Annotated in this window: 47 protein-coding genes and 1 pseudogene (1 of these 48 running past the window's edge); 23 read left to right on the plus strand and 25 right to left on the minus strand. The window is 65.3% G+C overall.

Features of this window, described 5'->3' with window-relative positions; translation table 11 throughout:
• From HUK82_RS01125 to HUK82_RS01135, 3 genes and pseudogenes are all read right to left on the minus strand, one after another.
• Positions 1 to 501, minus strand: a pseudogene (locus HUK82_RS01125) (energy transducer TonB); the annotation flags it as partial.
• Between the two features lie 123 nt (positions 502 to 624).
• Entirely contained in the window at positions 625 to 1410 is a 786-nt protein-coding gene (locus HUK82_RS01130; protein WP_176612191.1) for an alpha/beta fold hydrolase, read from the minus strand.
• A 19-nt stretch (positions 1411 to 1429) separates the two neighbouring features.
• Positions 1430 to 2467: an NAD(P)H-quinone oxidoreductase gene (locus HUK82_RS01135; RefSeq protein WP_373318259.1), complete on the minus strand. Its 1038-nt coding sequence runs from the start codon at positions 2465 to 2467 to the stop codon at positions 1430 to 1432.
• A gap of 164 nt (positions 2468 to 2631) precedes the next feature.
• On the opposite strand from HUK82_RS01135, the gene HUK82_RS01140 reads away from it, so the two are divergent.
• On the plus strand, positions 2632 to 4491 hold the full coding sequence (locus HUK82_RS01140) for a chloride channel protein (RefSeq protein WP_264802216.1): 1860 nt from the start codon (positions 2632 to 2634) through the stop codon (positions 4489 to 4491).
• A 106-nt stretch (positions 4492 to 4597) separates the two neighbouring features.
• A complete protein-coding gene (locus tag HUK82_RS01145) occupies positions 4598 to 6349 on the plus strand; it encodes a Na+/H+ antiporter (protein ID WP_176612192.1) in 1752 nt (583 codons plus the stop codon).
• A 29-nt stretch (positions 6350 to 6378) separates the two neighbouring features.
• Here the strand turns inward: HUK82_RS01145 and HUK82_RS01150 are convergent, their stop codons facing one another.
• The 4 genes from HUK82_RS01150 to HUK82_RS01165 all read right to left on the minus strand — a co-directional run bounded on the left by HUK82_RS01150 (position 6379) and on the right by HUK82_RS01165 (position 9555).
• Positions 6379 to 6636, minus strand: coding sequence for a hypothetical protein (locus tag HUK82_RS01150; RefSeq protein WP_176612193.1), 258 nt, complete (start codon positions 6634 to 6636; stop codon positions 6379 to 6381).
• Between the two features lie 100 nt (positions 6637 to 6736).
• The gene (gene hisC / locus HUK82_RS01155; RefSeq protein ID WP_176612194.1) at positions 6737 to 7804 is read right to left on the minus strand and encodes a histidinol-phosphate transaminase; all 1068 of its coding nucleotides are present in this window, start codon (positions 7802 to 7804) and stop codon (positions 6737 to 6739) included.
• Between the two features lie 61 nt (positions 7805 to 7865).
• Positions 7866 to 8363 (minus strand): ankyrin repeat domain-containing protein, encoded by a 498-nt coding sequence (locus HUK82_RS01160; protein WP_176612195.1) that lies wholly within the window; start codon positions 8361 to 8363, stop codon positions 7866 to 7868.
• 67 nt (positions 8364 to 8430) lie between these two features.
• Positions 8431 to 9555: an MBL fold metallo-hydrolase gene (locus HUK82_RS01165; RefSeq protein ID WP_176612196.1), complete on the minus strand. Its 1125-nt coding sequence runs from the start codon at positions 9553 to 9555 to the stop codon at positions 8431 to 8433.
• Positions 9556 to 9963: 408 nt separating this feature from the next.
• Between HUK82_RS01165 and tkt the strand changes: the two genes are divergently transcribed.
• The 14 genes from tkt (at position 9964) to HUK82_RS01235 (ending at position 27143) form a co-directional block, all read left to right on the plus strand.
• Complete coding sequence (tkt, locus tag HUK82_RS01170) at positions 9964 to 12078, plus strand: transketolase (protein ID WP_176612197.1); 2115 nt, start codon at positions 9964 to 9966, stop codon at positions 12076 to 12078.
• Between the two features lie 123 nt (positions 12079 to 12201).
• Entirely contained in the window at positions 12202 to 15069 is a 2868-nt protein-coding gene (locus tag HUK82_RS01175) for a bifunctional transaldolase/phosoglucose isomerase (RefSeq protein ID WP_176612198.1), read from the plus strand.
• Between the two features lie 83 nt (positions 15070 to 15152).
• The gene (gene gnd, locus HUK82_RS01180; RefSeq protein ID WP_176612199.1) at positions 15153 to 16148 is read left to right on the plus strand and encodes a phosphogluconate dehydrogenase (NAD(+)-dependent, decarboxylating); all 996 of its coding nucleotides are present in this window, start codon (positions 15153 to 15155) and stop codon (positions 16146 to 16148) included.
• Positions 16149 to 16218: 70 nt separating this feature from the next.
• Positions 16219 to 17751 carry a glucose-6-phosphate dehydrogenase gene (zwf, locus tag HUK82_RS01185; RefSeq protein WP_176612200.1) on the plus strand — a complete coding sequence of 511 codons (1533 nt, stop codon included), beginning with the start codon at positions 16219 to 16221 and terminating at the stop codon, positions 17749 to 17751.
• Positions 17752 to 17753: 2 nt separating this feature from the next.
• Entirely contained in the window at positions 17754 to 18608 is an 855-nt protein-coding gene (locus HUK82_RS01190; protein ID WP_246495016.1) for a Cof-type HAD-IIB family hydrolase, read from the plus strand.
• Positions 18609 to 18622: 14 nt separating this feature from the next.
• Positions 18623 to 19444 carry a Cof-type HAD-IIB family hydrolase gene (locus HUK82_RS01195; RefSeq protein WP_176612202.1) on the plus strand — a complete coding sequence of 274 codons (822 nt, stop codon included), beginning with the start codon at positions 18623 to 18625 and terminating at the stop codon, positions 19442 to 19444.
• Complete coding sequence (pgl, locus tag HUK82_RS01200) at positions 19441 to 20172, plus strand: 6-phosphogluconolactonase (protein WP_176612203.1); 732 nt, start codon at positions 19441 to 19443, stop codon at positions 20170 to 20172. Before HUK82_RS01195 ends, pgl begins: the two co-directional genes overlap by 4 nt.
• Before the next feature lie 81 nt (positions 20173 to 20253).
• On the plus strand, positions 20254 to 20946 hold the full coding sequence (gene rpiA, locus HUK82_RS01205; RefSeq protein ID WP_246495014.1) for a ribose-5-phosphate isomerase RpiA: 693 nt from the start codon (positions 20254 to 20256) through the stop codon (positions 20944 to 20946).
• Positions 20943 to 21485 (plus strand): gluconokinase, encoded by a 543-nt coding sequence (locus HUK82_RS01210; protein ID WP_176612205.1) that lies wholly within the window; start codon positions 20943 to 20945, stop codon positions 21483 to 21485. Before rpiA ends, HUK82_RS01210 begins: the two co-directional genes overlap by 4 nt.
• 126 nt (positions 21486 to 21611) lie before the next feature.
• Positions 21612 to 22244, plus strand: a complete 633-nt coding sequence (locus HUK82_RS01215) for a GNAT family N-acetyltransferase (protein WP_176612206.1) — start codon at positions 21612 to 21614, stop codon at positions 22242 to 22244.
• Complete coding sequence (locus HUK82_RS01220) at positions 22244 to 23149, plus strand: carbon-nitrogen hydrolase family protein (RefSeq protein ID WP_176612207.1); 906 nt, start codon at positions 22244 to 22246, stop codon at positions 23147 to 23149. Before HUK82_RS01215 ends, HUK82_RS01220 begins: the two co-directional genes overlap by 1 nt.
• Positions 23146 to 23568 (plus strand): ketosteroid isomerase-related protein, encoded by a 423-nt coding sequence (locus HUK82_RS01225; protein WP_373318260.1) that lies wholly within the window; start codon positions 23146 to 23148, stop codon positions 23566 to 23568. Before HUK82_RS01220 ends, HUK82_RS01225 begins: the two co-directional genes overlap by 4 nt.
• A gap of 27 nt (positions 23569 to 23595) precedes the next feature.
• Positions 23596 to 26196: a glycosyltransferase family protein gene (locus HUK82_RS01230; RefSeq protein ID WP_176612209.1), complete on the plus strand. Its 2601-nt coding sequence runs from the start codon at positions 23596 to 23598 to the stop codon at positions 26194 to 26196.
• On the plus strand, positions 26181 to 27143 hold the full coding sequence (locus HUK82_RS01235; RefSeq protein WP_212647781.1) for a cyclase family protein: 963 nt from the start codon (positions 26181 to 26183) through the stop codon (positions 27141 to 27143). Before HUK82_RS01230 ends, HUK82_RS01235 begins: the two co-directional genes overlap by 16 nt.
• 15 nt (positions 27144 to 27158) lie before the next feature.
• On the opposite strand, the gene HUK82_RS01240 is transcribed toward HUK82_RS01235, so the two are convergent.
• From HUK82_RS01240 to HUK82_RS01250, 3 genes are read right to left on the minus strand one after another with little or no spacing between them, the layout of a single operon-like run.
• Complete coding sequence (locus HUK82_RS01240; RefSeq protein ID WP_176612210.1) at positions 27159 to 28607, minus strand: sugar porter family MFS transporter; 1449 nt, start codon at positions 28605 to 28607, stop codon at positions 27159 to 27161.
• A 36-nt stretch (positions 28608 to 28643) separates the two neighbouring features.
• Positions 28644 to 29408 (minus strand): class I SAM-dependent methyltransferase, encoded by a 765-nt coding sequence (locus HUK82_RS01245; RefSeq protein ID WP_212647780.1) that lies wholly within the window; start codon positions 29406 to 29408, stop codon positions 28644 to 28646.
• Positions 29409 to 29418: 10 nt separating this feature from the next.
• Positions 29419 to 30396 (minus strand): ABC transporter substrate-binding protein, encoded by a 978-nt coding sequence (locus HUK82_RS01250; RefSeq protein WP_176612211.1) that lies wholly within the window; start codon positions 30394 to 30396, stop codon positions 29419 to 29421.
• A 412-nt stretch (positions 30397 to 30808) separates the two neighbouring features.
• Between HUK82_RS01250 and HUK82_RS01255 the strand changes: the two genes are divergently transcribed.
• Both HUK82_RS01255 and HUK82_RS01260 read left to right on the plus strand, forming a co-directional pair.
• Positions 30809 to 32005, plus strand: a complete 1197-nt coding sequence (locus HUK82_RS01255) for a phytanoyl-CoA dioxygenase family protein (protein ID WP_176612212.1) — start codon at positions 30809 to 30811, stop codon at positions 32003 to 32005.
• Between the two features lie 63 nt (positions 32006 to 32068).
• Positions 32069 to 32878, plus strand: coding sequence for an SDR family oxidoreductase (locus HUK82_RS01260; protein WP_176612213.1), 810 nt, complete (start codon positions 32069 to 32071; stop codon positions 32876 to 32878).
• A gap of 15 nt (positions 32879 to 32893) precedes the next feature.
• Here the strand turns inward: HUK82_RS01260 and HUK82_RS01265 are convergent, their stop codons facing one another.
• On the minus strand, positions 32894 to 34174 hold the full coding sequence (locus tag HUK82_RS01265) for a LacI family DNA-binding transcriptional regulator (RefSeq protein ID WP_212647779.1): 1281 nt from the start codon (positions 34172 to 34174) through the stop codon (positions 32894 to 32896).
• 157 nt (positions 34175 to 34331) lie between these two features.
• Here HUK82_RS01265 and HUK82_RS01270 point away from each other — a divergent pair, with 157 nt between their 5' ends.
• The gene (locus HUK82_RS01270) at positions 34332 to 35504 is read left to right on the plus strand and encodes an aldose epimerase family protein (protein WP_176612214.1); all 1173 of its coding nucleotides are present in this window, start codon (positions 34332 to 34334) and stop codon (positions 35502 to 35504) included.
• A gap of 53 nt (positions 35505 to 35557) precedes the next feature.
• Here the strand turns inward: HUK82_RS01270 and HUK82_RS01275 are convergent, their stop codons facing one another.
• Positions 35558 to 37873: a TonB-dependent receptor domain-containing protein gene (locus tag HUK82_RS01275; protein WP_246495012.1), complete on the minus strand. Its 2316-nt coding sequence runs from the start codon at positions 37871 to 37873 to the stop codon at positions 35558 to 35560.
• Between the two features lie 458 nt (positions 37874 to 38331).
• Between HUK82_RS01275 and HUK82_RS01280 the strand changes: the two genes are divergently transcribed.
• On the plus strand, positions 38332 to 38904 hold the full coding sequence (locus HUK82_RS01280) for a hypothetical protein (protein ID WP_176612215.1): 573 nt from the start codon (positions 38332 to 38334) through the stop codon (positions 38902 to 38904).
• Between the two features lie 30 nt (positions 38905 to 38934).
• On the opposite strand, the gene HUK82_RS01285 is transcribed toward HUK82_RS01280, so the two are convergent.
• From HUK82_RS01285 to adhP, 8 genes are all read right to left on the minus strand, one after another.
• On the minus strand, positions 38935 to 39669 hold the full coding sequence (locus HUK82_RS01285; protein WP_176612216.1) for a pyridoxine 5'-phosphate synthase: 735 nt from the start codon (positions 39667 to 39669) through the stop codon (positions 38935 to 38937).
• Positions 39666 to 40658 (minus strand): 4-hydroxythreonine-4-phosphate dehydrogenase PdxA, encoded by a 993-nt coding sequence (pdxA, locus tag HUK82_RS01290; RefSeq protein WP_373318261.1) that lies wholly within the window; start codon positions 40656 to 40658, stop codon positions 39666 to 39668. The genes HUK82_RS01285 and pdxA overlap by 4 nt, the downstream gene beginning before the upstream one ends.
• A complete protein-coding gene (locus HUK82_RS01295; RefSeq protein ID WP_176612217.1) occupies positions 40655 to 42067 on the minus strand; it encodes a dipeptidase in 1413 nt (470 codons plus the stop codon). Before HUK82_RS01295 ends, pdxA begins: the two co-directional genes overlap by 4 nt.
• Before the next feature lie 101 nt (positions 42068 to 42168).
• Positions 42169 to 45120: a glycosyltransferase gene (locus HUK82_RS01300; RefSeq protein WP_176612218.1), complete on the minus strand. Its 2952-nt coding sequence runs from the start codon at positions 45118 to 45120 to the stop codon at positions 42169 to 42171.
• Between the two features lie 53 nt (positions 45121 to 45173).
• Positions 45174 to 45692 carry a protein-export chaperone SecB gene (locus HUK82_RS01305; protein WP_176612219.1) on the minus strand — a complete coding sequence of 173 codons (519 nt, stop codon included), beginning with the start codon at positions 45690 to 45692 and terminating at the stop codon, positions 45174 to 45176.
• 154 nt (positions 45693 to 45846) lie between these two features.
• A complete protein-coding gene (locus HUK82_RS01310; protein WP_176612220.1) occupies positions 45847 to 47136 on the minus strand; it encodes an Hsp70 family protein in 1290 nt (429 codons plus the stop codon).
• An 80-nt stretch (positions 47137 to 47216) separates the two neighbouring features.
• Positions 47217 to 48101: a hypothetical protein gene (locus HUK82_RS01315; RefSeq protein ID WP_176612221.1), complete on the minus strand. Its 885-nt coding sequence runs from the start codon at positions 48099 to 48101 to the stop codon at positions 47217 to 47219.
• Between the two features lie 113 nt (positions 48102 to 48214).
• On the minus strand, positions 48215 to 49243 hold the full coding sequence (adhP, locus tag HUK82_RS01320; RefSeq protein WP_176612222.1) for an alcohol dehydrogenase AdhP: 1029 nt from the start codon (positions 49241 to 49243) through the stop codon (positions 48215 to 48217).
• A 319-nt stretch (positions 49244 to 49562) separates the two neighbouring features.
• Between adhP and HUK82_RS01325 the strand changes: the two genes are divergently transcribed.
• Entirely contained in the window at positions 49563 to 50954 is a 1392-nt protein-coding gene (locus tag HUK82_RS01325) for an efflux transporter outer membrane subunit (RefSeq protein WP_176612223.1), read from the plus strand.
• A gap of 21 nt (positions 50955 to 50975) precedes the next feature.
• Here HUK82_RS01325 and fghA read toward each other — a convergent pair whose 3' ends face one another.
• The 5 genes from fghA to HUK82_RS01350 all read right to left on the minus strand — a co-directional run bounded on the left by fghA (position 50976) and on the right by HUK82_RS01350 (position 56339).
• Positions 50976 to 51827, minus strand: a complete 852-nt coding sequence (gene fghA / locus HUK82_RS01330; protein ID WP_176612224.1) for an S-formylglutathione hydrolase — start codon at positions 51825 to 51827, stop codon at positions 50976 to 50978.
• A 3-nt stretch (positions 51828 to 51830) separates the two neighbouring features.
• Positions 51831 to 52946, minus strand: coding sequence for an S-(hydroxymethyl)glutathione dehydrogenase/class III alcohol dehydrogenase (locus HUK82_RS01335; protein WP_176612225.1), 1116 nt, complete (start codon positions 52944 to 52946; stop codon positions 51831 to 51833).
• A gap of 658 nt (positions 52947 to 53604) precedes the next feature.
• Positions 53605 to 54696 carry a branched-chain amino acid aminotransferase gene (locus HUK82_RS01340; protein ID WP_176612226.1) on the minus strand — a complete coding sequence of 364 codons (1092 nt, stop codon included), beginning with the start codon at positions 54694 to 54696 and terminating at the stop codon, positions 53605 to 53607.
• 120 nt (positions 54697 to 54816) lie between these two features.
• Positions 54817 to 55602, minus strand: coding sequence for an ABC transporter permease (locus HUK82_RS01345; RefSeq protein ID WP_373318268.1), 786 nt, complete (start codon positions 55600 to 55602; stop codon positions 54817 to 54819).
• Entirely contained in the window at positions 55599 to 56339 is a 741-nt protein-coding gene (locus tag HUK82_RS01350) for an ABC transporter ATP-binding protein (RefSeq protein ID WP_176612239.1), read from the minus strand. Before HUK82_RS01350 ends, HUK82_RS01345 begins: the two co-directional genes overlap by 4 nt.
• Positions 56340 to 56635: 296 nt before the next feature.
• On the opposite strand from HUK82_RS01350, the gene HUK82_RS01355 reads away from it, so the two are divergent.
• On the plus strand, positions 56636 to 57454 hold the full coding sequence (locus tag HUK82_RS01355) for a class I SAM-dependent methyltransferase (RefSeq protein ID WP_176612227.1): 819 nt from the start codon (positions 56636 to 56638) through the stop codon (positions 57452 to 57454).
• Between the two features lie 23 nt (positions 57455 to 57477).
• A protein-coding gene (locus HUK82_RS01360) for a lipase family protein (protein WP_176612228.1) crosses the window boundary here: on the plus strand, positions 57478 to 57671 show its 5' end (the start). Its footprint extends 997 nt past the window's final position; only the first 194 of its 1191 coding nucleotides appear in the window; its start codon is at positions 57478 to 57480; the stop codon falls past the right edge of the window.

Raw genomic sequence — 57671 nt, forward strand, 5'->3', positions numbered from 1 at the left:
CGGAGCGGCGGGCGAGGGCGTCGACTCCGCGCGCTGGGCATCCTGCGGGTTGTTGCTGGCCGGGTTGTCGGTCTGGGCCGAGTCGCCGCCGGCTTGATCGGTCGACTGCGGGCCAGCCAGGCCGCTGCGGGACGGGGGCGCGGTGAACATCATTTCGACCGGCTGGGCGTCGGGCGCGTATTGGCTGCCCTGCTGCTTGTGGTGTGCCGCCGCCATGAGCGCCGCCGCGAGCAGGGCACTGTGCAGGATCGTCGATCCTACCAGAACGGACGAGATCCCGGGATCTTCCAGCGTTTGCGGACGGATAAGCGGGATCGTCGCGCCCTTGACGCGCCGATAGAACGGCGGCTGCGCGACGGGCACCGGGCGCAGGCCCTCCCGCCGATTGTCGTCGGGTGCGGGACGGGGCGCGCGGGGGTCCTGAGCGGCGCTGGGAGGCGCGTAGAGAAGCGGCTCCCGCGCGATGTCGGGTCGCATGATCGGCTTGCGTCTCGCCATCATCAGGGGCCGGGAGTCTCCGGGTGCTCGCCAGCGGCGAAATTCGCGATGCCACACTGTGCGGCACGACCTTGGGGGCGTCAATCGTGTCGGTCGTCTTACGTCCGGCAACACGTTCTACGACAATTAATACTTTGACACAAAGCCCTCAAGCAGCTCGGAAAAACGGGCCGGGTTCTCGACGTGCAGCCAGTGCCCGGCTCTTTCGATCATCTGCAGCTCGTAATGCGGGAACAGCCGACGCATGACCGCATAATGCTCGCTCCGGATATAGGGCGAGTTCGCACCCGCCAGAAACAGGGTCGGCCCCGGATAGGAAAATCCTTCCGGAATGTAGGGCCAGCTTTCGATATTCGGGATCGATTCCACGATCTCCCGCAGTCCGATGATCCAGCCCGGACTGTCGCCCAGCCGTATGTTCTGAAGCATCAGGGCGCGTACGTCCGCGTTCGGTATCTCGGGTGCCAGAAGGGCGTCCGCCTCCGCCCGGTTCAGATAGGAGGGGAAATCGATATCGAGCATCATCTGGCCCAGCGCGAACTGGCCGTGGCCGGTACGGGCGGGCGGGATATCGGCCACCAGCAGAGAATGGACGAACTCCGGACTGTTGAGTGCCAGCGTCATCGCGGCCTTCCCGCCCATGGAGTGCCCGACCACGATAGCGGGCAGCGCGTCGTGATGGGACAGGGTTTCCACCAGGTCGAAGGCCATGGCGGTGTAGTCCATCAGACCGTGAGGGCTGTCGCCATGATTACGCAGGTCCACCGCCAGCGTGCGCCGCGTCCTGGCCAGACGACGCTGGAAATAGCCGAGATTGCGGGCCCGTCCGAACAGGCCATGGAGCAGCACCACCGGTGGCAGGAGCGGATCGGCACCATCCGGCGGGCCTTTTTCGATCACATTGAGCAGCAAGCGGGCGGCTACCTTTCGATCAGGGGCTGAGCGTGAGCATGATTTTCCCGGCGTGGCTGCCCGAATCCATAAGCGCGTGGGCGTCCGCGACATCGGCAAGCGGGAAGAGCTGCGCGATCAGGGGTTTGATGGTTCCGCTGGTCAGCAACGGCCACACTTTTTCGCGCAGTTGTCGCGCGACCTCGGCCTTGTAGGCCGCTGGCCGGGGGCGCAACGCGCTGCCCGTCACATGCAGCCTGCGCGTCAGGAAGCCGCTCAGCGGAACCGTCTCCGCTTTCGCGCCACCCTGCAGGGCGATGATGACCAGCCGTCCGTCGACCGCGAGGCTGCGCAGGTTACGCTCGAAGTAGCTTCCGCCGATCATGTCGAGGATGATGTCCATCCCGTCGCCGCCGCTCAGTGCCGCCGTGCGCTCGACGAAATCCTCGGTTCGGTAATTGATGGCTTCCTGCGCGCCGAGCGACACGCACAGCGTGCACTTCTCGTCCGTACCGGCGGTCACGAACGGCACCGCGCCAAAGGCCCGGGCAAGCTGGATCGCCACCGTGCCGATGCCGCTCGCCCCTCCGTGAACGAGGACGCGATCGCCGGCCTTCAGGCCAGCGGTCATGAAGAGGTTCGACCAGACCGTGAAAAACGTCTCCGGCAGACTGGCGGCGCGCACCGCGTCATAGCCGCTCGGCCATGGCAGGCACTGACCGGCCGGCACGGCGCAGAACGCCGCATAACCGCCGCCGTTGGTCAGTGCGCACACCCGATCGCCGGGGACGAGACCGTGGGGTGCGTCCGCGCGTTGCGGCCCGACGGCCACGACCTCGCCCGCGATCTCCAGTCCGAGAAGCGGACTGGCACCCGGTGGCGGTGGATACAGCCCCTTGCGCTGCATCACGTCGGGACGGTTCACGCCGGCGGCCAGCACGCGGACCAGGACCTCGCCCGCCTGAGGCTCCGGCCGGGGCGCGGAGCCCAGTCGCATCACCTCCGGCCCACCGGCACCATCGAGAATCACGGCCTGCATGTCGGACGGAGCGTGTGCCGCGGGGGAGGGGTCGGCCATGGCGATCGGGGCTCCTGACAACGCGGGGTGGCAGACTTGTGTAAGGGCGCCATGCGCATGACGCACGGGCTGTGCGGGTATGACGCGCCGATATGCGCCGCGTTGCTTCCCTTAATGCCTGCGCTCCGCTATGGCCATGGAGAAGCGACAGGAAACGCCACCGCGTGTCTTCACATCTGCCCGAACTGCTGGCCAGCCGCATGCGGCGCGTCGTTGCCGACGGTTGCCTGTGGCCCGGATTGCGCCACGTCTGGCAGCGCGCGTCGCGGTGGCCAAACCGTGTTTTGCACGCCCCGCGCCACCTGCGCGCTCTGGTTCGTGCCGATGAAATCTGGCTGTCGGTTCTGGCCGCGTTTGTCGGCGGTGCCTCGGGTCTGTGTGTCGTGGCGATGAACCGTTCGTCACTGCTGCTGCACCGTCTGTTGTTCGCGCTTGATAACAATGGCCGCCTGTCGGGTCTCGAATGGGTCGATCCGGTGCGCGCCGTGGCCGTTCCCGCTGTGGGGGGTGTCGTCTTCGGGCTTGTCACGCTGGCGCTGTCCCGGTTCGTCGCCGCGCGCCCGGTCGATCCGATCGAGGCCAATGCCCTTTATGGCGGCCGCATGGCGATGCGCGAATCGGCCATCCTGTCCGGCCAGACAGTTTTGTCCAACGGCGTCGGGGCGTCCGTCGGGCTGGAGGCCGGCTACACCCAGATTTCATCGTCCATCGGATCGTGGGTGGGGCAGTTGTTCCGAACCCGGAAAGAGGATCTTCGTGTCCTGGTCGGGTGCGGCGCTGCTGGCGCGATCGGGGCGGCCTTCGATGCGCCCCTGGCCGGCGCGTTCTACGCCTTTGAACTGGTGATCGGCACCTACGCGCTGGTCACGCTGGCCCCGGTCGCGATGGCCTCGATCTCGGCGATCGGGGTCGTTCACCTGTTGAACAGCGCGTCGGAGCCTCTGGTTGTCGACACGCCCTTCGTGATCCCGCTGCGGGCCTATCCGGCTCTCTCGGCGCTGGCGGTGCTGTGTGCGTTGGTCGGGATCGCGATTATGTACATGGTGACGGTGTCGGAAGGGGCGTTCCGTCGCTCCCGGCTGCCGGTGTGGTTACGACCGGGCGTGGGCGGCCTGATCGTCGGCTCGATGGCTCTGATCACGCCGAGCGTGCTTTCGGCCGGACATTCGGCGATGCGGGTGGGTTTCGACGGGGCCCTGCCGACCAGCACGGCCGCCGAGTTCCTGGTGCTCAAGGCGATCGCGTCCTGCGCCTCGATCGGTGCCGGTTTCCGCGGGGGCCTGTTCTTCGCGTCGCTCTATCTCGGCTCGTTGACCGGGGCGGTGTTCGGCGGCGTGCTGGCGATGGCCGGGTCGTCGACGCTGAGCGTCGCCACCTGTGCGGTCGTCGGCATGGGGGCACTGGCGGTCGCGGTGATCGGCGGCCCCATGACGATGGTCTTCCTGACGCTTGAGACGACCGGCAATCTGCCGCTGACGTCTGCTGTGCTGGTCGCGGCCGTGATCTCGTCGCTGACGGTGCGGCGGACCTTCGGGTATTCCTTCGCGACGTGGCGATTCCACCTGCGGGGCGAGGCCATCCGCTCCGCGGTCGATATCAGCTGGATCCGCACGCTGAATGTCGGACGCATGATGCGCGAGCCTGGGGTCGTCCTGTCGCCCGAGACAACCGTCCTGCGGGCACGGGCGAAATACCCGCTCGGCGCCGTGGCGCGGCTGATCCTGGCGGACGAGGGGGGGCGTTACCGGGGACTTGTCAACATATCGGACCTGCATGCCGCCGCGACGGCCGCCGATGCCGTCCTGGGCGACATCGCGCATCATCCGGCGACGGTCCTGACGCAGCAGATGAACGTGCGCGACGCGATCAGCGCCTTCGAGAACGAGGAATGCGATGCGCTGGTCGTCGTCGATTCCATACAAAGCGGCCGCGTGGTCGGACTGCTGACCGAACAGCACGCGCTGCGGCGCTATGCGCAGGAGCTTGACCGGACACGGCGTTCACTGGCCGGGGAAACGCGCTGAGGGCCCGGATCGACCCGGTGGCGGCCGGGAAGGGGTTTTCGTCGCAAGGGTTCTGGTCCATGCAAACAGCATCGGACACACCGTCCCACGGTCGAAAAACGGATCCATGGCCCTTCTGAACCAGACCCTGTGCCTGTTGCTGCTCTGCGCCGTGGCGGGGCTGCTGGGACGCATCCGTCGCCTGCCTGTGCCGCTGCCGCTGATCCAGATCCTCGCAGGGATCGTGGCGGCGCTGCTGGGCTTTCACGTCGCGCTCGATCCTGCATTGTTCATGGTGCTGTTCCTGCCGCCCCTGCTGTTCTCCGACGCGTTTCGGATGCCGCTGCGGGAATTCTCGCAGTTGAAGGTGTCGATTTTCTCGCTCGCGTTTGGCGTGGTGCTGATCAGCACCGTCCTGTGCGGCTATGCGGTTCACTGGATCCTGCCGGCGCTCAGCCTGCCGATCTGCTTTACCCTGGCCGCGGCGCTGTCGCCCACCGACACGATCGCCGTCTCGTCGTTGCTGTCGGGGCGAAAACTGCCGGCGCGCCTGATCCATATCCTGTCGGGCGAGGCCCTGTTCAACGATGCCTCAGGACTGGTGTGCTTTCGTGTCGCCTCGGTCGCGGCGATGACGGGCGTGTTTTCATACCGGCAGGCATTGTGGGCATTCGCGCTGCTCTCGCTTGGCGGGGTTGCGATCGGCGTGGCGATGGCGCTGGCGGCGGCATGGGCGGAGCGCATGATCGTGCGTCTCGGGCTTGACGAGGCCCCGCTTCAGATCACGACCATGACCCTGCTCCCGTTCGGCATCTATATCGCTGCCGACTCACTGCACTGTTCGGGTATTCTGGCCACCGTCGCGGGCTGCATGACACTGAAGCTCTCGGGGGTGCTGCACGAGGCACCCACCGTGACCCGCCTGCAGGGCGGCGTGATCTGGGACCTGATCGGCTATCTGTTCAACGCGCTGATTTTCGTGCTGCTCGGTCTTCAGATGCCCGCGTTGCTCAGCCAGGGGCTGGATCTGGCGCATCACTCGGGGGCGACGGGTCTGGCGTTGGCGGGTCTGGTGTGCGCCGTCTTCGCGATCATGCTTGTGGTGCGGTTCGCCGGGATCTGGCTGACGGTGCTGGAACGCGTGATCGGCGAGCGTCTGCGTGGGCGCCGCGCCATTGTGCCGAGCCTCGGGGCGTCTCTGCTGCTGACGGTGGCCGGGGTGCGGGGGGCGGTGACGCTGGCCGCCGTGCTGTCTCTGCCGATGGCCGGTGATGCGGGGGACGCCTTTCCCGCCCGTGGATTGCTGATCGTCGTCGCGGCGGGCGTGATCGTTGTGTCGCTGCTGGTCGCCAGCGTGACCCTGCCGCTGCTGGCCCGGATGATCCCCTCGCCCGCGGATGACCCGATCCAGCGGGAGGAGGAGCGGGCGAGGGCGGCTCTGCTGCGGACGGCCTTGCGGGTCCTGCGCAAGGAGCAGGCCGGTATCGTGCCGGCGGCGGGTGGAAAGGCGGACGAGCTGCGCCTGGAAATCGTGGCGCGCCTCATGCAGCTCTACCAGAACCGCCTTGATCAGACGGGCGAGGACGCCGCGGCCGCCCCCTCGATCCGGGTTACGGCGCTGCGGCGCGAACGGCTGGAACTGGCGCTACGGCTGACGCTGCTGCGTGCCCAGCGGCATGAACTCAAGGTCCTGCACGCGGCCCAGTATATCAACGACGAATCAGAATGGGCGATGCAGCAGGAGCTGGACGTCGAAGAATCCCTGCTGCGGCGCCGCAGCCGCAGGCTTCCGCACGAGGTGCCCGCGAGTGCTGGCGCGGAGGCACCGCCTGTCACAGGCCCCGTCACCATGCCGGTCACGGATGGCATGATCGGCTGATCCTGTGCCCCGGGAGCGGAAGGGCGCGATCAGAGGACCCGGATGGTGTTGCGGCGCGGACGCTGACGCGGCTCCGTCTTGGGCGCGGACGATTTCAGCACCGGCGCGGCGCGGAGTTCGGCCTCGAGCTGCACGATGCGCTTGGTCATGCTCTCGCGCAGGGCGGGCGCCGTGTGGCTCTTCATGCCCGCCAGTGTCTCCTTGAGGGTACGAAGCTGCTTCTGCTTTTCCTCCATCGTACGGCGGATGGGCTGGTTATCGGAAAGCTGGCCGTGAATGGAACGCATGATCTCTGTCCAGTTAGTCGCAGGAAAAAACAGCTCACGGGTCGCACCCCCTGATCGGAGGTTCCACCCGTGAGCCGGCAAAGGGAGACGCGCAGGCGCCTCAGGCGTTACGCGTCAGGAGCGTGCCCAACGTGTCGAGCAGGCGCGCGCACTGCGCCTCGGTGCCGACGCTGATGCGCAGCCAGTCACGGATCCGCTCCGCGCTGAAATGGCGCACGATGATCGCGTGCTCCCGCAGGGCACGGGCCAGTTCGGCGGCATTCCGGTCAGGATGCCGGGCGAATACGAAGTTCGCCGTGGACGGCAGAACGTCGAAGCCCAGTCGGGCAAGGCCCTGGTCGAGTTGCCCGCGCGCGGCCACCACTTTGTCCGCCGTGTCGCGCAGCCAGGCTTCGTCCTCGATCGCAGCCTGTGCTCCGACGAGCGCCAGCCGGTCGAGCGGGTATGAATTGAAGCTGTCCTTGACGCGCGTCAAGCCCTCGATCAGCGGAGCCTGCCCTATCGCATACCCGACCCGCAGGCCCGCAAGGGCGCGCGACTTCGACAGGGTGTGAATCACCAGAAGATTGGGATAGTCGCGCACCAGAGGCACCGCGCTTTCGGCGCCGAAATCGACATAAGCTTCGTCGATCACGACCGGGCAGTCGGGATGGCGGTCCAGCAATGCCCGGATGGACGCGCGGGGAAGCGCGATCCCGGTCGGCGCGTTCGGGTTGGCGAGGATGATCGCGCCGCACGGCCGGTCATACGCGGCCAGATCGACCTCGAACCGCTCGGTCAGCGGTATCGCCTCATAGGTGATGCCGAACAGGCGGCAATACACGGGATAGAAGCTGTAGGTGACATCGGGGAACAGCAGCGGCGCGTCGTGACGCAGGAGGGCCGCGAAGACGTGCGCCAGAACCTCGTCCGAACCGTTGCCGACAAATACCTCCGGGACATCGACCCCATATGCCTTGGCAATGCTCTGACGCAGCGTCAGAGCGGTTGGATCGGGATAGAGCCGCAACGTGTCGTCGGTCGCCGCGCGTATGGCGTCGAGCACGCGGGGCGAGGGACCGTAGGGTGACTCGTTGGTGTTGAGTTTCAGAAGATCGGCCACGCGCGGCTGTTCGCCGGGCACGTACGGCTCCAGCGCATGGACGGAGGGGCTCCAGAATCGGCTCATCGCGGCAAAGGCTCCAGGGCCATGCACGGAATGCGGCATGGCGGCAAAAGGGTCGTGGGCATCAGTCGCGATGACCGATAAGCGCGGACAGGCCCTGACGATGCGCGATATCGCGCGCGGAATGACCCTCGCCGTCCTTGAGGTCCAGATTCGCGCCATGGTCGATCAGCACGCGCGCCATCTCGTCCCGGCCGAACATCAACGCGAACATCAGCGGCGTGCGGCCCATGTCGTTGGCCGCGTCCACGGCCGCGCCGCCGTCGAGCAACGCACGCGCGATCTCGACATACCCCTTGAACGCGACGCCCCCGAGCGCCGTGGCGCCCTTGGCGTCGCGCAGGTCGACCTGCGCGCCGCGCTCGAGCAGCAGGCGCACGGCCTCAAGCTGCTCGTTGTAGGCCGCGAGCAAAAGGGCGCAGTAGCCGCGTGAATCGCGCACGTCGGGCGACAGACCGGCATCGAGAAACGCCGAGAGAAGGTCGACTTGCCCGTCGCGTGCGGCGTCGAGGAACAGGGCTTCGATCTGCTCGCGACTATAGGCCGGCGCGCGGTCGGTCATGGGTGGCTCCTGTCGGTGGGAACGGGTGGCGCAGCCTACCGCACCTTGCCGCGAAGGGCGAGGGGCGTCAGTCCGTGACGGGGCTCTCGAGGTCGAGGCGTGATGGTGCGTCACCCGTCTCCGCCCGTCGGCCGAACGACCTGACCGTGCCCTGCGGAAGGGGGGCGAAGCGGGCCGGGTCGTGGCCGGCCGCCACGCAGGCGGCGTGCAGGCGTGTAAGCGGCTCCCCGATCGGCTCGTCCGTCAGCTGAAACGTGCCGTAATGCATCGGCACGGCGCGATGCGGTGCAAGGGACGAAAATGCCTCCACGGCCTCCTCGGGGTTTACATGCACCGCGCGCATCAATGTCCTTGGGTCGTAGGCACCCACCGGCAAGAGGGCCAGGTCGGGCTGGCCGAGACGTTCACGAATCCAGCGCCAGTGGGCGCCGTGGCCGGAGTCGCCGGCGAAGACGATCGACGGCGCGTGGGGGGTGTGGCGATCGGGCGCGATGAAAAACCCGCCCCACAGGGCCCGGTTACGGTCGAATGGCGTGCGCGCGGACCCGTGTCGTGCTGGAGTCGCCGTTATGATCAGGTCGTGCAGGGCGATGCTCTCCCACCAGTCGCGCTCAACGATTCGGCGCAGGCCTGCCTTGCGGATGTGGCGCGCGTTCCCCGTCAGTGTGACGACCGCCGGGTCGTCCCGACGGGCAATGGCACCCAGACTCGGCAGGTCCAGATGGTCATAGTGACAGTGCGAGACCAGAATCAGGTCGATCGGCGGCAGTTCGGCCAACGTACGTCCCGGCGGCCGATGGCGACGTGGCCCCCAGGACCGGAACGGGGAGCAGCGCAGTGAGAAGACCGGGTCGGTGATGATCGTGAAGGGCGGTCGCCCGCGTCGCCCAACCCTCAGCAGGAACGTCGCGTGCCCGATGAAGGTGACGTCGACGTGCCCGGCGGCGGGCTGGGCGTGCGGATCGCCCTGCGGCATCGGGTCGATCAGCCAGTCCGGCCAGCGCGGACGCGCTCGCATCTGCCAGCGTACAATGGCGCGCGTCCTGGCGAGGGTGGAGCGGTGCTGCGACGGCGTCTGTGCCTCCGGTTCGGCGGGTCGCTCCGGGAGGCGCATGGAGGCCGGATTGAAAAAACGCCTGCCATCGTAATGGACCGCGAGGGCGGCGGGATCAGGGCCGTCGGACACTGTCATCGTTAAGGGTTCTCCATCTTGGCCCGGCACGTGGCTGCATCGCAAGCATGCAATGACAGCGCATGTCGCGGAAAAAGGGCGCCTTCGTGGCAGCCTTGCGCGGAAATCGCGGTTTGCCGCCTGTGTTCCGGAATCGCAACGGTCGAGAACTCGTGATGAAGGAGCCCATGGCACAAACCGGACGAGAGGCGTTGAATACCCAACTGACAACGCCGTTCAACGACTTGCCGCCTGCGGGAGGTCGTGAGAATGTGCGGCGGCTTGTTCGGGTCGCTCCAGTCCTTCCGTCAGCCCGCTTCGCCTTGTCGGTCCACGACCTAATTGGATCGATTTCATTGGCGGTTTTCCGGGCGCGATGGCGAGGTGCGGTGTGGACGGGCCACTACAGCCAAGGAGGCCGGTATTCTGATGCGTTCACCATTCACGTCATTGACCCATGCACCCGAGGGATCGGGAGGCGGTGCTGCCGTCGGTATCGACAAGCTCTGCATCGATACGATCCGCACCCTGTCGATGGACGGCGTTCAGAAGGCCAATTCGGGTCATCCCGGCACGGCGATGGCGCTGGCCCCGGTCACCTACGCGCTGTGGCAGGACGTGCTGAAATATGACCCGGCCAACCCGCTCTGGCCCGGACGCGACCGCTTCGTGCTGTCCATCGGACATGCCTCGATGCTGATCTACTCGATGATCTATCTGACCGGCGTGCGCGACGTGAAGGGCGGCACGGTCCTGAGTTCCCCTTCGTTGACGATCGACGACCTGAAACAGTTCCGTCAGCTCGATTCCAAGACGCCGGGCCATCCGGAATACCATCACACCGCCGGCGTGGAGACGACGACTGGCCCCCTCGGGCAGGGTTGCGGTAACTCGGTCGGCATGGCGATGGCGCAGAAGTGGCTGGCCGAGCGCTACAATAAGCCGGGCTACGACCTGTTCGACTATCACGTGTACACCCTCTGCGGTGACGGCGACATGATGGAAGGTGTCGCTTCCGAGGCGGCCTCGACCGCCGCCCACCTCAAGCTGGGCAACCTGACATGGATTTACGATTCGAACCGGATCTCCATCGAAGGGTCGACCGATCTGGCGCTGACCGAAGACGTGGCCAAGCGGTTCGAGGCCTACGGCTGGCACACGTCGGTTGTCACCGATGCCAACGACGTCGCTGACTTCAAGGCCAAGCTTGAGGAAGCGCGCGCGATCACGGACCGTCCGAGCTTCATTCTGGTGCACAGCGTCATCGGCTGGGGCGCCCCGCACAAGGCCGGCACGGCACACGCCCACGGCGAGCCCTTGGGCGTGGACGAGATCAAGGGTGCGAAGAAGGCCTATGGCTGGCCGGAAGATCAGGATTTCTATGTTCCCGACGGCGTTCTGGAGCACTTCCAGGCCGGTATCGGCGCACGCGGCGCCAAGGAGTCCAAGGCCTGGCAGGAGAAGTTCGCCGCCTACGGGAAAGAGTATCCAGAGCTTGCGTGCGAGATCGAGCAGCTCGACAGCGTGACCCTGCCGGAAGGCTGGGACAAGGCCATTCCGACCTACGAGGCAAGCCCCAAGGGTGTTGCGTCGCGTCAGAGCTCGGGCGAGGTGCTGAACGCGATCGCGCCGAACTTCCCGTGGCTGATCGGTGGTTCGGCCGACTTGTCGCCGTCGACCAAGACCAACCTGACGTTCCAAGGCGCCGGCTCCTTCCAGCCGCCCGCATGGAACGGCACATACGGTGGCCGCAACCTGCATTTCGGTGTGCGCGAGCACGCGATGGGCTCGATCTGTAACGGTATCGCGCTGTCGGGCATTCGCCCGTACTGCTCGGGCTTCCTGATCTTCTCCGACTACATGAAGCCGCCGATCCGCCTGTCGGCCATCATGAATCTGCCAGTCCTCTACATCTTCACGCACGACTCGATCGGCGTGGGCGAGGACGGTCCGACGCATCAGCCGATCGAGCAGCTGGCACAGCTGCGTGCCACGCCGGGCGTGGTTACGGTTCGTCCGGGCGACGCCAACGAAGTCGCGGAAGCCTGGCGCACGCTGATCCCGATGACGGACATGCCGGCGGCCCTGGTGCTGAGCCGCCAGAACCTGCCGACTCTCGACCGGTCCAAGTATGCGGCGGCGTCGAACCTGGCTAAGGGCGCGTACACGCTGGCATGCTGCGGCACCCTGCCGGACGTGATCCTGATGGCGTCGGGCAGTGAGGTCAGCCTTGTCGTGGAAGCCTATGAAAAGCTTCTTGCCGAGGGTGTGAAGGTGCGTGTCGTCTCCTTCCCGTCGTTCGAATTGTTCGAGGCGCAGCCGAAGGAATACCGCGACAAGGTCCTGCCGCCGTCGGTCAAGGCCCGTGTCGCTGTCGAACAGGCATCGCCGTTCGGCTGGGATCGTTATGCCGGTAACGAGGGCGCCGTGATTGCCATGCACGGCTATGGCGCATCGGCACCCGCCGCGCTGCTTCAGAAGAAGTTCGGCTTCACGGTCGAGGCCGTGATCGAGGCCGCCAAGGCGCAGCTGGCCAAGGCCTGACGCTGCCTTCGAAGGTGCCCCGCCCCACGATGGCGGGGCACCTTCCAACAGAATTTCCGCGGTTGCGCGAACGGGGTATACCCCGCCGGCATCGCGATGTTTCAGTCAAGACGGAGCATAACCATGAACGTCGTGCACAAGACCGGCGCTTCGGGTGTCGGTAACCCGCTGCAGCAACTGGCGCAGTACGGGCAGTCGCCCTGGCTCGATTTCATCCAGCGATCCTATACCGAGAACGGCAGCCTGAAAAAGCTGGTGGATGAAGACGGCCTGAAAGGCGTTACGTCCAATCCGGCCATTTTCGAGAAGGCGATGGGTCACGGTACGGATTACGATGCCCAGATCAAATCGCTTCTGGCCAGCAGCATCCTGTCACCGGGCGAGTTGTACGAGACGCTCGCCATCGATGATATCAAGGCCGCGACCAAGGTCCTCTACCCGGTGTATGAGACGACCAAGGGCATCGACGGCTATGTCAGCCTCGAGGTATCGCCGTACCTTGCGTTTGATACCGAGGGCACGGTCGAGGAAGCGCGTCGCCTGTGGAAGGCCGTCGGCGCGAAGAACCTGATGATCAAAATCCCCGGCACGAAGCAGGGCGCGCCTGCGGTCCGCACCGTGATCTCCGAAGGTCTGAGCATCAACGTCACGCTTCTGTTCGCGCTTGATGCCTACAAGGCGGTTCTCGAGGCGTATATTGCGGGTCTGGAAGATCGTCTGGCGAAGGGCGAGCCGGTGTCGGGCATCGCCTCGGTCGCATCGTTCTTCGTCAGCCGCATTGACGGCAAGATCGACGGCGCGATCGACAAGCGTGTCGCGGCCGGTGACAAGGATGCCGATGCCCTGAAGGCGCTGCGCGGCAAGGTTGCGATCGCCAACGCGAAGGTGGCCTATCAGCATTACCTCGACGTGGTCGCCAGCCCGCGCTGGAAAAAGCTGGCCGACGCCGGCGCGCAGCCTCAGCGCCTGCTGTGGGCGTCGACGGGCACCAAGGACAAGGCCTACAGCGACGTGCTGTATGTCGACGAACTGATCGGCGCGGACACGGTCAACACCATTCCGCCGGCGACCTTTGACGCGTTCCGCGACCACGGCACGGCCAGCGAGACGCTGACCAAAGACGTGGACGCCGCCCGCACCGTTCTGGCCGAGGCCGAGCGCCTGGGTCTCGATCTGGCCGGGGTCACGCAGACGCTGGTGACCGAGGGTTGTGCGTCGTTCGAGGATGCGTTCGACGCGCTTCTCGGCTCGGTGGCGGCGAAGCAGGCGGCGCTGCTTGGTGACACGCTGATCTCGCAGACCGTCGACCTGCCGGCCGACATTGAAGCGGCCTACAAGGCTGAGCTGGACTCCTGGCGCAAGGCAGGCACGGTGCGCAAGCTGTGGGCCAAAGACGCCTCCGTCTGGACCGGCAAGGACGAGGGCAAGTGGCTGAAGTGGCTCGATATCGTCGAGGACCGTCTCGGTGATCTCAGCGCTCTGGAGGCGTTCCAGGCCGAGGTGAAGGCGCGCGGTTTTACCGACGTTCTTCTGTTGGGTATGGGCGGATCAAGCCTTGGTCCGGAGGTGTTCTCCGAGACGTTCGGCCAGATCTCCGGTTTTCCGAAGCTGCACGTTCTGGACAGCACGGATCCTCAGCAGGTGGTGAGCTACGAGAAAGCCGTTGACCTGTCGAAGACCCTGTTCATTGTGTCGTCCAAGTCTGGCGGCACGCTGGAGCCAAACATCCTCAAGGCCTATTTCTACGAGGCCGCGAAGAAGGTTGTCGGCGACAAGGTCGGATCGCACTTCGTAGCCGTAACCGATCCGGGCTCCCATATGGAGCAGGTCGCGAAACAGGATGGCTTCTGGAAGATCTTTTACGGCGAGAAGCAGATCGGCGGCCGGTATTCGGTGCTGTCGAACTTCGGCATCGTTCCGGCCGCTGCGGCGGGCTACGATGTCAAAGGTCTGCTTGAGTCCGCCCAGTATGGTGTGAAGGCGAGTGCCGCCAGCGTGCCGGCGACGCTGAATCCGGGTGTGCAGCTTGGCGCATTCATGGGTGTCAGTGCGACGAAGTTTGGCCGTGACAAGGTCACGATCATCGCCTCGCACAAGATCTACGACGTCGGCGCATGGCTGGAACAGCTTTTGGCGGAGTCGACCGGCAAGATCGGCAAGGGTGTGATCCCGTTCGATGGTGAAAAGACCGGAGAGCCGTCGGTCTATGGTTCCGACCGCGTGTTCGCCTACCTGCGTCTCAACGCCGATCCGTGCCCGAAGCAGGAAGCGCACGTCAAGGCGCTGATCGCGGCTGGCCAGCCAGTGGTGACGATCGGATTGAGCGACGAAAAGCAGATCGCCCAGGTGTTCTTCCAGTGGGAGATCGCGACGGCGGTGGCGGGCTCGATCCTCGGGATTGACCCGTTCGACCAGCCGGACGTCGAGGCGTCCAAGATCGAGACGCGCAAGCTTACCGATGCTTATAACCAGACGGGTAGCCTGCCCGCCGAAAGCGCGTTTGCCACCGATGGCAATTTTGCCTTCTTCGCGGACGCGGCGAATCAGTCCACGCTGAAGGGTGGCGACACCGCCGCGATCCTGAAGGCGCATTTCGACAAGGTGAAAGCCGGCGACTATGTCGGCATCCTTGCGTATATCGAGCGCGATCAGGCGACGCGCGACTGGATCCATACGCTCCAGACGCAGATCCGCGACGCGAAGAAGGTCGCTACGGCGGGACAGTTCGGCCCCCGTTTCCTGCATTCGACGGGCCAGGACTACAAGGGCGGCCCCAACAGCGGCGTCTTCCTGCAGATCACGGCCGATGACATCGCTGACGTTGCCGTGCCGGGCGAGAAATACACGTTCGGCGTGGTCAAGGCGGCGCAGGCGCGTGGTGATTTTGACGTTCTCGCCGAGCGGGGACGTCGCGCGCTTCGGGTGCATATCAAGGGCGACCTGAAAACGGGCCTTGATACCCTGGCCAAGGCCATCCTCGCAGCAGTCTGACCGACGCCATACCTCCCGCTTCGGCGGGAGGCTTTTTTTAGTATCGCGCGTGCGAGCATCGCCGCGTATCAGGAGAGAGTTTCATGCAGATCGGCATCATCGGCCTCGGCCGCATGGGGGGTAACATCGCGGTCCGTCTGTCGCGCCACGGTCATACGGTCGTGCTGTTCGACCGTGATCAGGCGACAGTGACGAAAGTGTATGACCGCGCCGAAGCTGGCAACGCGATCAAGGCCAGCAGCGTCGAGGATCTGACCAAGAAGCTGACCGATAGCCGCCGCATCGTGTGGGTGATGCTGCCGGCGGGCGAGATCACCGAAGCCTGCGTGCAGGAACTCGACGGCTTGTTGTCCAAGGACGACATCGTGATCGACGGTGGTAACAGCTACTACAAGGACGATCTGCGTCGTGCCCGGCAGCTGATGGACAAAGGCATCCACTATATCGATGTCGGCACGTCGGGTGGCGTATGGGGCCTCGAGCGCGGTTACTGCATGATGTATGGTGGGACGAAGGATTCCACCGATCACATCGATCCGATCCTCAAGGCGCTGGCGCCGGGCAAGGGTGACGTGCCGCGCACGAGCGATCGCGATCAGCCGGGCCTCGATCCGCGTGCCGAAGAGGGCTATCTGCATTGTGGGCCGGCCGGTTCGGGCCATTTCGTGAAGATGGTTCACAATGGCATTGAATACGGCATGATGCAGGCCTTCGCCGAAGGTTTCGACGTTATGAAGTCGAAGAACTCGCCGGCGCTGCCCGAGAACGAGCGCTTCGATCTGAACATGGCCGACATCGCCGAAGTGTGGCGTCGCGGCAGCGTGGTTGCGTCGTGGCTGCTTGATCTGACGGCCGATGCCATGGCGAAGAACGGTGAACTGTCCGAGTTCTCTGGGCAGGTTGCGGATTCGGGCGAAGGGCGCTGGACGATCGAGGCCGCTATCGAGGAGTCGGTTCCCGTACCGGTCATGACGGCCTCGCTGTTTACGCGCTTCCGGTCGCGCACCGGTAACAACTACGCCGAGAAGGTGCTCTCGGCGATGCGCTTCGGCTTCGGTGGTCACGTCGAGAAGAAATAAGCATCGCCTGAGAATGTGAGCGCCCCGGCAGACGGGGCGCTCCACGACCATACCGGAGGAGAGGGGCACCATGGACGGACTGATCGCGTCTTCCTTTGCCATAGCCAGCGGCGCTGAAGACCAGACCAGGCTCCGGCGTGCGCCGGACTGCACATTTGTCATTTTTGGTGGCGGCGGAGATCTGACCAAGCGCCTTCTCCTGCCGGCGATTTATAATCTCGCCTGTGCCAACCTGCTGAACGAGACGTTTTCGATTGTCGCTGTCGACTGGGCCGACATGACGACCGAAGGACTGCGCTCGCAGTTCCGCGACGCCATCGACGAGTTCGTGGCCCGACGCGGCACGGCCGCGGCCGTCCTGAACGAGACCGTCTGGGACTGGATGATGGAGCGTATCTCCTATCTCCGGGGGTCGTTCGAAGAAGCCGATACCTACAAGGCACTTGGCGATAAGATCGGGACGACCAACGCGGTTTTCTATCTGGCCGTCGCGTCGCGCTTTTTCGGCACGATCGTCGACCAGCTGGGCGAGAGTGGCTTGACCACCGAAGATGGTCAGTTCCGTCGCGTCATCATTGAAAAACCGTTTGGCAGCGATCTTGCCTCGGCCAAGACGCTGAACGCGCGTCTGTTGCGAACGCTGACAGAGAGCCAGATCTACCGCATCGATCATTATCTCGGGAAGGAGACGGTGCAGAACATTCTGGCCCTTCGATTCTCGAACGGTATTTTCGAGCCGTTGTGGAACCGCGAGAACATTGACCACGTGCAGATCACGGCCGCCGAGACGGTCGGCGTCGAACGCCGGGGTGGCTTTTACGAGGGTACGGGCGCGCTGCGCGACATGGTGCCCAATCATATCATGCAGCTGCTGGCGATGACGGCCATGGAAGCGCCGACGTCGTTTCAGGCCGATGCCGTGCGTGATGAAAAATCCAAGGTCCTGTCAGCTATTCATCCGATGCGCCCCGAAGATATCGTGCGTGCGCAATATGTGCCGGGCAATGTCGGCGGCGAGCCGGTGAATGGTTATCGGCAGGAAATGAACGTCGCCGCGACGTCGCAGACCGAGACGTTCGTTGCCATGAAGCTGCGGATTGACAACTGGCGCTGGGCCGGGGTGCCGTTCTACCTGCGTACCGGTAAGCGCCTGACCTGTCGCAAGACGGAAATTGCGATCCACTTCAAGCATGCCCCCTATGCGTTGTTCCGCGACACGCCGGTGGAAAAGCTGACGCCCAATATCCTTGTGCTGCACATCCAGCCGACCGAAGGCGTGACGCTTCAGTTCTCGGCCAAGGTACCCGGACCGGCGGTGCGACTGGGGGGGGTGCGCATGAAGTTCGATTACTCGGACTGGTATACGGAGGGTCCGACCACCGGCTACGAAACGCTGATTTACGATTGCCTGATCGGGGATGCAACGTTGTTCCAGCGTGCCGACAACATCGAAGCGGGCTGGCGCGTCGTCCAGCCGGCGCTCGATGCTTGGGCGAAGGCCGAAGACCCCCTTTGCTTCTACGAGGCTGGGACCGCCGGTCCGCGCGACGCGGATGAATTGCTGTCGCGTTCGGGTCGCCGATGGCTGCGGCTGGTGCCCTGACGATGGAACATGACGTTGTGAACCCGGAGCGGGGGACCCCTGCGCAGACGATACGGCTGGTTGTGTCTGACATCGATGGCACGCTGGTGACGCGGGACAAGCAGTTGACGGAGGCGGCATTGAAGGCGGCTCGCGATCTGCGTGCCGCTGGAATCGCGCTGTGTCTGGTCAGTTCGCGTGCGCCGCGCGGGATGGAGATGTTCCTTGCACCGCTGGAGATCGACACGCCGCGCGCCGGTCTGAACGGCGGCCTGATCACGTCGCCGGACGGCACGATCCTGTCGCGTCTCTCGCTTGAGCCGCAAGCGGTCGCGGCGGCGCTGGACATGCTTGACGTGCACGGCGTCGACGCCTGGCTGTTTCGCGGACATGACTGGTTGGTGAGAAACGCCGGCGGGGCCTATGTGGGCAAGGAAGAGGCCGTCGTGCAGACACGCCCGACCATTGTGCGCAGTTTCGACGACTATCACGCCGAGGTCGGGAAAATCATGGGTTCGTCCACGGACTATCCCTTGCTGGAGCGTATGGAAATCGAGATCGGCGCGATGCTGGAAGGGCAGGCGAGCGTGCATCGCTCGTCGGACTATTACCTCGACATCACGCATCCCGATGCCAACAAGGGCTACGCGGCGTGTGCGCTTGCGGCACGGCTGGGGCTGGATATTTCCGAAGTGGCGTGCATCGGCGACATGAGTAACGACATTCCGATGCTCAAGGTCGCAGGTCTGGCGATCGCCATGGGCAATGCGCCCGAGACGGTCAAGTCGCACGCGCATTTCGTCACCGCGAGTAATGAGCATAACGGCTGGGCGCGGGCCATGGAACAGATCGTTCTACCGCGCGCGCCGCGTGCCTGAGGGGAGTTCTGGCAATGACCACTGACGGAACGGATATTCGACTGGTTCTGGCGGACGTGGATGGCACGCTGGTCACGAAAGAGAAAATTCTGACGCCGCGTGCCATACGGGCCGTGGAAAAGCTGCGTGAGCGCGGGATTGTGTTCACGGTGACCAGCGGCCGACCGCCGAAAGGCATGGCGATGTTGATCGAGCCGCTCAAGCTCGACCAGCCGATCGCGGGTTTCAACGGCGGCCTGATCGTCAAACCGGACTTCACGCAAATCGAGGCCCGGACTTTGTCCAGGGACGTGGCCCGTCGCACGATCGCCATCATGCGCCAGCACAAGGTCGATGTGTGGGTGTATAATGGCAACGACTGGATCGTGGGCGATGCGGACGCTCCCCACGTCGCGCGGGAGCAATGGACGGTGAAATTTCCGCCCGTCGTGCGCCCCGATATCGAAGCCGCGCTCGACAGCGTGGTGAAAATCACCGGCGTGAGCGACGATCTCGATCTGATGGTCCGGGTCGAGAAGGATCTTCAGGACGCCATTGGTGACGTGGCATCGGCGGCCCGCTCGCAGCCCTATTATGTCGACGTGACCCACCACGACGCCAACAAGGGCGGCGTGGTCGAGGCCCTGGAGCGTCTGACCGGGATTGGTCGCGCGCAGATGGCCACGTTGGGCGATCAACCCAACGATGTCGTCATGTTTCGGAAAAGTGGCGTGTCGATCGCGATGGGACAGGCAATCGACGACGTGAAGAAGCAGGCAACGTACGTCTCGACCTCCTCGGAGGAAGAGGGGTTCGCGACCGGTGTGGAGCGTTATATTTTGGGAGAATCTGTATGACCCAGGACGTCACCACGGGACGCGTCGTCGTCCTGGACAATGGCGAGGCAATCGCCCGTCATGTTGCCGACTGGCTGCTGGATAAGGCGCTGGCCAAGACCGGCGCACCGTTTGTCGTCGCGCTGTCGGGTGGATCGACGCCCAAGCGGCTTTACGAGCTGATGGCCGAGCCAGCATACGCGGCCCGGTTTCCGTGGGCCAACACGCAGTTTTTCTTCGGTGACGAGCGATTCGTGCCCGTTGACGACCCCGCCAGTAATTTCAGCATGGTGACGACGGCACTCCTGTCGCACGTGCCGATGCCGCCGGCCAATGTCCACCGGATGAAGACCGAAGGTGCGCCCGAGGTGGAAGCCGCGTCCTACGAGGCCGCGTTGAAGGCGCTCTATGGTGCTGATGCACTTGACCCGTCGCGGCCTTTGTTCGACGTTGTACTGCTGGGGTTGGGCGACAATGGCCACACCGCGTCCCTGTTTCCGCGTCAGCCGGTTTTGCGGGAAGAGACGAAATGGGTCGCGACCTGCGTGCCGGACGATGCGCCGCACACGCGCCTGACGCTGACCTATCCGGCGATCCAGTCCAGCCGGCATGTCGTCTTCATGGTGACGGGAGCCGCCAAGCAGGGCGCGTTCACGCGGGTGCGGGATGCCGATCCTGACGAGCCCGCAAGTTTCATCACGACCGAGGGCGATCTTGTCTGGTATGTCGATCCGGCGGTGGTCGGCTGAGGCCGCTGCCGGGACAAACGTCCCGGGCAAACAAAAAAGAAGAAGGACCGGAGATCGGTCATGGCAAGCGGGAACGGCGTTATGACGGATCAGGCAGACCGTCAGAAACAGGCGGTGGCGGTGGCAGCCGCCGCTCTGGTCGAAAACGGCATGGTGGTCGGGCTCGGTACCGGCAGCACGGCCGCTTATATGATCGAGGTGTTGGGTCAGCGCTGGGCCGAGGGTCTGCGTTTCGTCGGTATTCCGACGTCAGAGCGGTCGGCGGAGCAGGCGCGTGCGCTGGGCATCGAACTGGTCACGTTTGCCACGCATCCGGTCATTGACCTCGCGATCGACGGCGCTGATGAGGTGGAGCGCGGCACGCTCGACCTCATCAAGGGGCTGGGGGGGGCTCTTTTCCGGGAAAAGATTGTTGCAGCGGCGGCCAAACGGTTCGTGGTGGTCGCGGACGCGTCCAAGCTGGTCGACCATCTGGGCACCCGGACGGCCGTCCCCGTGGAGGTCACGCCCTTCGGGTGGGAGCGCACGGCGTACCAGATCGAGGCTCTGGGCGCGACGACGGTGCCGCGACGCGATCGGACCGGCAGTTTTTTCGTCACCGACGGTGGTAACTACATCCTCGACAGCAATTTCGGTGTCATGGACGATCCTCCGCGCGTGGCCCGCGAACTGCGCGAAGTTGTTGGCGTGGTGGAAAGCGGGTTTTTCATTGGCCGAACGTCCGAGGTTCTGATCGCGGGCGCGGATGGGGTGACCCGGATGGTGCGGTCATGACCGCCCCCCTGCCGATCGCCGAAGGGATCCGGCCCCGTATTCTGGTCATCATGGGTGTGTCGGGCTGCGGCAAGACGACGATCGCCGAAGGGCTGCAGAACACGCTCGGCTGGCCGTATGAAGAGGGTGACCGACTGCATCCCGCGGCCAATGTCGAAAAGATGGCGTCGGGGATTCCTCTGACGGACGAGGACCGGTGGCCGTGGCTCGACAGATGTCGGACGTGGATCGACGGTCATGCACGGGACGGCGGCATCCTGACATGCTCGGCCCTGAAGCGGAGCTATCGGGACAGGCTGCGATCGGGCGGTTCGGATGTGCTGTTCGTCTATCTCAAGGTGCCCGAATTCGTGCTCCGGGATCGGCTGGCGCATCGGACGGGGCACTACATGCCTCCGTCGCTGCTGCCCAGCCAGCTCGCGACGCTTGAGGAGCCCGGGGAGGACGAGGCCGCGTTGTGGATCGAGGTGCAGCACACACCCGCCGAGGCCGTGGCCCGCGTGATCGGGATGCTGCGGGCTCGGGACGGAGTGGTCTGAACACGCCGTCAGAACGCGGGGGCGGGAGTGTCCCGATCCTTCGCGGCCGCGTCATACGCAGAGGGCTGGGCAGCCTGACCTGAGGTAGCTCTGGCGGACGGGAATGCCGGGTGCCATAGTGCGTGTATGGTAACGATTGAGACCTGTTCAGGCGGGGAGATTCGCGCGGTTCTTGACGATCTGGCGCGACTGCGGATTTCCGTGTTTCGCGAGTGGCCTTACCTCTATGCGGGCGATGATGAAGCCTACGAACGCGCTTATCTCGACGTCTATGCCCGCTCGGCACGCTCGACCGTAGTGGTCGCACGCAACTCGTCCGGAGCGGTGGTCGGGGCGTCGTCCTGCCTGCCCCTGGCCGATGAGGGCCCCGCGATACGTGCACCGTTCGAGGTGCGCGGGATCGATCTGAGCCCGTTCTTCTATTTCGCGGAATCCGTTCTGTTGCCGGAGTATCGCGGACAGGGGATCGGTGTGCGGTTCTTCGAGGAACGTGAACGCGTGGCCCGGCGGAGCGGTGCGGCGTTCGCCGTGTTCTGCGCCGTGCGTCGCGCGGACAACCATCCGGCGCGCCCCCTCGACGCGCCGTCCCTTGAGGCGTTCTGGAGAAGGCGCGGATTTGTCCCGCTTCCGGGCGTCAGTTGTGATTTTTCTTGGACGGACGTCGGAGAGACGCGAGAAACCGCACACGTTCTTGATTTCTGGAGCAAGACGCTGCACGGCGAAGTGCTTCCCGACGCCCTGGCTGGAGTTGGCGTCTGATGTCCCGTTCCCTTCGTCTGGCCGTGGGCGCATGGCACGTGGAGCGCGCCACGCGCTTTGAGGATTTCGAGGCTCATCTCGATCGCATGGTGTCTGAGGCGGCACCGAGGGCGGACCTGCTGCTGCTGCCGGAATATGCCTGCATGGAGGTGGTTGCCGCGCTGACCGACGAGACCGATCCGACGGCCGAACTGCACGCCGCCTGCGATCGCAGTGACGACATCCTCGCCGCAATGGTGGCGGTTGCAAAACGCCATCGGGTCTGGCTGATGCCGGGCACGCTCCCTCGCCCCGAGGCCACCCGCATCCGCAACCGCGCACCGCTTATTGCGCCCGACGGCACCGTAGCTTTTCAGGACAAGCACGTGATGACCCGCTTCGAGAGCGAATCCTGGGGCGTTCAGGCGGGAAATCCACCCGGCGTGTTCGTGACGCCGTGGGGCCGGATCGGAACAGCCATATGCTATGACTCCGAATTCCCGATGCTAACACGCGCGCAGATCGACGCGGGAGCATGGCTGATTCTGGTGCCCACCTGTACCGATACGATGCACGGCTTCAATCGCGTGCGTTTGTCGGCCCAGGCCCGGGCGCTGGAGAATCAGTGTTTCGTTGCGGTGTCGCCCACCGTGGGTGCCGCGCCATGGCTGGCAACACTTGACCACAATCACGGGTGTGCCGGCGTGTATGGCCCGGTCGATCGCGGCTTTGCCGATGACGGCGTGGTCGTGGAAGGCGCGCTGGATCAGAGTGGCTGGGTGTTTGCGACGCTCGATCCCGCGTGCCTGACCGAGGTGCAGGTCAATGGCGGGGTTCGCAACCGACACGACTGGCCAGCCAGCGTGCCGCCGGCCAATGCCCTGATGTTTTCCGTAAACAAGACGTCTGTGCCGAAAGGAATATGAACACTATGTCCGTGGAGTCGACGCGCGAACTCATTGCGGCCTATTACCACACTTTCAATGCCGGTGACCGGGAGGCCTTCCTGGCGCTTCTGACCGACGATGTGGTACATGACGTCAACCAGGGTGGCCGCGAGATCGGAAAGGGCGCCTTTCGCGTGTTTCTGGAACGGATGGACCGGTGCTACCGCGAGGATATTCGTGATGTCGTCGTCATGGTCAGCGATGACGGCACGCGGGCAGCGGCCGAATTCATGGTGCACGGTACGTATCTCGCCACCGACGACGGGTTGCCGGACGCGTCCGGCCAGACCTACGTCCTTCCTGCCGGCGCCTTTTTCGACATCCGGGACGCAAAGGTGGCGCGCATCAGCAACTACTACAACCTGCCCGACTGGGAACGACAGGTTCTGGGCGGCTGAAGCCGTCGGACAACGACGGCGCACGGCGTGCGTGGCCTCATTCCTTTCCTGAGACGTCGGGCCGTCCTGTGTCTGGTGCTGGTGGCGCCGCTGCTTGTGCATCTGCCCGAACTGGTCACGGGGCTATCGTCTGACCCGCTGCCGATGATCTCCGGCCTCGGGCTCACGGGGGCCGACTGGCACGCGGGCATTGTCCCTGGACGACCCGGCTGGATTGACGGGAACGCCGGGGCGACCGTTCAGGCGCTCGGGCGACGGGTCGCGTGCGACTGGTGGCACGGCGAGGTGCCCTGGTGGAACCCTTATGACGGGGTTGGCATGCCGCTGGCCGGTGAGTACCAGCCGGCGGCGTTTTTCATGCCGTTTGTGCTCTTGCTCGGTCTCGACAACGGGCTGTTGTGGCTGAAAATCGCTCTGCAGACGCTGGCCGGCGTCAGCATGCTGTGTCTGCTGCGCCGGCTCCGGCTGAGCCAGCCGGCGTGCCTCGCTGGTGCTCTGGCCTATGGTTTCAACGGCACCTTTGCCTGGGCCTCCGATTCTCCGATCCAGCCTCTGCCGTTTCTGCCGCTGATCCTTCTGGGTATCGAACACGCTCGTGAGCGCGGGCTCGCCATACTGGCGCTGGGCGTTGGCGGCCTGCTTCTCGCGGGATTTCCGGAAACGGCGTTTCTGCTGGGTCTGCTCGCCGTCGGCTGGGCGGTGGTCCGGATGTTCGATGCCCAAGACACAACAGCGCGTATCGGCTTCGTAAGGCGGGTGGTGATCGGCGGTGTTGCGGGCTGTGCGCTGGCCGCGCCTCAACTCGTGGCGTTTGCGGCCTATCTGCCGGAGGCAATCCTTGGGCAGCACGGCGGCATGATCGATCGGCCCCTACCGCGATCGGGGTGGTCGATGCTGCTGATGCCTGCGATCAACGGCCCGATCTTCTTTGCCGACCAGACCTCCCTGTGGTTCCAGCTTGGCGGCTATGCCGGCGTGGTCCTTCTGACACTGGCGCTTATTGGTGTCTGGGTGACACCCGACCGGAGGCTGAGCCGCTGGCTGGTCGCGTTCATCGCGCTGATGGTGTGCAAGATCGGCGATGTCCGACCCGTCTCGCGCTTGCTGGACCTGTTGCCGGCGTTCGGTCACGCCATGGTGTTTCGCTATGGCGTGCCGGCGGTGCTCTGTGCCCTGACCGTGTTGGCGGCGTTCGCGATCGACGGCGTGTCCAGAGCGCCGGCACGGACGCGCTGGCGCCTGTGCGTGGCATGCGGCACGCTTGTCGCCGTACTGGCGACGATCGCCGTCTGGCAGGATCGCGCAACCATGGGCGTCGTGCTTGCGCAACCGGGGGGGTATGCGTTCGTCATTGGCGCCATCGTCTGGGGCGCCACCGGCCTGGGCGCGGTCATGGTGGCCGTGGGCAACGGGTGGTCGCGTCTGTGTGCCGGCGTTCTGGCGGTTGATGCGGTTGTCCTGTTCTGCATTCCGTTGCTCGGTGTGCGTCCCGCCGACCCGATCGATCAGGGGCTTGTGGCCTTTCTGCACGCGCGCCTGCGGCCGGGCGAGCGCGTGGTGTCCATGGGACCACTCGGACCGAATTACGGCGCGTATTTCGCCATTCCGTCGCTGAACCACATCACCGCCCCCGCACCGCGGCGCTGGATCGAGGCGCTGCGACGCGATATCGATCCAGTGCTGGACGAGGTCACGTTCAATGGCACGCTGCCGTTCGACATATCGGGGGATTATTCGCTGACGCGCGTCGTGGCGGCCGCCCCGGAGCGGCTGACGGCACTTGGTGTCCGCTTCGTCCTGGCATGGAAGGGCGCGCCGGTGCCCGGCATCAGACCGCTTGGCGCGCGCGAGGTGGGGGGGACACCGATGCTCGATCTGTCTCCGACCGGCCACGTGACAGAGATCGTACTGCCCCCGGGATCGCTGCCCACGGTGACGCTGGGGCAGTTGTCGCTACGTCGCGGGGGTGGCGCGACGGAGGGGCAGCTCCACGCGGCGTTGTGTGACGAGGCGACGTGCGGGTCGGGAGAGGCATCTCTGGCCGGGACCGGGGAGGGCGGCCAGATCTCCATCACGCTGCCGGACCGTTTCGCGGTCCCGGCGTCGGAACGGCCGGTCCGACTACGGCTGTGGCTGACGGGGGCGTCCGGCACGCTGTCCCTGTACCAGCGTGTGACGGCGGCGGGCGCGTCCGTGCCCGATCTTCTGGCATTCCGCGCCGATGCGCCGCGTGTCGTCTACGACGGTCCACGCGGGGTGGCGTATGAACTGCCGCGTGTTGCCCCGTATTTCGAGGCAGGCGATGCCTGCCGGGTGCGCATGATCGACCGCGCCAACGTCGAGGCGACGTGCCGTGACGCAAGCGTTCTTCTACGGCGCGAACTGATGATGACGGGCTGGCAGGCCCGGGTGAACGGCCGCCGTGTGACGCCCGGCACGGACGGTCTGTTCCAGCGCGTCCCGCTCCCGCGTGGTACATCGGTGGTGCGGTTTCGCTACGTGCCGCCGTATGCCAGACTGGGGTGGGCACTGGCGTGCGGCGGTGTGGTCACGCTCATGGTCGGCGCCGTTTCGGACCTGCGTAGACGCACAGAAAAGAGGATGCCTCAGGCATGGCCCCACCCGTGACACCACGCATGATACGGTCGCTTGCCGTTCCGACGCTGCTGATGGCGCTGAGCGCATGTACACAGACGCCGTCGACCGCCTCGGACTCAGGTCAGGGGCTTTGGCCGGTGTATGACCACGCGCTTCGGGACGCGAAATATATCGACCTGACCCATACGATCACGCCGGGTATGCCGGTCTGGGCGGGGTTTGGCACACCCCACTTCGCTCCGGCCGTGGCCGCCCGCGACGGCGTGGAGGGGCTGCGCGCCGGGCAGGCTTTCACCTATGCGCGGCAGGGGTTCGAGGCAACGGCACTGTCGTTGCCGACCGATCAGTTGGGGACACAGCTGGACCCGCCCGCTCATTGGGCGCCGGAATACCCGGGGATCGATGAGATTCCGGCAACCTATGCGCTACGCCCGCTCGTCGTGATCCCGATGCAGCAGCAGGTCGCGCGCGACTACGGCTATCAGTTGCAGGTGGCCGATATCGTTGCTTTCGAGGCCTCTCACGGACCGATCCCCGCCGGTTCGGTGGTGTTTGTGCGCTCGGACTGGTCGCGGCGGTGGCCGGATCCGTCGCTGACGCGCGAGACACGCTTTCCCGGCGTGTCGCTCGCCGCCCTGCGGTTCCTGCACGAACAGCGGCATATCCTGTTTCATGGGCATGAGCCGCTTGATACCGATGACACTCCCACACTGGAGGGCGAGGCATGGCTGATGCACCATGGTTATGCCCAGGCCGAGGGGGTGGCGCATCTGGATCAGGTCGCGGCGACGGGCTGTCTGGTGGCGATCGGGTTCCCGAAAATCAGGGGAGGGACGGGCGGTCTGGCGCGCTATGTCGCGATCTGCCCGTCGCGCTGGCCCTTCGGCGTCAGCATCGATGCGACGCATGATGCGCCCCTGCCACTCGCGGACAGGCCGCTGCGGTGGGATGCGGCGGTCGGCACACGGGTGCGCTGACCGCCGACCGGATCATCAGGGGGCGAAGGTACCGTTACGCAGGCTCGCCTCGATCTCCTCGAGCGACCGGCCGCGTGTCTCGGGCACGTAGCGAAGTACGAAGAAGAACGCGGCGATGTTGATGGCGGCGAACAGCCAGAACGCCCCCGCCGCGCCCATGGCCTCGACGAAGGAGAGCGTCGTCAGCGAAATCACCAGGTCCGCGCCCCAGTGAGACGCCGCGACAAGGCTCATCCCCTTGCCACGGCACGAGAGGGGGTATACCTCCGCGCCCACCAGCCAGACGGCCACCGACAGCGATCCGACATTGAAGATTGCGTAGCCGACGACCGCCGCGATCATTACCCAGCCCGCAGCGCCCGACGGGTTGCTGTTGAGCGTCAGGATGCCCGCGAGCAGCGCCAGCGAAATACCCGCTCCGGGGATCATACACAGCATGAGCTTGCGACGACCGATCACATCGACGGCCCAGCTGCCGAACACGGTCGCGATGATCATGGCGACACCGATGGCGACCGAGGTCAGAAGAGCGGAGTTTTCACCAAACCCGACCCCGGCGAAGATCGTCGGCGCATAATACAGCACAGCGTTGATGCCGGTGAGCTGGCACAGCAGTCCCACGCCCACCGAGGCGATCAGCGCGGGGCGAACCCAGGGCTTCCTCAGCTCGGACCACGGTGCCTGCACGTCGTGCGCGTCGATGATCTCGGCCAGTTCGCGTTCGGCGGCCTGGCGGGTCGAGCGGACCTTGCGCAGGATCTCGCGCGCGCCGTGAATGTCGCCCTTCATCGCCACCCAGCGCGGACTGTTGGGCAGGAAGACCATGCCGAACAGAAGGAACAGGGCCGGGACCGCGCCCAGCCCGAACATCACGCGCCACGAATGGTTGCGCAGCAGGTAGCCTGCGATGAACGAGATGAACACGCCGCTGACGACGGCCAGCTGGAACAGCACCACCAGCCGCCCCCGGCGCGACGACGGCGCGACCTCGGCAATATAGATCGGCACGATCTGTGAGGACGCCCCGACGGCCAGCCCGAGGATGAACCGGGCAAGTGTCAGCACCACGACCGAATGGGCCAAGGCGGCGATGGCCGTGCCGGTCAGGAAGATCGCGGCGGCGAGAATGATCATGCGCCGCCGCCCTTTCCAGTCGGACAGGGGGGCGGCGGAGATGCATCCAACGAACGCGCCGGCGATGATGGCCGACGTCACGATCTGCTGGCCCATGGTGCCGAGCGAGAACTCGCGCGTGATCTGCAGCAGGGCCGCGGAGATGATGCCCGTGTCATAACCGAAGAGAAGGCCACCGGTCGCGGCGATACCGGCGATGAAGTTCACCAGGGCTGTGCCTGAGAGGGCCGAACTGCCCGGGGTCGAATCAATCGCATTCATGCAGGAAGTGTTCCTCGTTCTTGTTTGTTCTTCGCCATGCGGGCACCCCTCAGGCGCGGTCGTTTCCATCGTTCGGGACCCAAAACGGGCAGGGTGGCCTGAAGTTCACCGTATGTTGACCCGCGAATGCCCTGACAATGCAACATCTGGCCGCGCTGACAAGACGGCGACGATCGAAAGACCGACCGGAAACGGAACGACGGGGAGTATGTGGCGCTCGCCGGCGAACAGTCGGGTCAGGACGGCATTGAGGACCGGGGGTGGCATCGCGTCGTCGTGTCCGGACGCCCGCGTCAGGCGGCGCGCAAGCCGGACCCCGGCGGCCAACGGAAACAGGACGGTGTTGAACGACGACATCCATGTGACTTGAAGACCGGCGCGGCGGGCGACATCGACCAGTTGCCGGCGGCCATAGCGCCGACGGTGGTGATGGTGCCGGTCGTGATCGGACCATAGCCACTGGAACGCGGGCACACTCAACACCAGCCGTCCGTCAGGGCGAAGCAGCCCTGCCGCGGCCCGCAGGCTGCCCACGTCGTCATCGAGATGCTCGAGAACGTCGAACATCGCCACCAGATCGGCCGAGGCGGTCGGAAACGGGATCGCGTCGGGCAGGGCGCCTTCGCGCACGGAGGGGCCTGCGACCGAGCGTGCGTAGGGATCGGGCTCCAGTCCGGTGTAAGGGCCGAATCGTGCCAGAAACGCCTGGTTGCCGCCGGTTCCGGCCCCCAGCTCGACGATGTCCAGCGGCCGGTCGCCCGCGCCGGGAACATGTCGGGCGATGACATCGGCCAGAATCGCGCGCCGTCCGACAAACCACCAGTGGCGCGCCTCCAGCCGGGCCATGGTGCGGTAGGCTTCGGGTTCCATGATGATGCCGTCAGGGCACGCGTGCGACGAGGGCGGACTGGAACGCCATCGTGTAGGCCTTTTTCCAATCCGGCGTGTCGGCCATGGCCCCGGACGAAACAAGGGTCTCGTGGATCGTCGTCCATCGGTCTTCGGTCATACCGCCCAGAACGCTTCCCGACGGGCCGAACGCCTTGATGCGACGCAGCGTCTCGCGCGAGAAATCGATCTGGCCCTGCGTCATGGATGGGTTGGCCGCCAGTATGGCGGAATCGCCGCGCCGTCCGTCGCCCCACACGTAGCGCTGCCATCCTTCGCCGGTGGCGCGGAGGAAAGCGGCGACCGCGTCGCGCCGCTCGGTCACGATGCGCTGGCTGGCCAGGATCATGTTGCCGTAGGCCGGGTAACCGAGATCGGCCAGCAGGAAATAGTTGAAGGCGAGCCCCTGTTTCTTGGCCGCATAGGGCTCCGACGTCACCAGTGTCTGCAACGCGGCGCGCGGGTTGAGCGCGAAGGGCTGAAGGTTGGACGTATCCACCCCCGCCTGTGAAGGGGCGTAGCCATAGGTGCGCATCAGCCACGGCCAGAAGGTGCTGCGCGATTCCGTGCCGATCAGGATCGGATGGCCCCGCAGGTCGTGCGGGTCGTGGATATCGGGATGGGTCATCAGACCGGCGAGGTAGGTCTGGGTGGTCGTTGCGATCGCCGTGACGGGCAATCCGTGTCCGGCCGCCAGAAGCGCCTGTTCGCACCCGCCCAGGATCAGGTCGGTGCGTCCGGCCAGCAGCAGCTGCATGCTGTTCAGCTGCGGGCCGCCCTGTGCGATCGTGACGTTCACCCCGGCCTGTTCATACAGCCCGTCCGCCAGCGCCTGATAGAAACCGCCATATTCAGCTTGCGCGAACCAGTTCAACGTGAACGACAGCGGTGCTGGTTCCGCGCGGGCGGGACGGGTGACGCCGGTCAGTGCCGTGGCGGCTCCGGCGAGCAGGGTGCGGCGTGTGGGCATGGCCTCAGGCTCCGTTGTCGGACATCCTGATTACGAAGCGCATGGCCCGACGTCGAGCCCCTGTGCCACGATGCGCCCCCGCCACCCGGGCGTGTTCCGTCAGGTCAACGCCAGGTCAGGTGCCTGTATGGTTGTCGGACGGCGCCACCGCTGACCGGGCATGAGACGACGACATGACGTCGGCATAGTCGCTCTATCGGTTCCGGACCGCGACACGCGTTACCTGCCCGTACGCGCGGCTGACCGGACGCATCCTCGGGGCGAAGGCTATCTCCGACGGAAAGGCGCACGTGTCCCCTGCCGAGCGGCGCGACCGCTGATGGTTTTCTGATGGCTTTGTCGTCTTTCGACGCCCGGCAGGTTTCGGCCAGTCTGTCCCGGTCATGCATCATGCACGGCAGGGAGCACCCCAATGAACAACAATAATCGAGTGGCGACCGAGCGCGCCGAGCGCAACTGGTTTTCTGTCGAAAGCTGCCGGCTGGCCGATCTCGAACATCTGGCATCGCGCGTGGTCGAGCCGGACTCCTACCCCTACGCGACACGCATCGAAGAGGATCAGGTGCCGGTCTACGACTGCCGGTCGCTACGCCATGCGCTGGCGTACGGCGCTCGGCGGGAAATCATGGCCGAATGGGTGGCCGTTCTGAAGGACGGGCCCGGTATCGTCGTCCTGCAAGGCGCGTTCGAAGATGCGGAGACGGTCGATCGCGCCACGGCCGTGTTCGATGAGATCATCGCGGACCAGCATCGCGCAGGCTCGCAGGGTGCCGATCACTTTGCCAAGGCCGGTGCCAACGATCGGATATGGAACGCGCTTCAGAAGCTGTGCATCGCCGATCCCGCCGTGTTCGCCGCCTATTATGCCAACGACATGATCGCATTGATCAGCGAGGCATGGCTGGGCGAAGGCTATCAGGTGACGTCGCAGGTCAACGTGGTCAATCCCGGTGGCGCGGCGCAGACGCCGCATCGCGACTACCATCTCGGCTTTCAGACAGCCGACGTGGTCGCGCGCTACCCCGCGCATGTGCACCTGTTCTCGCCGATGCTCACGCTGCAGGGGGCGGTGGCGCATTGCGACATGCCACTGGAAAGCGGACCCACACTCTACATGCCATTCACGCAGCTCTATCCCGCCGGATATCTCGCCGCACAGTCGGCGGACATCCGAACGTGGTTCATGGAGCACTGCACCCAGCTGCCTCTGGCCAAGGGGGACGCGGTGTTTTTTAATCCCGCCCTTCTGCACGCAGCGGGTCACAATCGATCGATATCGATCCGTCGTTGCGCCAATCTTCTGCAGGTCTCGTCTCCCTACGGGCGTGCGATGGAGAGCGTCGATCGCATCGCCATGGCCGAGGCGGTCTACCCGGTCCTGCTCGACCTCCTGAAGACAGGCCGGATGCAACGCGATGACATCGATCGCGTCATCGCGGCCAGTGCGGAAGGGTACGCTTTTCCCACCAATCTGGACCGTGATCCGCCCGTAAGCGGTCTGGCCCCACAATCGCAGCAGGACCTGATGCGCCAGGCGCTGCAGGCGGGGCGGGACGAGGCCGGGTTTGCCGGCATGCTGGCGGACCGGCAGGCGGTTCGCGCAGCCTGACAAAAGAACAAGACAACGCCGTCGTGGACGACGATCCGCGATGCGGACAGGGAGGACCGGCTTATGGAGTCCATGCGGGACAAGGTTGCCGTCATCACCGGCGGGACGCAGGGGCTCGGCGCGGCCATAGCGCTCGAAATGGCGCGCGAAGCTGCGTCCGGTCTGGTGATCTGCGGGCGCGACCGGGACAAGGGTCAGGCACAGGCGGCGCGCATCCGGACGGCGACGGGATGCGACGTCACGTTCGTTGCGGCCGACCTTGGCGATGTCGCGGCGTGCCGTCACATTATCGCTGCAACCGATGAGCGGTATGGCCGGGTGGATTGCCTGGTGAATTCCGCGGCCTTGACTGATCGCGGCTCAATCCTTGACACCTCGCCAGACCTGTTCGACCGCATCTTCGCGGTGAATGTACGCGCGCCGTTCTTCCTGATGCAGGACGCGATACGGCTTATGAAACGTGACGACCGACGCGGCACGATCGTCAACGTGTGCTCCATGTCGGCGGTCGCGGGGCAGAGTTTTCTCGCTGCCTACAGCGCCTCGAAAGGTGCGCTGGCGACCCTGACGCGCAATGTTGCTTTCTCGGTCATGCGCAATCGCATTCGCGTCAATGCGATCAGTCCCGGCTGGATGGCATCGGACGGCGAAGACCAGATCATGCGACGCTTTCACGGCGCGACCGACGGATGGCAGGAGCGCGCGGGTCAGGCGCTGCCATTCGGCCGCCTTCTGTCGCCCGAGGATGTCGCCCGCGCGGTGGTGTTTCTGGCCGGCGAGCAGTCCGGCCTGATGACCGGTTCGGTGGTCGATTACGACCAGTCGGTGCATGGTGGCTATGACGTTGCGCCGGTTCCATCCGAAAAGCTGTGACCGAACAAGGTCTCGTCACATCGCGTCGTGGTCAGGCGGAATGTTGTAGCGCGTGATGAGGGACGCCGCCGCCAGAGCCTGCACATGACGACGCGGTGTCGCGTGGCGCGTGTGCAGAAACAGTCTGAGTGCCACGCGCATGTCCTGCCGGAGATCATGGTGGATGACCGCGCTGAGGCGCCCTTGGGCCAGCAGCGCACGATTGTCCCGGTCAAGATCATGGCCGACGAAGACCGCGACCGGACGTTTCGCCTGTTCAAGACACGCGAGAATGGCCCGATTGCCGCCGCCGATCGAGTACACGGCCGATATGTCCGGGTGCTGATCGAGGGCCATCTGCACCGGCGCGGTGGTATGGTAATCGATGCCGCGTCCCTCGCTGACGCAGACAAGGCCGACGGAGGGTGCGAGCCGGGCAAGTGTCTGGCGGAAGCCGCTCTCGCGCTGTTCCTCGCCGTAAAAGGACCGGCTCGACAGCACCACCAGCGCCTTGGCTCCGGCGGCAGACGGGCGCCCGTTCAGGCTCTGGGCGACAAGCCACGCCGCCATGCCCCCGGCGGACTCGTTATCCAGTCCGATATAGGCAAGACGCGGCGTGTCGGGCAGATCGGTCGCTAGCGTAATGACCGGCAGGTGCACCTTGGCGCACGACGATAGTTCGTCGCGGATCACGGGGTGATCGGGGGCCTTGAGCAGAACGCCGTGACTGCCGCGTTTGCGAACCCGCGCGAGCGTGAGGGCTATGTCCTCCGGGCGGGCTGTTTCGGTGATGTGAAACCGGATACGGAAGGCCGATGGCAGCGCGGACGGCAGTTCGCCCTCAAGAGCCAGTTGCACCGCGCGCGAAAAGCGTTGCGGCGCGTCAATCACCAGATCGATCACCAGGACGCTGCCGCCGGGCGCGGCCTGAAGGCGCTGCCGTGTAAGTTCGGCGATCGCCTGCCGGACGCGCTGCGCCATGGCATCCTGAACCCCGGCCCGGGCGTGGAGCACGCGATCGACGGTCGCGAGGCCGACACCGGCCTGACGCGCGATTTCCTTCAGGGGGAATGGGTGTTTCATCGAGGTATGGCACGCGACAGGCGAGGCGGCCCGTCCGCCGTCTGATGCCCGCCAAGCTATGGCAGTGCTGCCGAAAGACCAGTCACGTTCGGTCGAGAGACGCGCAGCCGAACGCCCTGGCGCGTCAGCCGTGCTGACCGCGCGCAGGCAGGCGAGCCCCGAGGGGCAAGGCAACGGCGGCGGAGGTGCGTTGGCCGTCACGATAACGTGATGCGTCGCGCGATCATACGCCATGGCCTACGTCCGAGATCTGATCGCGGATTTTCCCCATTGTCCGGACGATCGACGGGGCGTCCGCGTTGACCGGCCTGTCACCGCCAACTACAGACTGGATCGATCCATAAACGGCGCCGTGTCATGACGCGTCGCCAGCACACCCGGATAATCCCCCATGCGTTTTCGCTTCGCCCGCTCAACTCTGTTCTTTCTCGCCGGGACGGCACTTGCGACCGGTACCCCTGATGCCGGGCGTGCCGCCGCGCCCAGCGTGACACTCCAGTCCCGGCCGTTCGGGACGACGCCCGACGGCAAGCCGGTTGCAATCTACACACTGCACAACACCTCCGGCATGACGGTGCGTTTCCTGTCGTATGGGGGCGTCATCCAGTCGATCGAGGTGCCTGACCGGACGGGGCGACCCGGCGACGTCGTGCTGGGCTTTGACGACTTGAAGGGATACACGGTCGATTCCGCCAAGGGTGGCCTGTTCTTTGGCGCGCTGATCGGGCGGTATGCCAATCGCATCGCCAAGGGTACGTTCACGCTCGATGGCAAGACCTATCATGTACCGGTGACGGCACCGCCCAATGCCCTGCACGGTGGCACGCGGGGCTTCGACAAGCAGGTGTGGACCGTGACGCCAACGCCTGTGACCCGGCACACGGCCGGTGCGACGCTGACCCTGGTCAGTCCGGCGGGCGATCAGGGGTTCCCGGGCGCGCTGACGGTGCACGTGACCTACACCCTGACCGACGACAACGCGTTGCAACTGCACTATCAGGCCACGACGGATGCCCCCACGGTTCTGAACCTGACCAACCACAGTTATTTCAACCTGGGCGGCGAGGGGTCGGGGTCCATTGCCGATGAGGTTCTGGAGGTCAACGCCGATCGTTACACGCCCACCGATGCGACCTCGATCCCCACGGGCGAGAGCGTGCCTGTCGACGGGACGCCGTTTGATTTCCGCAAGGCCATGCCCATCGGCACGCATCTGCGCGACGACAACCAGCAGATCATGTTCGCGCGCGGTTACGACCAGAACTGGGTCGTCAACGGCCCCTCGGGTCAGGTGCCGCGTCTGGCCGCGCGGGTTTACGATCCGCATACAGGACGGGTCATGGAGGTGCTGACCTCGCAACCCGGTGTGCAGGTCTACACGTCGAATTCGCTGGATGGTGCCTATGCGGGCAAGGGGCACAAGGCCTACCGACAGACGGACGCCGTGGCGTTCGAGGCCGAGCACTATCCCGACTCACCCAACCATCCTTCGTTCCCCACCACGACACTTCGTCCGGGCGAGACCTTCGATTATACCACCAGCTTCCATTTTAGCGTTCGCTGAACCGGTGTGCCCCGCGCAGAGGCGCGCGGGGCAAGGAGGCTGAGCGCGCCCGGTCAGAACTCCGCGCTGATCGTGCCGAAATACTGGCGCGGCGCGCCGGCCAGAAGGGACTGATAATCGCCCGACATCGGGTTTCCGTTTTCGCCCATTTGCGAAATATAGCTGGTATTGATCAGGTTATAGATATTGAAGTCGAACGTCAGGTTGTGCAGGACACCGTGGTCGCCGAACCGGTAGCGCGCGCCAAGGCTGGTCATCCAGAATCCGGGCACGGACGTGTCGTTGGTGTAGCTGAAATAGCGGCGTGAGATGTAATTCGCGTCGAAGTGAACCTCAGCCTGATGGAATTGATACGTCACGTTCGATTTGAACATGAACTGGGGATAATTGACGACGTATTTCCCCTTCAGGTCATACACGGTGCCCTGGCTGTTGATATTATTGCCATAGACAGAGTGGTTGTAGCTGAAACTGTTGGTCAGGCTGAGTCCATGAAATGGCCGCACCGTCAGCGAGATGTCCGCGCCATACATGCTGACGCTGCCGACATTGAGCACCGTCGTGACAGGCTGGATGATCGTTCCGGCGGCAAGTGACTGCAGGCGATTGCTGAAGTCGGCGTGATAGAGGTTGAGCGAGCCCACCACCCGGGGCGTGGTGTAGCGATAGCCGATCGCATAAACCCAGTCGGTTTCGGGCTTGATGGTTTTCTGCAACTGCCGGAATGTTTCCTGGTTCGACACGCCCCATGCCGTTCCAAGCTGATACCCGCCGTAACTATACGCGCGCATGTTCTTGGCGATATCGACATACACTTCGTGATGCGGCAGGAGACGCCACTCGATATTGAAATGGGGCAGCGCGGCGGCCGACGACGTCAGACTTCCGTTCGGCAATTCGGCCTGCCCGTTGTAATCGATATTATTATAGGTCGTACCCCCGGCCGTTGTGACCAGCAGAGAGCGGAAGCCCGCGCGCAGCGTCAAGGTCGGCAACGGACGGTATGTATCCTGAAGGTGAAACTGAAACGTATTGGTGTTGTAGCCCATGCCCCAGTTCTGCTGAAACGGCGTTCCGAAATTCCCGCTCATGGGATCGATGGGGGCGCCTTCGCCGAGCACCGGCTCTGCGTACTGAAATTCGTTGATCGTGTAGTGATTGTTTTCATACCACACGCCGCCCTCGATCGAATTGTGCGCAATGTCGTAACGCAGGGCCGAGGTGAAGCCGTAACGCTGGTTCTGCGCGAAGATAATCTGGTCGGACAGCGGCGCGCCGTTGGGTGAAGCGGTGTAGGGACTGGTCCATGTGCCATAGTGATGTTCCGACTGCCCGTACACCACGCTGGTCCAATTGAGACGGTCCGTCAGGGCGAGATCGAGGTTCAGACCACCGAGATAGTCGCTGACATGCGTGACGCCCTCATAATACGAGACGTCGATCGCATCGTCGAAGCCGGCAAGGCCGGAATCGAATTGGCCGTTGGCGGCATTATACGCCTTGGCATAGTTCGGAAAGTAATAATCCTGGTGATAGCCCAGCGCATGGATCATCGCGAGCGACTGGTCGGCGTAGTTGAACTGCGTTGCATCGTTCCAGGTAAAGAAGGCGCTCAACTTGCTGGAATGTCCGATCGGTTGAAGAACTTTTGCGTTTACCATCTGACCGAACTGCTCGCCATCGCCCTTCCATTTCATCCCGTCCGAGCGCGCGTATGAGACGTAAAAGCGTGTCCCGCTGGGCGTCAGCTTTCCGCTGTCCAGACGCACGAAGGTGCGAAAAGAGTCGTTGCTGCCGAACATCTGGGAGATCTTCGCACCGGCCTTTTCCTTCGGATCGGAGGAGAACATCTGGATCCCGCCGCCCAGCGCGGTCGTGGCCGGCATATCGACGGCACCCGCGCCTTCGGACACCGACATGTACGCGATATTGTCGGGCGCAATCGCAAAACTCGAACTCTGTCCATTATACGTGTAGTATTCCTGAGAGCCGAGTGGCACGCCATCCAGCGTCATGCCGATCTGCGATTGGGAAAAACCGCGCAGGTAAAGGCTGGAACCCCACGAATCATTACCGAGAGGGTCGTCGGAGACGAAGTTGATGCCGGGCATCTGGCCAAGCATTTTCATCGGGCTCGTCCCGGCAACGAATTGTTCCATACTGGCCTGCGTCATCTGCCGTACAGACCCGTGGGAGACATGCAACCCGGTGACCGCAACGGTCTCGGCGGTCGGGGGCGGCCGCGTTGCCGGCGCACCCGTGGTTTTTCGCGGTGGCGTATGATGCCTGATCGTGGCAGCTGCCGCACCGCCGGTCAGGAGAGACAGGGTGCTGGCGGTTGCCATAAGGCGGAACAGCACAAGACGCATGATCGTATCCCTCTCAGCCCGATGGCTCTTGGGGTTGCGCGCTCCCGGCTGTTGAACAGGCATTCAATCCGTTCACCTGCTGCGACGCCGTTTCGCTTTGACCGTTTGATTGTCGATAGGTGGATCGTTGCAAATCCATTGCGAAAGCGACATGTAATTGAAGCAACGCGCCGTAATATGACGATTTATGGTGGGATATGTCTTTTCGGCAGCATGGTGGCCGTTGAATGGACGGTCAAATTAACCGAACCGGACAGTGGGTATCGCAGTGTATCGACTGGCATCGCGGGCGGCTCGCGCGGCTGGCTGCATACGTGCCCGTCCAGAATCGGAATGGAACCGCCCCTGTCGATGTGAGTAACGTCGGCGTGATTGAAAGACTGCGGCGGATTGCGATACGGGCTGTTGCCTCGTCGTGATATGTGATCGGTTCGTCGTGTCTGACGACAGGAGATAAAATGAGTTTTCGCGTACGCCGTATTGCCCTCTCGGGCATGGTCTGTGTCGTTCTATCCGGATGTGGCTATCAGGATTCACGCGTCGCCCATCATGCGCAGTTCTCGATGATCGGCATGAGCGTAAACGACCTTCAGGCCTGCGCCGGTATTCCCGAAAAAACGGCGACGCTGAACCCGCACACCAAGCTGATGCAATACAGCTACAAGCCCTCGGCAACCGGAAGTTTCTCGATCAGCCCGCTTAATCTGGCCACGGTGAGTTTCGGGGGCACCGGGGCTCTGTGCCAGATGATGGTCCGTGTCGTCGACGATCAGGTCACCGAGGTTCACTACACCGGCGACGACGACGAAATGATCGGGACCGACGGCGTGTGCTCGTCGGTCGTGCGGGGATGTGTGCGGCAGCCTGAATCCACGTCCGCCAAAGTGAAAGGGGGCCTGTTCGGCCCCGTCTCCGCGTTCCATTCCCCGGCGATTCCGGCACAGTCGGCCAACTCCGTATACAACCTGCCGCTCAAAGGCGATGCGGCGGCCGGCGCCCCGGCGGCAGCGGTCGCAGCGACGGCGCACTGACCGGCCGGGCCGCCGCCCCGCGCCAGTCGATCACACGCGGGCGGCGGCGATCTCGGCCTTCATGCGGGTGATGACGGCGGGCAGGCCATCGAAAATCGCCTGTCCAATCAGGAAATGCCCGATATTGAGTTCGGCCACGTCGGCCAGTGCAGCGATCGGACGCACATTGTCGAACGTCAGCCCATGACCGGCGTGCACCTCCAGCCCCAGGGACGCCGCCAGAACGGCGCCCTCGGCGAGCCGTGCCAGTTCGCCGTCACGTCCTTCGGCATAGGCGCCGGTGTGCAGTTCGACGACAGCCGCGCCCGCTTCGGCAGAGGCGATGATCTGCGCCGGTTCGGGGTCGATGAACAACGAAACCCGAATACCGGCGTCGGCCAGTGTACGCACCTGTTGCGGCAGCGTCGCGGACAGGCCAAGCACATCCAGCCCGCCTTCGGTCGTCACTTCGGCGCGCCGTTCGGGCACGATGCAGCATGCGTGCGGTGTGTGCCGCAGGGCGATGGCGACCATTTCCTGCGTCGCGGCCATTTCGAGGTTGATCGGCGCGGTCAGGGCCGTGACCATGCGCTGCACGTCCGCATCGCGGATGTGGCGTCGGTCTTCGCGCAGATGCAGGGTGACGCCATCCGCCCCGGAGCGGACGGCCAGAAGCGCGGCCTCGACCGGGTCCGGGTGCTCGCCCCCGCGCGCATTTCGCACGGTCGCGACATGGTCGATATTGACGCCCAGACGGGGCAGGGGTGTGTGGGAGGGCAGGTTCATGGCGGGCTCCGATGGGCAGTCATGGACGTGGCGAGACGCAGCGCGGCGATAAGGCTGTCCGGTCGGGCGATGCCGCGCCCGGCAATGTCGAAGGCGGTGCCGTGATCCGGCGAGGTCCGGATGATCGGCAGGCCGAGCGTGACATTGACGCCGTTGTCCATATCGAGCGTCTTGAGTGGAATCAGGGCCTGATCGTGATACATGCAGATCGCGGCATCATAGTCCGCTCGTGCGGTCGGGGTGAACATCGTATCGGGCGGCCAGGGCCCCGTGACGTCAATCCCGTCCTGCCGGAGGCGCGACAGGGCGGGCAGGATGATCGCCTCTTCCTCCGTGCCCATCAGGCCGCCTTCACCGGCATGCGGGTTCAGGCCGGCAACCGCCAGACGCGGTGAAGGCAGGCCAAAGTCCCGGCGCAGTGCATGATGGGTGGTGCGCGCAACACGCACGATCTCGTCCACGCGCAACTGGTCCAGCGCCGTGCGCAGCGAGACGTGAATGGTGACCGGCACCACGCGCAGCGAAGGGCCGGCCAGCATCATGACCTCATGCCCCGGAACGCCGCAGAGGTCCGCGAGAAATTCCGTGTGGCCCGGGTAGATGAAACCGCCCTGGCGCAGGACGTATTTGTTGATCGGGTTGGTGACAACGCCACCTGTGGCTCCCGCCTGCGCCGCTGCCACGGCGCGCGCGATGCTGTCGATGATCGCCGGTGCGTGCGCCGGGTTTCCGACGCCGGGCTGAACAGGGTCCGTCAGGCGTATGCCCTGCATTACCGGGATGGCATCCGGCCAGACCGCCCAAGCCTGATCTGGCGTTGCGATGACCTTGTGAGGCGCATCCTTCGGCAGGGACGCCGGATCACCGAACAGCACGAAGGCCTCTGCGGGCGTCTGACGCAGGGCGTGCCAGGCAGCGTAGGTGAGCTCCGGGCCGATCCCGGCCGGGTCGCCCATCGTCAGGCCGATCGGCGGCCGCCCGGTCATCATGATGCCAGAGCGTCGAGCACGCGGACCCAGGCACGAATCCCTTTGTGGAAGCTGGCGAGATCGTATTTCTCATTCGGCGCATGGATGCGGTCGTCATCCAGTGCGAACCCGATCAGCAACGTGTCCATACCAAGTACCTCGCGCAGGTCGGAGACGACAGGGATCGACCCGCCACCGCCGATCACCACGGCGCGGTTGGGCGCCCACTCCGCGCTCAGCGCGCCCAGCGCGGCGTCCATGAACGGGCCGTCAGGCGGCAACGCGATGCCCTTGGAGCCGCCGTGCGGGGTGAACCGCGCCCGGCAGTCGGACGGAAGTGCCGCGTTCACATGCGCGCGGAACGCCGCGCGGATGCGCTCGGGATCCTGGCCGGGCACCAGCCGGAACGACACCTTGGCCGTCGCGCGGGCGGGCAAAACCGTCTTGAAGCCCTCACCCTCATACCCGCCGCTGATGCCGTTGATTTCAAAGCTCGGCCGGCACCAGGTCTGTTCGAGCGCCGTAAAGCCGGCCTCGCCCGCCGGGACGGCCAGTCCGACCGGGCCCAGCAAACCGTTGTCGTCGGGGTCGATCGCCCGCCACGCGGCGCGCTGTCCGTCCGGGGGCACCGCGATCCCGTCATAGAAGCCGGGCAGCGTCACGCGTCCGTCGGCATCGCGCACGGTGCCGAGGATTGTGCAGAGACATTCGATCGGATTGCGGGCGGCGTTGCCGTACAGGCCGGAATGCAGGTCGCGCCGTGCGGCCTCGATCGTGACTTCCTCGCCCACCAGGCCGCGCAGGCTGCCGGTGATCGCGGGCTGGTCGGGTGCGATCATGCCCGTGTCGCAGATAAGGGCGATATCGGCGCGGAGTTCCTCCCGGTGCTGTTCGAGGAACGGCCGCAGGTTATCGCTGCCGCTTTCTTCCTCGCCTTCCAGGATGATCGACACACGCACCGGCAGGGCGCCGGTCTGGGCACGCAGCGCACGGCAGGCTTCGATGAAGGTCATGACCTGCCCCTTGTCGTCCGATGCTCCACGTGCGGTGATTTCGACCCGACCGGATTCGGTCGTAATCAGGGTCGGCTCGAATGGGGCGGTCTTCCACAGGGCGAGCGGATCGACTGGCTGAACGTCGTAATGTCCGTAGAACAGGACATGCGGGCCGGTCGTCGCGCCCAGATCATGTGCGACGACCATCGGATGACCCGGGGTGTCGCGGATACTGGCGTCAAAGCCGCAGGCCAGGAGTTCGTCGCGCAGATAGCGCGCGGCGGCCGCGCAATCGGCCGCGTGTTCGGGCTGCGCGGACACGCTGGGAATACGCAGCAGGGCGAACAGCCGCGACAGGGCGTCGTCGATCGAGGCATCGACGCGCTCAAGCGTCCCGGTCAAGGTGCCAGGCTGTGTTCCGGGGGAGGGTGACATGAGGGTTCTCCTGACGCGTAAGACCGCCGCTGCGGGCGGTTGAGGCCGAAGAGTCTGCGCGCTGCGGCCTCTCAGGGCAAGCGGTCGCGCGAGATGGGCCGTCAGGCCGATTCGACGTCCAGAGTCGCGGCCGTCGACGCACGCAGGGCGGCCTGCACCGATTGCCGGAACACGGCGCTGCCGTGCAGGCGCGGTATCGTCCGGCGCCCGGCCATGCTCAATTCCGTCCAGAACCCTTCATGGGTGTAGGCCGAGACGATCTGGTGGGCGAACAGGGCCGCGTCGGCATCGCCGGCGGGCAGGAACCCGGCCTCCGGTCCCAGTGCGAGCTGGGAGGCAGCCTGAGCGGTTGTGACCACGGGCACCCCGGCGGCGGCGGCCGAGAGCGCTTCGGCCGCGACCTCGGTCGTAAAAGTGGCGGGTGAGACAAACACGCGCGCGCGATCATACAGCGTGTCCAGATCGGGCTCGTCCGCGCGATACACGACGCGCGGGTCGGCAACCAGAGCGGCGAAGCTGATGTAATATTCCGCAGGGCCGGTTACGATCAGGCGCGTGTCGTCGGGAAGTGCCGCGAACACCTCCGGCAGGACGCGGCGCAGCAGCCACTCGAGACCGCTCAGCTCAAGGCTCGGCGGGTTGTTGAACACACCCGCGCACACGATGTTGCGCCGTTCCGCCCAGCTCGGCACGTCCGTTCGGGCCGCGACCGGCACCCCCACGACGCGCGTGGTTCCAAGCCCGGCCGAGGTCAGCTCGAGCGCCTCGCCCGGTGTCGCGGCGACAAGCGCCTGCGCGAACCACGCGGCGTGGAATTCCTGCCGCAGGGCGGCGTTGAACGCTCCTTCCCCGGGCGTCAGTGTTCCGACGGTCACGCGCGGTGTCCCAAGGGCGGGCGCATCGAGAACGAGGCCCCCCGTCGGCAGGGCAGAGGCGGCCTCGCGCAATGCCGGGACCGCGCGCGCCAGAAGTTCCGGGCTGAGCACCCAAACGTGGTCATAGACACCGGTCCGCGCCCGCAGTAACGGCGCCAAAGCGTCCAACCCGCGGTCATGCAGGATTTCGACATTCGACGGCAGCGCGCGGCGCAGCACCATCAGATCGACACCCGCCGGTTCCGCGGACAGCACGGTGACCGGCCCGCGCGACGCCAGTTCCGTGACGATCGCGCACAGGCGCCGCGCATTGCCATAGACGACCTGACGGGGCAGGCGCGGCACCAGCACGAGCGTGGATCGTTCGCGGTAAGCACCCCGCAGCCCCGTCGCCGGACCGGAGGGCAGAAAGCGCAGGCGCGACAGGTGCGCCGCGCGCAGGCGCAGGCGGCCGTCATCGGGATCGGACGCTTCGGGCGGCAGGAACGTGGGGGCGCCGAGAAGCATGTCGGGTGTGTAGACGCAGTGGGACCCCGTCCCGGCCAAACGCAGGCACAGATCGGCGGAGAGATGCGCGAAATCCGAAAACTCTCGCGCCAGCCCGCCGATGTCGCGCAGGGCGCGTGTGCGGACGGCCAGCGCGCCGGCGGTGGCACAGCCGACACGACGGCTGTAGCCGACCTCCGGCGCCGACGCGCTCGACCCGGCGCCAAGACGGTGAAGACCTGCGTCCCGGGCGATCAGGACGCCAGCTTCGGCCACGCGGCCGTCGGGCTGAAGAACACGGCCCGCGACCGCGCCGACCGCACTGTCGCCCGCGAACACGTCGGTGACGGCGTCGATCAGGCCGAACAAGGGCTCCATGCCCGGCTCGATCCACAGGCACACCGGCGCCCGCACCACGGCGAGCGCCGCGTTGAACCCTTCGGCCAGCCCGACATCGTGCGAGAGCCGCAGGATACGTGCGCCGTGGACGAAATGTTCGAGATGACGCGTCTCGTCGCGCGACCCGCGATCGACCACGATCAGCTCGAGCGGCTCCGTGCAGGCTTCACGCAGGCGGGTCAAAGTGGCCAGCGTCTGGCCGAAGCCGTTGCGTGCCACGACAACCACCGCCACCCGTGCCTCATTGGCATTCCCGAACGACAGCGGCGAGCGCACGACCAGCGGGACGAGGGACGTCGCGCGTCGCTGGATCAGCGTTTCATACTGGGCCGGGATGGCGGCAGCCAGTTCCGGGGACGGTGGTGACGCGCGCAGCAGGGAGGCACTTTTGTGGGCAAAGGCGTCGCGGGCCTGTCCGCTTGCCAGGGCGTGCGCGACGTCGGGCCGGGCGGCATAGGCACGCAGATCAAACGCATCCGTCCCGGACCGCAGCTCGAAGCAGCCGTAACGCAGAAAATGGTCGAATCCGTTGCGGTACCCACCCTGATCGACGATCGCGGCGATGTCGGGGTTGCGCTGCGCATACAGGGTTTCGTCGAACAGGGGGCCGGGATTGAACGCTAAGGGTGTGTCGTTGGTCAGGTAATGATGCAGCGCGCAGCGGACAGCGCCGGTGCGGATGGCCTCCGACACATCGGGGTAGGTTCGCAGATACCAGTCGGGATCGAAATACAGCGATGTGCGCACATCGCTTAGCGGTCCGGTGGAGGAGACGAACTGCTCGAAGCAGCCCCGGTCTGCCGCGAGAGGCTGTTCGGCCAGACGGCTCTGGTCGCGAAACAGTTGCGGGTCGAAAAATAGGCTTCCGGAGCGAAAATCCAGATCGCCCCGGGACAGGTAGTGGTCGTAGCCGTTAACGAACCCGTCAGCCTGGAACACGTGTTGGCCGAGGTCGCGATTATTGGCGATATAAGTGTGCTCGGAAAACAGCCAGTGCGGGGCGCGGGAGGGAAAGCCGACTTCGCGGTAATGCTGGAAGCCGGATTCGAAGAACGCGTGCGCCACCGCCTCGGCGACATCGGCATACTGCGCGAGGTAGCCGCGTTCGTCGAAAAACGGATTGGGCGCGTGGCCGATCAGGACGCCCCGGCGCTGGTAGAACAGGGCCGGATCTTCGGCCGGATCCTCCATCGCGTCGCCATAGGTCGCGACGTACCACACCGCGTCGAACGTGGCCCAGCGTGGCTCGTGGTCGACGGCGGCGGGGGAAGGTCGTTCGGTCGGCTCTGACAAGGCGTCCCTCGTGCGTAAGGCTGCCCCGGCAGACGCCGGGAGAAGGTCGTTCTTTAAGGCTCTGCGCGGCGCTGGCGCCAGAGGGCGCGGAAGTCCACGGGTTGAAGAAGGGTGGGCGGCAGGCCCGCCTCCCGCGTGAGATCGGCGAGGTAATTGCGCGCGGCCGGAAAGATCAGGCGCGGCGCCTCGATCAGCAGCATCGGCTCGAACGTCTCAGGCGTCGCGTTCTGCAGCGTGAACATCCCGGCATAGAGAATATCGGCCTGATAGATGGTCGCCGGTTCGGGAGTTTCGGCCGTGGGGGCTGCCATCAGGCTCTGCACCCGCATCCGCAGTGCGACCTCGAAGTTGGGCTGATGATCGCCGAGTTGCTGGGCGGTCACGTCCAGGCCGAGTGCGATGTGCGGCTGCGCCGGAAGGCGTCCCAGAATGCCGGGAGAATCGTGCACGGCGAAGCTGACGGTCTTCACGTATTGCACGCCCGCCAGAATCTGGGGAACCGGCGTTTCGAACGAGCCGCCGCCCAAGGTTTCGGCGGCGCTGCTGAGGGTGTCTTGGTGACGGCCGTTCACTGTAAAGTCTCGCTGTTTCAGTCACGTATTGGCGCTGTGGGTCGCGCGTCCGTATCCTGTGCGTGCTGGCGCGGCTTGGCAACCTAATACGGCGTGCCCGGTGGCAGATTACCGGCCGCGCCCGGGCCGCCGCACGACGGGGACATGGGATTGCCTAGGCGGACACGGTAGCCGCGTGCTCCATCAGGGCAAGCCCTTCGCCCACCGAGACGAATTCCGAACCCGTATCGACCTTGTGGGCGCCGAAACGGCGGTCGAACAGCCCTCGCACGGCCGGGACGAACGACGTGCCGCCGGTCAGGAAGACCCGGTCGATCGCGTCCGGACCAAGTCCCGCGCGGTCGAGAACATCGCTGACGGCGTCGTCCAGACGGACGAGATCGGGGGCGATCCACTGTTCGAAGGCATGACGCGTGACGGTCTGCTCGATGAGCAGACCGCGGTGGGAGAAGCGCAGCACCGTCTCCTCCTGCGAGGACAGGGCGCTTTTTGCGGCACCCACGGCCCGATAGAGGGCCTGGCCCTGCTGGTCTTCGATCAGATGGGCGAGATTACGAATCTTGTCCGGCTCGGACGCCGTTTTCGCGACATCGTGGATCGAGCGCAGGACCTGCGGCGTGCGCATCAGCGACAGCCGGTGCCAGCGGGACAGACCCGCATACCATTCCGCGGGTACCGGCAATGGCTCGCCCCCCATGATCCGGTACGTGGTGTCGCGGCCCAGCGCCGGAGACACGACCGCGTCGATTATGCGAAAATCGAACTGGTCGCCCGCGATGCCCACACCGGCATGGCCCAGCGTGCGGGCGCGCACCGGCGCATCCGGATCGAACCGCATGACCGAAAAATCGCTGGTGCCGCCGCCAAAGTCGCCCACCAGAATCGTGGCGGGGCGATCCAGCCGCTGCATGAACCGCCAGCCGGCCCCCTCGGGCTCCAGGGCTAGGCGAATGTCGTGGAAACCGGCCTGGAGAAAGCTCTCGCGCAGGCGGGTGACGCCCAGTTCGTCGTCGGCCAGTTCCCCGGCGAAGCGCACCGGCCGCCCCACGGTCACGGTCGCCCGCGCGGGGTCGAGGTCGCAGGTGCGCATCAGCGTCGACAGGAAACGCGCGATGATGGCCTGAAGCGTCATCGTGCGGCCCAGCAGGCGTGTTTCACGAAACGATCCCTGCGCGAGGTAGGTCTTCATCGACATGATCAGCCGGCTCTCGGTCGGATCGTCCAGATAGGCGTCGATCGCGTCCAGCCCGATGGCGTCGCGCACGGCCAGACGTCCGCGTTCCTCCTCCTGCCACAGGCACAGTAGCGTGCGGCAGGTCTCGCTGTCCGGGTGCCCGTCGAAGCGGAAGGTCAGGGCGCGTGTCCGTCCGTCGGGCAGCGCGAGGACGACCACGCTGTTCGTGGTGCCGAAGTCGATCCCCAGTCTGACATGATCGTTCGTCACCGCGCGCTCCCGTCCCGATTGCAAGGAGCGGGGGTTTAAAACATCCGGCGCGGTGACGAAAGGGGTTGCTCGCGACCCTGTCAGGCCGCGACGCGCCACACCTTCTGATAGCCGCTGAACAGGACGTCGGCACGCACACCGTGCATGAACTGGTCCACGATCAGTCCCTTGCCGCCCGGGCCGAGGGGCGGGACATCGAAATCGTCGACGCAGATCAGGGTGCCGGGCCCGATCAATCCCCGGGCGGCCATCATCTCGGTTGCATGGTGGATCGCGCTAGGCATCGGATTCGACGTGTCGAGGTCGAAGCTGTCGAGATAGATCAGGGCCGCCGGGCGTGCCGCCAGGCTGCCCAGCATGTGCAGTGCGGCCACCGAATCGTTGAGAATCGTGCTGGTTACGCCGCTGCACGCGCGGCGCGAACTGTCGATGCTGTCCGGGTTGATATCGACCGTGACCACTTGACCCGCGTGCTCGCGCGCGAACCAGTCGAACTGGAAGGTGCTCTGCCCGTCGCCCTCCCAGTTGTCGGGCACGCGCAGGCACCCGGTCTCCACGATCAGCGGGCGCTCGCAACGACGCAGATGGTCGAACATGACCGCGAAGCTCTCCGCGCGCTTGCCCAGGCGGGGGGCCATATGGTCGCGAAACCCGGTGTCGAAATCACAGCCCTGCGCTTCGTCTGGCAGCCCGACATAGGCGTAATCGGCCTCGACGCGGCCCGACTCCATGATGTTGCTGGTCGTCGCCAGTTTGCGATATTTCTCGATCGACGCACCGCCGGCAAGCTCGCGGCAGACATCCTCCATGGCCGAAGGATCGGCCACCAGCCGCTCGATGACAGCTTCAGGGGCCGATGCGCCCAGCCGGAGCAGGAGGGCGGACACCGCCTCCATCCCTTTGCGCGAACGAAGCGGATTGGGGCGCGCGGGGGTCTTGCGGGCCCTGTCGCCGGTCGTGTCCATCGCGTTGTCCTCTACTGTGATCCATCAGCCGACGGGGTTCGTCGTCACAGTGAACGGCGAACCCGGCGGTTGCAAGGCATGGGACGGACGTGACGGCGTGATCAGGCCGCGCCTCAGTGGGTGAAATCGAGAACAATCCGCCCATCGACGCGCCCGTGCTCGAGATCGTCGAAAATCTGGTTGATGTTCTCGAGCCGGTCGGGCTTGACCACCGTGCGCACCTTGCCGTCCCCGAAGAACGACAGGGCCTCGATCATGTCCAGACGCGTGCCGACGATCGATCCGCGGATCGTCGTGCCGTCCATGACCATGTCAAAGATCGAGACCGGGAAATCGCCCGGCGGCAGTCCGTTCAGCACCATCGTCCCACCGCGGCGGCCGAATTTCATCGCCTGCGAAAAGGCACCGCGCGAGACCGCGGTGACCAGAGTTCCATGCGCGCCGCCGGTCTCTTTCTGGATGGTCGCCGCCGGATCGCCGTGCAGGGCATTGACGGTCAGCGCGGCGCCGAGCCCCTTGGCGGTGGCAAGCTTGCCGTCGTCGATGTCGACCGCCACGACGTTCAGCCCCATGGCGACGCCATATTGCACCGCCATCTGACCCAGTCCGCCGACACCCGAGATCGCCACCCAGTCGCCCGGCTTGGTGTCGGTCATCTTCAGGCCCTTGTAGACCGTCAGGCCCGCGCACAGGACCGGCGCGATCTGTAACGGGTCGGCATTGGCCGGTATGTGGGCGACATAGCCCGGATCGGCGATCACGTACTCGGCGAAGCAGCCATTGACGCTGTAGCCGGTGTCCTGCTGGTCGTGGCACAGCGTTTCCCAACCGCCCAGACAATGCTCGCAATGGCCACAGGCCGAGTAGAGCCATGGCACGCCGACCAGATCACCCTCCTTGACCCATTTCACGTCCCGTCCGACCGCGGCGACGCGGCCGACACCTTCATGGCCGGGGATGAACGGCGGATTGGGCTTGGCTGGCCAGTCACCGTTCGCGGCGTGCAGATCGGTGTGGCAGACGCCGCAGGCAACCATCTTGACCAGGATTTGCCCCGGTCCCGGTTCGGGAACGGCGAGTTCCTCGATGGTCAGCGGCTTGCCGAATGCGCGAACGACGGCGGCTTTCATGGTCAGGCTCATGGCATCTCTCCCCGTGATACAGCAGCGTAGACGACGAGTGTGGCAGAACTCGCTCGCCCCCGTCGTGCGATAAATCAATCATCGGGGAAGCCATACGCGCTGTCGAAGGCTGGTCTGTGCGCAGTGACGATGAAGACAGGTTTTGAAAAAGAACCGACAGAAACAAACATAGCTCATCTGATATCGATTTCTGCAACCACTCGACATGCCGCTTGTGAAGAAATTTTTAAGTATCGTGATGATGTTGTCTGATATAGAGGCTGATTGGATAAAATATACCCGAATTTCTTTTCGTGCTGTCGCGTTTCTTGTCCCGCCGATGCTGGGTGCCTGCACGCTTGGCCCCACGGTGACACCTGAGCACATTTCTCTGCCGGACCGTTTCCAGACCTATGCCGGGACCGGCGTGAACCGGCCGAAGGACGCAGGCATCCAGAGCCTGAACCGCTGGTGGCAGGCTTTTTCCGATCCCGTGCTGAACGGGCTGATCGAGCAGGCACTGGGCCATAATTACGATCTTCAGAGTGCCGCGCAGAATGTTCTTCTGGCACGGGCCGTGCGTGACGAGACCGCGTCGGCATGGTGGCCGCAGATCGACGCGGGCATGTCGGGGGGTGATGTGCGGCTGTCGAAGGTTATCGACAACCACATGCCGCGCGTCTTCGCCCAGCCAAGACGCATCGACGTCTCGACTCTGTCCTACAGTCTGCAGGCGAGGTGGCAGATCGACCTGTTCGGGCGCATTCGCCGACGGGTCGAGCAGAAGGAACACGGCATCGATCTCATGCTCGAGGACCGGCACGCGGTGACCCTGACTGTGCTGTCGGAGCTGGCGCGCGCCTATGTGCGTCTGCGCGGAGCCCAACGTCGTCTGGCCATCGTCGAACGTTATGTCGGCATCGTGCGTCACCAGGCCGAGCGGACGCGCAGACTGTATGAACAGGGCGTCGGCACGACGCTGCAGACCGCGCAGGTGCAGGCGGATCTCGATCTCCATACGGCCCGCATCGCCGTTCTGCGCAACGAAATCGCGCGACTGCACCACGCGATCAACATCCTGACCGGCGCGATGCCGGGCACGATGCGACCGGACCTGATGCGGGCGTCGGCCACGCCGAAGACGCCGGACCTGCCGCGCGAACTGCCGTCACGCGTGGTCGCGCGCCGTCCCGATATCCGGGCCGCCCAGCAGGCATATCAGGTTGCGCTGGCTGGGGTCGGCGCCAGCGTGGCCGATCTCTATCCCGATTTCACCATCCCGCCGACCTTCGACCCGAGTGCATCGTCGCTGTATCAGCTGTTTGACGCGCAGGCCTCAAGCTGGAGCTTCATGCTGCGGGCCGCGATTCCGGTGATGAACGGGGGCGCTCTGACCGCGCATGTTCACGCAGCGCAGGCGCAGGCCGAAGCCAGTCGGCGCGTGTATCACCAGAGCGTCCTCAACGGGCTGCGGGAAGTGCAGGACCTGATCGTGGCGCGACAGAATCATGACCGTCACCTTCGGCTTCTGCATCACGCCACCGGCAGCAGCCATAGGGCCAGCGAACAAAGCCGCCGACTGTACGAGGCCGGGTTGACCGATATCCTGAGTTTTCTCGACGCACAGCGCGTCGCCGTGTCCGCCGAGGAACAGGAGGTGGAGGGGGAGATCGCGCGGGCCATCACCGCCATCGACTTCTTCGTCGCGATCGGGGCGGGATGGGACGTCTGAGGGCCCACCCGGCCTGTTCTGTCAGAGGCTTTTGAGAATGGCCGCGTGATGGGCGATATGGTCGCCTATGAAGCTCTGGATGAACCAGTACGAATGGTCGTAGCCGGGGCGGCGGTTCAGCGTCAGCGCCTGACCGGATGTGCGGGCCGCGGCCTCCAGGTGATGGGGCTGTAGCTCGCGCTCCAGAAACTGGTCGCTCTCGCCCTGATCGATCATGATGGACGTCGGGTGGGTATGGCCGGCATTGAGCAATGCCGTCGCGTCCCATGCGTTCCACAGCGCCCTGTCCGGGCCGAGATAGGCGCCCAGCGCCTTCTCGCCCCACGGCACGGCGGCAGGATGGACGATCGGCGCGAAGGCCGAGATCGAACGCCAGAATCCCGGCGCCTTGAGGCCATGCACCAGCGCGCCATGGCCGCCCATCGAATGGCCCATGATGCCCCGCCGTGCCGGATCGAGCGGGAATGCGTCCTCGACCAGACCCGGCAGCTCATCGGACAGATACGTGCCCATGCGATAATGCGTGGCCCAAGGTTCCTGCGTCGCGTCGAGGTAGAAACCCGCCCCTGTGCCGAGGTCGTAGGACGCGTCCTCCCCCGCCACGCCCGCGCCACGCGGGGACGTATCGGGCGCGACGAGGGCCAGACCGTGCTCGGCGGCAAAGCGCAGGGCGTTGGCCTTGATGACGAAGGTTTCCTCGGTGCAGGTCAATCCTGCCAGACAGTAAACCACTGGCACCGGTGCGGCGGCCGTCGCCCCCGGGGGGACGAAGACCGCAAAATTCGCCTTCAGCCCGAGCGCGTCGGACGCGTGGCTGTAGAGGCCGAGCGTGCCGCCGAAACACCGATGTTCGGAGCGTGTTTCGATCGTCACGGTTCAGAACTCCACGACGGTGCGGATGCTCTCGCCTTTGGTCATCAGGTCGAAGCCTTCGTTGATGCGGTCGAGCGGCAGCTTGTGCGTAATCAGGCTGTCGATGTCGATCTTGTTGTCCATGTACCAGTCGACGATCTTCGGCACGTCGGTCCGCCCGCGCGCGCCCCCGAAGGCCGATCCGATCCAGCGCCGTCCCGTGACCAGCTGGAAGGGACGGGTGCTGATTTCCTGACCCGCGGCGGCGACACCGATCACCGTCGAGACGCCCCAGCCGCGATGGCAGCATTCCAGCGCCTGACGCATCAGGGTCGGATTGCCGACGCACTCGAACGAATAATCTGCGCCCCCGCCGGTCAGTTCAACCAGGTGGCCCACCACATCGCCGTCGGGGCCCAGATCCTTGGGGTTGACGAAATGAGTCATGCCGAACTGGCGCGCCATCTCTTCGCGGGCCGGATTGATGTCGACGCCGACGATCATGTCCGCGCCCACCAGCTTGGCGCCCTGAATGACGTTCAGCCCGATCCCACCGAGACCGAAGACGACCACGGTCGATCCCGTCTCCACCTTGGCGGTGAACAGGACGGCACCGATGCCCGTGGTGACGCCGCAACCGATATAGCAGACCTTGTCGAACGGTGCGTCCGGCCGGATCTTGGCCAACGCGATCTCGGGCAGCACCGTATAATTGGCAAAGGTCGAGCACCCCATATAGTGCAGCACCGGCTTGCCCTTGTAGGAAAAGCGCGATGTGCCGTCCGGCATGACGCCCTTGCCCTGTGTCGCACGGATCGACGTGCACAGGTTTGTCTTGCGCGACAGACACGACTTACATTCCCGGCATTCCGGGGTGTACAGGGGAATGACGTGGTCGCCGGGCTTCAGATGCCTGACACCCGGGCCGACCTCGACCACCACGCCGGCCCCTTCATGGCCGAGAATGGCCGGGAAAAGTCCTTCCGGGTCCGCGCCGGACAGGGTGTATTTGTCGGTGTGGCACAGGCCGGTGGCCTTGATCTCGACCAGAACTTCACCGTCCCTCGGGCCGCCGAGCTGTACGGTCTCGATCTCCAGGGGTTTGCCGGCCTCGAAGGCGACGGCTGCTCGTACGTCCATGCTGTTGCTCGCTTCCCGATCGTTCACACTGGCCGCCGCGCGACGACCGTCATGGCGTGACCTTATAGGATCGAAAACCCGGTTCAAGGCGCGGGGCGGAACGGTTGCGAAACTTTTCGTCCGCCTTGAACGTGGCCGACATTCAGCCTCCCCGCAGCCGACACGGCGTTCACCTGCGGCCGGTCCGACAAGGCAGACCCGCGCCCGACTCGTCCCTCGGCCGGTCGTGCCTGCGACGTCATGCGTGCCGACCCTACGCTGCGCAGGCCGAGGACGCGGACATCGTGAACGCCGATGCGCCGACGCGCTGCCGTTACGATGGGATCGCAATTTTAGGGGCGTTTCACCCGCTCCACGACCGGCCCGCAGGTCTGCTGGCAAAAGCGCTCGACCGTGTCGCGCGCGTGATGGTCATCGTAGGGGCACCCGGGACGGCCCGCAGCCTGCGCTCGCCATTGTCATTCGACGAACGTGTCGGGCTGATCGGGGCCGTCGTCCCCGACGCCACGCGGCACGGACGACGGCGATCGCGCCTTTCACCGACGACCTCTATCGGCCGCTGTCCCCGGCGGTCGGCGCCGCAGGACATCGTCGCGGGGGGGGGCAGGCGACCGACATTCCGCCGAATGGCGCGATCGCGTCATCTCCCGCCATGCGCTCAGTCGATGGTGTGCACCCAGCCATGCGTGTCGGGCGCGGTGCCGCGCTGCACGTTGACCAAACCGTCCCGCAGTGCGCCGGTCACGGGGCCGTTGCTGCCGTCCAGACCGATGCGACACGTGCCCGCCGCGTGGCGGAACGCACCGATCGGGGTAATGACGGCCGCCGTGCCACAGGCGAACGCCTCGGTGATGCGGCCGCTTGCGGCGTCGGCATAGATCTGGTCGATGGCCAGCGGCTCTTCCACCACGGTGTATCCCTGCTCGCGCGCCATGGTCATGACCGCGTTGCGCGTGATGCCGGGCAGGATGGTGCCCAGTGGAGGGGTAACGATCGTTTTGTCGTCGCGCACGAAGAAGATGTTCATGCCACCCATTTCCTCGACCCATTTGCGTTCCACCGCATCAAGGAACAGAACCTGGTCGCACTCGTGCTCGGACGCTTCGGCCTGCGCCAGAAGACCCGCGGCGTAGTTGCCGCCGCATTTCGCAGCACCGGTCCCGCCCGGCGCCGCGCGGGTGTAGTTCTCCGACACCCACACGTTGACGGCCTTGCCGCTGAAGTATGAGCCGACCGGCGAGGCGATGACCATAAACAGGTAGTCGCTCGAAGGCTTGACGCCGAGATAGACGCCATTGGCGAACATGAACGGGCGCAGGTACAGGCTTTGCCCTTCACCGGTCGGGATCCATCCACGGTCGATCCGCACCAACTGGTTCACAGCCTCGACAAACAAGTCTTCGGGCAGCTGCGCCATCGCCATGCGGGCGGCGGACTGGTTGAAACGCGCGGCGTTCGCTTCCGGACGAAACAGCCGCACCACATTATCCGTGGAGCGATAGGCCTTCATGCCTTCGAAGATTTCCTGCGCATAATGCAGGACCGACGTCGCGGGATCGAGGGACAGGGGACCGTAGGGCACGACGCGCGGGTTGTACCAGCCCTTGTCGATATTCCAGTCGATCATCACCATATGGTCGGTGAAGGCCTTGCCAAAGCCCGGGTTGGCAAGGATGGCCTCGCGCTTCGCATCGGCCACCGGATGGGCCGACCGGGTCACGGTGAAGTCGAATGTCTTGTCGCCGCTCATGTGAAGGCTCTTCCTGCTTGCGTCCTCCGGCGACGCCGCAGCGGCCGGGTCGATATCGCAACATCAAGTCCCGCAATTGCCAGCGGAGGTCAAGGGTGACGCCCACTCGACAGCTCGGGCTCAGCGCGACGCCATCCAGCGCCCCAGAAGACGGTTCTGCACGCCTGTGGTGACGCCGAACAGGCACAGGCCGGCCAGGGTAATCAGAAACAGGGCGGCGAACATGCGCGGAATGTCCATCTGGAAGCCGGATTGCAGGATTTCGTAGGCCAGCCCCGCGCTGTTGCCGCCGGTGCCGGCCACGAATTCGGCGACCACCGCCCCTACCAGCGCAAGACCGCTGGACACGCGCACCCCGGCCAGAAACAGCGGCAACGCGGAGGGCAGGCGCAACCGCCACAGCGTCTGCCAGCGCGTCGCGCGGTGCAGCCGGAAGTAGTCGGCAAGTCCCGGATCGATGCTTTTCAAACCTTGCAACGTATTGGCGATGACCGGAAAAATCGCGATCAGCATTGCGCAGAGAACAAGTGCGGCGAAGGTGTTGTGCACCAGAATGACGATCAGGGGCGCGACCGCAACGACCGGCGTGACCTGCATCACCACCACGTACGGCATCAGGCTGCGTTCGATCACGACGTTCTGCACCAAGATGAACGCGATGACGCTGCCGATGACGATCGATAGTCCCAGCGCGGACAGCGTCACCAGCAGCGTGCTGCCCAGCGCGTGCGTCAGGGTCGGTGCATCGCGCCACAGGGCATGGCCGATGTCGGTGGGGGCGGGCAGGACATAGGGCGGGATCGACCACGCATCGCACGCGCCCTGCCACAGCCCGAGGACGAAAAACAGCACCAGAGCGGGCCCTACGATGCCCCGGACCATCGCGCCAAACGCGCCGCCGGTCATCGTGCCGCCTCGGCCAGCAGGCGGGTCAGATCGCGACAGATAGAGGCGAAGCGGTCGCTCAGGCGAAAATCCTCGTCGCGTGGTCCCGCGGGATCGACAGGGTATTCGGCGAAAATCCGGCCCGGGTCCGCCGCCATGACGATCACACGCGTGGACAGGAAGGCGGCCTCGGCAATGGAGTGTGTGACGAACAGCGTGGTCAGCCCCGATCGTTCGCACAGATGCACCATTTCAGTGTCGAGAGCAGTGCGGGTCAGTTCGTCCAGCGCGGCGAAAGGCTCGTCCATCAGCAGCAGCTCCGGCCCGGCGGCCAGCGCGCGCGCGATCGAGACCCGCATGCGCATCCCGCCCGACAGGGCCGAGGGACGCAACGCCGCCACGGACTCCAGTCCCACCTTGCGAAGGGCCTGATCGACCTTCGCGTCGGCCTGCGCGCGGGGCAGACGCTCCAGATCAAGTGGCAGGCGCACGTTCGCGGCCACGGACCGCCATGGCATCAGGGTCGCGTCCTGCGGCACGAGCGTCACCCGGTGCCCGGCCAGTCCGGCATCGACAAACCCGCGCCCCCACCACCGCACATGGCCGGAATCGGGTTCGAGAAGATTGGCCGCCAGTTTCAGCAGCGTGCTCTTGCCGCACCCCGACGGGCCGAGAAGGGTCACGAAATCCCCCGCCGCGATGTTCAGGCTGATGGGCGCCAGCCCGCGCGGCGCGTCCGACGAGCGCCCGGCGAACATGCGGCCGGCACCATGAAAGGCAAGCAGGGGGCGTGCGGGATCGGGGCGGGTCATGCCGTGGCAAACATCCGGTCGGCTGGAAGGTGAGACGACGCCCCGACCCTACGCGGTGACGCGCGGCGCGACAATGCGGCCCTGATGCCCCGATGGCCGGATCGGGGATTGGCCGGGCGCACGCGGGCCTGCATGGAGAATCAGTCCCTTCCGCCCACGGCGCGTTGTGGATAGGCTTCTGGCACGCCTTTCGCCGGCCTGTTCGCCGGACGGCACGCACGGGCTTAGGGGGAACGGATCGGATGACGAAGACTGAACACGGCGCACGTCGGGGACGCCGCGCGGCGGCAGGTATGCTCTCGCTTCTGGCGGTGGGCATGGCGGTGCCAACGATCGCGCATGCCAACGTGGTGCCGACCCTGGGACGCGGCAAACCCGCCATCGGGATCAGCCGCGCCATCGCCGACAACGACCGGCCGGAGCAGGACCGCAGCGCGGACGCGGCGCGCAAGCCTGCGGCCCTGCTGACGTTTGCGGGGATTCGCCCGGGCATGGCCGTGGCCGATGTGATGCCGGGGAGAGGGTATTTCACGCGTCTGTTCAGCAACGTGGTCGGCCCGAAAGGCCATGTCTATGCGATTGTGCCCGCGTGGCTGGCGCAGAAGAAGCCCACGGCGGCGGACGCGGTCAACGCGATCGCGCAGGAAGCGGCCTTCGCCAACGTCAGCGTGTCGGTGGAGCCGCTCGAGACCCTGTCGGTCCCGCGTCCGCTCGACGTCGTGTGGACCTCGCAGAACTATCACGACATCTATTACGGCCAGAGCGCCGACGCGGCACTGGCCTTCGACAAGGCCGCTTTCGCCGCCCTTCGCCCCGGTGGTTCGCTGGTCATCGTCGATCATGTCGCACTGCCGGGCGGCGTTACCGCAGACATCGCCAAGCTGCATCGCATCGACCCGGCCATCATTCGCCAGCAGGCCGAAGCCGCCGGGTTCGTGTTCCAGACGGACAGCACGGTTCTGGCCAACCCGTCCGATCCGCACACCGTGCCGGTGTTCGATCCCTCGATCCGGGGCAAGACGGACCAAGTCGTTCTGAAATTCGTAAAGCCCGCACGGTGATCGACGTGCGCGGAGGGGGTGGCATGAACGTCCTTCCCGTTCTTTCACTTGGTTTCGGGCTTGGTCTGGCGGCGTGCACAGTGCCCCCGGCCGCGACGGAGCCCGTCAGGCCCGTGACGCGAACCGCCGGCACGTTGCTGTCCAGCACGCCGCTGGACGGTGCCCTGTCGGTTCCCGATGCGGGACGCGCGTTCGCCATCACGTATCTCGCAACCGA

The organism is Ameyamaea chiangmaiensis (genome assembly GCF_013376175.1).
Classification (GTDB): Bacteria; Pseudomonadota; Alphaproteobacteria; order Acetobacterales; family Acetobacteraceae; genus Ameyamaea; species Ameyamaea chiangmaiensis.

Excerpts from the sequence above, each read along its gene's own strand:
- HUK82_RS01335 (WP_176612225.1), bottom strand. The coding sequence starts at position 52,946 with ATGGACGTACGAGCAGCCGTCGCCTTCGAGGCCGGCAAACCCCTGGAG.
- hisC (WP_176612194.1), bottom strand. The coding sequence starts at position 7,804 with ATGAGCCGATTCTGGAGCCCCTCCGTCCATGCGCTGGAGCCGTACGTG.
- rpiA (WP_246495014.1), top strand. The coding sequence starts at position 20,254 with ATGACGGATCAGGCAGACCGTCAGAAACAGGCGGTGGCGGTGGCAGCC.
- pgl (WP_176612203.1), top strand. The coding sequence starts at position 19,441 with ATGACCCAGGACGTCACCACGGGACGCGTCGTCGTCCTGGACAATGGC.
- HUK82_RS01225 (WP_373318260.1), top strand. The coding sequence starts at position 23,146 with ATGAACACTATGTCCGTGGAGTCGACGCGCGAACTCATTGCGGCCTAT.
- HUK82_RS01315 (WP_176612221.1), bottom strand. The coding sequence starts at position 48,101 with ATGGACACGACCGGCGACAGGGCCCGCAAGACCCCCGCGCGCCCCAAT.
- HUK82_RS01150 (WP_176612193.1), bottom strand. The coding sequence starts at position 6,636 with ATGCGTTCCATTCACGGCCAGCTTTCCGATAACCAGCCCATCCGCCGT.
- HUK82_RS01175 (WP_176612198.1), top strand. The coding sequence starts at position 12,202 with ATGAACGTCGTGCACAAGACCGGCGCTTCGGGTGTCGGTAACCCGCTG.
- HUK82_RS01295 (WP_176612217.1), bottom strand. The coding sequence starts at position 42,067 with ATGTCACCCTCCCCCGGAACACAGCCTGGCACCTTGACCGGGACGCTT.
- HUK82_RS01270 (WP_176612214.1), top strand. The coding sequence starts at position 34,332 with ATGCGTTTTCGCTTCGCCCGCTCAACTCTGTTCTTTCTCGCCGGGACG.
- HUK82_RS01210 (WP_176612205.1), top strand. The coding sequence starts at position 20,943 with ATGACCGCCCCCCTGCCGATCGCCGAAGGGATCCGGCCCCGTATTCTG.
- HUK82_RS01350 (WP_176612239.1), bottom strand. The coding sequence starts at position 56,339 with ATGTTCGCCGGGCGCTCGTCGGACGCGCCGCGCGGGCTGGCGCCCATC.
- pdxA (WP_373318261.1), bottom strand. The coding sequence starts at position 40,658 with ATGATGACCGGGCGGCCGCCGATCGGCCTGACGATGGGCGACCCGGCC.
- HUK82_RS01145 (WP_176612192.1), top strand. The coding sequence starts at position 4,598 with ATGGCCCTTCTGAACCAGACCCTGTGCCTGTTGCTGCTCTGCGCCGTG.
- HUK82_RS01325 (WP_176612223.1), top strand. The coding sequence starts at position 49,563 with ATGCTGGGTGCCTGCACGCTTGGCCCCACGGTGACACCTGAGCACATT.
- HUK82_RS01135 (WP_373318259.1), bottom strand. The coding sequence starts at position 2,467 with ATGGCCGACCCCTCCCCCGCGGCACACGCTCCGTCCGACATGCAGGCC.
- HUK82_RS01195 (WP_176612202.1), top strand. The coding sequence starts at position 18,623 with ATGACCACTGACGGAACGGATATTCGACTGGTTCTGGCGGACGTGGAT.
- HUK82_RS01285 (WP_176612216.1), bottom strand. The coding sequence starts at position 39,669 with ATGAACCTGCCCTCCCACACACCCCTGCCCCGTCTGGGCGTCAATATC.
- HUK82_RS01280 (WP_176612215.1), top strand. The coding sequence starts at position 38,332 with ATGAGTTTTCGCGTACGCCGTATTGCCCTCTCGGGCATGGTCTGTGTC.
- HUK82_RS01255 (WP_176612212.1), top strand. The coding sequence starts at position 30,809 with ATGAACAACAATAATCGAGTGGCGACCGAGCGCGCCGAGCGCAACTGG.
- HUK82_RS01340 (WP_176612226.1), bottom strand. The coding sequence starts at position 54,696 with ATGAGCGGCGACAAGACATTCGACTTCACCGTGACCCGGTCGGCCCAT.
- tkt (WP_176612197.1), top strand. The coding sequence starts at position 9,964 with ATGCGTTCACCATTCACGTCATTGACCCATGCACCCGAGGGATCGGGA.
- HUK82_RS01275 (WP_246495012.1), bottom strand. The coding sequence starts at position 37,873 with ATGCGTCTTGTGCTGTTCCGCCTTATGGCAACCGCCAGCACCCTGTCT.
- HUK82_RS01245 (WP_212647780.1), bottom strand. The coding sequence starts at position 29,408 with ATGGAACCCGAAGCCTACCGCACCATGGCCCGGCTGGAGGCGCGCCAC.
- HUK82_RS01160 (WP_176612195.1), bottom strand. The coding sequence starts at position 8,363 with ATGACCGACCGCGCGCCGGCCTATAGTCGCGAGCAGATCGAAGCCCTG.
- HUK82_RS01250 (WP_176612211.1), bottom strand. The coding sequence starts at position 30,396 with ATGCCCACACGCCGCACCCTGCTCGCCGGAGCCGCCACGGCACTGACC.
- HUK82_RS01345 (WP_373318268.1), bottom strand. The coding sequence starts at position 55,602 with ATGACCGGCGGCGCGTTTGGCGCGATGGTCCGGGGCATCGTAGGGCCC.
- HUK82_RS01260 (WP_176612213.1), top strand. The coding sequence starts at position 32,069 with ATGGAGTCCATGCGGGACAAGGTTGCCGTCATCACCGGCGGGACGCAG.
- HUK82_RS01220 (WP_176612207.1), top strand. The coding sequence starts at position 22,244 with ATGTCCCGTTCCCTTCGTCTGGCCGTGGGCGCATGGCACGTGGAGCGC.
- HUK82_RS01165 (WP_176612196.1), bottom strand. The coding sequence starts at position 9,555 with ATGACAGTGTCCGACGGCCCTGATCCCGCCGCCCTCGCGGTCCATTAC.
- zwf (WP_176612200.1), top strand. The coding sequence starts at position 16,219 with ATGGACGGACTGATCGCGTCTTCCTTTGCCATAGCCAGCGGCGCTGAA.
- HUK82_RS01265 (WP_212647779.1), bottom strand. The coding sequence starts at position 34,174 with ATGGCGTATGATCGCGCGACGCATCACGTTATCGTGACGGCCAACGCA.
- HUK82_RS01240 (WP_176612210.1), bottom strand. The coding sequence starts at position 28,607 with ATGGAAACGACCGCGCCTGAGGGGTGCCCGCATGGCGAAGAACAAACA.
- HUK82_RS01190 (WP_246495016.1), top strand. The coding sequence starts at position 17,754 with ATGGAACATGACGTTGTGAACCCGGAGCGGGGGACCCCTGCGCAGACG.
- adhP (WP_176612222.1), bottom strand. The coding sequence starts at position 49,243 with ATGAGCCTGACCATGAAAGCCGCCGTCGTTCGCGCATTCGGCAAGCCG.
- HUK82_RS01235 (WP_212647781.1), top strand. The coding sequence starts at position 26,181 with ATGGCCCCACCCGTGACACCACGCATGATACGGTCGCTTGCCGTTCCG.
- gnd (WP_176612199.1), top strand. The coding sequence starts at position 15,153 with ATGCAGATCGGCATCATCGGCCTCGGCCGCATGGGGGGTAACATCGCG.
- HUK82_RS01355 (WP_176612227.1), top strand. The coding sequence starts at position 56,636 with ATGACGAAGACTGAACACGGCGCACGTCGGGGACGCCGCGCGGCGGCA.
- HUK82_RS01215 (WP_176612206.1), top strand. The coding sequence starts at position 21,612 with ATGGTAACGATTGAGACCTGTTCAGGCGGGGAGATTCGCGCGGTTCTT.